Source organism: Halonatronum saccharophilum DSM 13868 (assembly GCF_000517025.1).
Lineage (GTDB): Bacteria > Bacillota > Halanaerobiia > Halobacteroidales > Halobacteroidaceae > Halonatronum > Halonatronum saccharophilum.
In genome coordinates this window covers 316,820-373,462 of sequence record NZ_KI912097.1, presented here as the reverse complement: position 1 = coordinate 373,462, position 56,643 = coordinate 316,820, and the positions used below count along the sequence as shown (strand labels likewise).

At 32.2% G+C, this 56,643-nt stretch carries 61 protein-coding genes and 1 tRNA gene; 52 read left to right on the top strand and 10 right to left on the bottom strand.

Annotated features, from left to right (window positions below):
- Nucleotides 1–252: 252 nt before the first annotated feature.
- Nucleotides 253–1,083, top strand: a complete 831-nt coding sequence (locus HALSAC_RS16010) for an HD-GYP domain-containing protein (protein WP_051412237.1) — start codon at nucleotides 253–255, stop codon at nucleotides 1,081–1,083.
- Between the two features lie 347 nt (nucleotides 1,084–1,430).
- A complete protein-coding gene (locus tag HALSAC_RS0113045; protein ID WP_027340632.1) occupies nucleotides 1,431–1,646 on the top strand; it encodes a hypothetical protein in 216 nt (71 codons plus the stop codon).
- Nucleotides 1,647–1,690: 44 nt separating this feature from the next.
- Here the strand turns inward: HALSAC_RS0113045 and HALSAC_RS0113040 are convergent, their stop codons facing one another.
- Nucleotides 1,691–2,263, bottom strand: coding sequence for a 2'-5' RNA ligase family protein (locus HALSAC_RS0113040; RefSeq protein ID WP_027340631.1), 573 nt, complete (start codon nucleotides 2,261–2,263; stop codon nucleotides 1,691–1,693).
- A 406-nt stretch (nucleotides 2,264–2,669) separates the two neighbouring features.
- Here HALSAC_RS0113040 and map point away from each other — a divergent pair, with 406 nt between their 5' ends.
- The 20 genes from map (at nucleotide 2,670) to HALSAC_RS0112945 (ending at nucleotide 16,202) form a co-directional block, all read left to right on the top strand.
- Nucleotides 2,670–3,416 (top strand): type I methionyl aminopeptidase, encoded by a 747-nt coding sequence (gene map / locus HALSAC_RS0113035; protein ID WP_027340630.1) that lies wholly within the window; start codon nucleotides 2,670–2,672, stop codon nucleotides 3,414–3,416.
- 59 nt (nucleotides 3,417–3,475) lie between these two features.
- Nucleotides 3,476–3,661 (top strand): encapsulin, encoded by a 186-nt coding sequence (locus tag HALSAC_RS17870; protein WP_084804531.1) that lies wholly within the window; start codon nucleotides 3,476–3,478, stop codon nucleotides 3,659–3,661.
- Nucleotides 3,662–3,852: 191 nt separating this feature from the next.
- Complete coding sequence (locus HALSAC_RS17865) at nucleotides 3,853–3,975, top strand: hypothetical protein (RefSeq protein WP_425402513.1); 123 nt, start codon at nucleotides 3,853–3,855, stop codon at nucleotides 3,973–3,975.
- Nucleotides 3,976–4,117: 142 nt separating this feature from the next.
- Nucleotides 4,118–4,194, top strand: a tRNA-Pro gene (locus HALSAC_RS0113030).
- 591 nt (nucleotides 4,195–4,785) lie between these two features.
- The gene (locus tag HALSAC_RS17160) at nucleotides 4,786–4,941 is read left to right on the top strand and encodes a hypothetical protein (RefSeq protein ID WP_156924196.1); all 156 of its coding nucleotides are present in this window, start codon (nucleotides 4,786–4,788) and stop codon (nucleotides 4,939–4,941) included.
- Nucleotides 4,942–5,067: 126 nt separating this feature from the next.
- Complete coding sequence (locus HALSAC_RS0113020) at nucleotides 5,068–5,688, top strand: DUF4397 domain-containing protein (protein WP_027340629.1); 621 nt, start codon at nucleotides 5,068–5,070, stop codon at nucleotides 5,686–5,688.
- 661 nt (nucleotides 5,689–6,349) lie between these two features.
- Nucleotides 6,350–7,120, top strand: a complete 771-nt coding sequence (locus HALSAC_RS0113015; RefSeq protein ID WP_027340628.1) for a protein kinase family protein — start codon at nucleotides 6,350–6,352, stop codon at nucleotides 7,118–7,120.
- 217 nt (nucleotides 7,121–7,337) lie between these two features.
- A complete protein-coding gene (locus HALSAC_RS0113010; RefSeq protein ID WP_027340627.1) occupies nucleotides 7,338–7,934 on the top strand; it encodes a hypothetical protein in 597 nt (198 codons plus the stop codon).
- An 81-nt stretch (nucleotides 7,935–8,015) separates the two neighbouring features.
- On the top strand, nucleotides 8,016–8,345 hold the full coding sequence (locus HALSAC_RS0113005) for a hypothetical protein (RefSeq protein WP_027340626.1): 330 nt from the start codon (nucleotides 8,016–8,018) through the stop codon (nucleotides 8,343–8,345).
- A 142-nt stretch (nucleotides 8,346–8,487) separates the two neighbouring features.
- On the top strand, nucleotides 8,488–8,976 hold the full coding sequence (locus HALSAC_RS0112995; RefSeq protein WP_027340625.1) for a hypothetical protein: 489 nt from the start codon (nucleotides 8,488–8,490) through the stop codon (nucleotides 8,974–8,976).
- Between the two features lie 182 nt (nucleotides 8,977–9,158).
- On the top strand, nucleotides 9,159–9,404 hold the full coding sequence (locus HALSAC_RS0112990; protein WP_156924195.1) for a hypothetical protein: 246 nt from the start codon (nucleotides 9,159–9,161) through the stop codon (nucleotides 9,402–9,404).
- A gap of 18 nt (nucleotides 9,405–9,422) precedes the next feature.
- Entirely contained in the window at nucleotides 9,423–9,557 is a 135-nt protein-coding gene (locus tag HALSAC_RS17710; RefSeq protein ID WP_281172361.1) for a hypothetical protein, read from the top strand.
- A 343-nt stretch (nucleotides 9,558–9,900) separates the two neighbouring features.
- Nucleotides 9,901–12,285 carry a DEAD/DEAH box helicase family protein gene (locus tag HALSAC_RS0112980; protein WP_027340623.1) on the top strand — a complete coding sequence of 795 codons (2,385 nt, stop codon included), beginning with the start codon at nucleotides 9,901–9,903 and terminating at the stop codon, nucleotides 12,283–12,285.
- Between the two features lie 6 nt (nucleotides 12,286–12,291).
- Nucleotides 12,292–12,603 carry a nucleoside triphosphate pyrophosphohydrolase gene (locus HALSAC_RS0112975; protein ID WP_027340622.1) on the top strand — a complete coding sequence of 104 codons (312 nt, stop codon included), beginning with the start codon at nucleotides 12,292–12,294 and terminating at the stop codon, nucleotides 12,601–12,603.
- Nucleotides 12,604–12,766: 163 nt separating this feature from the next.
- Nucleotides 12,767–13,138 carry an HIT domain-containing protein gene (locus HALSAC_RS0112970; RefSeq protein ID WP_027340621.1) on the top strand — a complete coding sequence of 124 codons (372 nt, stop codon included), beginning with the start codon at nucleotides 12,767–12,769 and terminating at the stop codon, nucleotides 13,136–13,138.
- Nucleotides 13,139–13,221: 83 nt separating this feature from the next.
- Nucleotides 13,222–13,515: a hypothetical protein gene (locus tag HALSAC_RS0112965; protein WP_027340620.1), complete on the top strand. Its 294-nt coding sequence runs from the start codon at nucleotides 13,222–13,224 to the stop codon at nucleotides 13,513–13,515.
- 94 nt (nucleotides 13,516–13,609) lie between these two features.
- A complete protein-coding gene (locus HALSAC_RS0112960; protein ID WP_051412235.1) occupies nucleotides 13,610–13,816 on the top strand; it encodes a hypothetical protein in 207 nt (68 codons plus the stop codon).
- 280 nt (nucleotides 13,817–14,096) lie between these two features.
- On the top strand, nucleotides 14,097–14,498 hold the full coding sequence (locus tag HALSAC_RS0112955; protein WP_027340618.1) for a nucleotidyltransferase substrate binding protein: 402 nt from the start codon (nucleotides 14,097–14,099) through the stop codon (nucleotides 14,496–14,498).
- A complete protein-coding gene (locus HALSAC_RS0112950) occupies nucleotides 14,498–14,800 on the top strand; it encodes a nucleotidyltransferase domain-containing protein (protein ID WP_027340617.1) in 303 nt (100 codons plus the stop codon). Before HALSAC_RS0112955 ends, HALSAC_RS0112950 begins: the two co-directional genes overlap by 1 nt.
- 277 nt (nucleotides 14,801–15,077) lie before the next feature.
- Nucleotides 15,078–16,202 carry a GNAT family N-acetyltransferase gene (locus HALSAC_RS0112945; RefSeq protein ID WP_027340616.1) on the top strand — a complete coding sequence of 375 codons (1,125 nt, stop codon included), beginning with the start codon at nucleotides 15,078–15,080 and terminating at the stop codon, nucleotides 16,200–16,202.
- Between the two features lie 51 nt (nucleotides 16,203–16,253).
- On the opposite strand, the gene HALSAC_RS0112940 is transcribed toward HALSAC_RS0112945, so the two are convergent.
- Nucleotides 16,254–17,042, bottom strand: coding sequence for a hypothetical protein (locus tag HALSAC_RS0112940; RefSeq protein ID WP_027340615.1), 789 nt, complete (start codon nucleotides 17,040–17,042; stop codon nucleotides 16,254–16,256).
- A gap of 424 nt (nucleotides 17,043–17,466) precedes the next feature.
- Nucleotides 17,467–18,318: a polysaccharide deacetylase family protein gene (locus HALSAC_RS16000; protein WP_051412234.1), complete on the bottom strand. Its 852-nt coding sequence runs from the start codon at nucleotides 18,316–18,318 to the stop codon at nucleotides 17,467–17,469.
- Nucleotides 18,319–18,593: 275 nt separating this feature from the next.
- On the opposite strand from HALSAC_RS16000, the gene HALSAC_RS0112925 reads away from it, so the two are divergent.
- From HALSAC_RS0112925 to HALSAC_RS0112855, 14 genes are all read left to right on the top strand, one after another.
- Nucleotides 18,594–19,946: a class II fumarate hydratase gene (locus HALSAC_RS0112925; protein WP_211231347.1), complete on the top strand. Its 1,353-nt coding sequence runs from the start codon at nucleotides 18,594–18,596 to the stop codon at nucleotides 19,944–19,946.
- A gap of 737 nt (nucleotides 19,947–20,683) precedes the next feature.
- Complete coding sequence (locus HALSAC_RS16650) at nucleotides 20,684–22,594, top strand: methyl-accepting chemotaxis protein (RefSeq protein WP_051412233.1); 1,911 nt, start codon at nucleotides 20,684–20,686, stop codon at nucleotides 22,592–22,594.
- Nucleotides 22,595–22,935: 341 nt separating this feature from the next.
- Nucleotides 22,936–24,384 (top strand): PTS system trehalose-specific EIIBC component, encoded by a 1,449-nt coding sequence (gene treP / locus HALSAC_RS0112910; RefSeq protein ID WP_027340613.1) that lies wholly within the window; start codon nucleotides 22,936–22,938, stop codon nucleotides 24,382–24,384.
- Nucleotides 24,385–24,526: 142 nt separating this feature from the next.
- The gene (gene treC / locus HALSAC_RS0112905; RefSeq protein ID WP_027340612.1) at nucleotides 24,527–26,194 is read left to right on the top strand and encodes an alpha,alpha-phosphotrehalase; all 1,668 of its coding nucleotides are present in this window, start codon (nucleotides 24,527–24,529) and stop codon (nucleotides 26,192–26,194) included.
- A gap of 35 nt (nucleotides 26,195–26,229) precedes the next feature.
- Nucleotides 26,230–26,943: a trehalose operon repressor gene (treR, locus tag HALSAC_RS0112900; RefSeq protein WP_027340611.1), complete on the top strand. Its 714-nt coding sequence runs from the start codon at nucleotides 26,230–26,232 to the stop codon at nucleotides 26,941–26,943.
- Nucleotides 26,944–27,184: 241 nt separating this feature from the next.
- Entirely contained in the window at nucleotides 27,185–27,793 is a 609-nt protein-coding gene (locus HALSAC_RS0112895) for a DUF3298 and DUF4163 domain-containing protein (protein WP_027340610.1), read from the top strand.
- 247 nt (nucleotides 27,794–28,040) lie between these two features.
- The gene (locus HALSAC_RS0112890) at nucleotides 28,041–28,448 is read left to right on the top strand and encodes a DUF2721 domain-containing protein (protein ID WP_027340609.1); all 408 of its coding nucleotides are present in this window, start codon (nucleotides 28,041–28,043) and stop codon (nucleotides 28,446–28,448) included.
- A gap of 180 nt (nucleotides 28,449–28,628) precedes the next feature.
- On the top strand, nucleotides 28,629–29,870 hold the full coding sequence (locus tag HALSAC_RS0112885; RefSeq protein WP_027340608.1) for an aminotransferase class III-fold pyridoxal phosphate-dependent enzyme: 1,242 nt from the start codon (nucleotides 28,629–28,631) through the stop codon (nucleotides 29,868–29,870).
- Between the two features lie 14 nt (nucleotides 29,871–29,884).
- Entirely contained in the window at nucleotides 29,885–30,337 is a 453-nt protein-coding gene (locus HALSAC_RS0112880; protein WP_027340607.1) for a type II toxin-antitoxin system RatA family toxin, read from the top strand.
- A gap of 205 nt (nucleotides 30,338–30,542) precedes the next feature.
- Entirely contained in the window at nucleotides 30,543–31,955 is a 1,413-nt protein-coding gene (gene trkA, locus HALSAC_RS0112875) for a Trk system potassium transporter TrkA (protein ID WP_245579481.1), read from the top strand.
- Nucleotides 31,956–31,968: 13 nt separating this feature from the next.
- Entirely contained in the window at nucleotides 31,969–33,408 is a 1,440-nt protein-coding gene (locus HALSAC_RS0112870) for a TrkH family potassium uptake protein (protein ID WP_027340605.1), read from the top strand.
- Between the two features lie 90 nt (nucleotides 33,409–33,498).
- Nucleotides 33,499–34,188 (top strand): response regulator transcription factor, encoded by a 690-nt coding sequence (locus tag HALSAC_RS0112865; RefSeq protein ID WP_027340604.1) that lies wholly within the window; start codon nucleotides 33,499–33,501, stop codon nucleotides 34,186–34,188.
- Complete coding sequence (locus tag HALSAC_RS0112860; RefSeq protein ID WP_245579480.1) at nucleotides 34,181–35,611, top strand: sensor histidine kinase; 1,431 nt, start codon at nucleotides 34,181–34,183, stop codon at nucleotides 35,609–35,611. The genes HALSAC_RS0112865 and HALSAC_RS0112860 overlap by 8 nt, the downstream gene beginning before the upstream one ends.
- 137 nt (nucleotides 35,612–35,748) lie before the next feature.
- A complete protein-coding gene (locus HALSAC_RS0112855) occupies nucleotides 35,749–36,873 on the top strand; it encodes a S1C family serine protease (protein WP_027340602.1) in 1,125 nt (374 codons plus the stop codon).
- An 83-nt stretch (nucleotides 36,874–36,956) separates the two neighbouring features.
- Here the strand turns inward: HALSAC_RS0112855 and murB are convergent, their stop codons facing one another.
- Nucleotides 36,957–37,877, bottom strand: a complete 921-nt coding sequence (gene murB, locus HALSAC_RS0112850; protein ID WP_027340601.1) for a UDP-N-acetylmuramate dehydrogenase — start codon at nucleotides 37,875–37,877, stop codon at nucleotides 36,957–36,959.
- Nucleotides 37,878–38,315: 438 nt separating this feature from the next.
- Here murB and HALSAC_RS0112845 point away from each other — a divergent pair, with 438 nt between their 5' ends.
- From HALSAC_RS0112845 to HALSAC_RS0112790, 12 genes are all read left to right on the top strand, one after another.
- Nucleotides 38,316–39,200 carry a cation diffusion facilitator family transporter gene (locus HALSAC_RS0112845; protein ID WP_027340600.1) on the top strand — a complete coding sequence of 295 codons (885 nt, stop codon included), beginning with the start codon at nucleotides 38,316–38,318 and terminating at the stop codon, nucleotides 39,198–39,200.
- 161 nt (nucleotides 39,201–39,361) lie between these two features.
- On the top strand, nucleotides 39,362–40,918 hold the full coding sequence (locus tag HALSAC_RS0112840) for a PKD domain-containing protein (RefSeq protein ID WP_027340599.1): 1,557 nt from the start codon (nucleotides 39,362–39,364) through the stop codon (nucleotides 40,916–40,918).
- A gap of 65 nt (nucleotides 40,919–40,983) precedes the next feature.
- Nucleotides 40,984–41,517, top strand: coding sequence for a Holliday junction resolvase RecU (locus HALSAC_RS0112835; RefSeq protein WP_027340598.1), 534 nt, complete (start codon nucleotides 40,984–40,986; stop codon nucleotides 41,515–41,517).
- Between the two features lie 157 nt (nucleotides 41,518–41,674).
- Nucleotides 41,675–42,037, top strand: coding sequence for a response regulator (locus HALSAC_RS0112830; RefSeq protein WP_027340597.1), 363 nt, complete (start codon nucleotides 41,675–41,677; stop codon nucleotides 42,035–42,037).
- Nucleotides 42,038–42,284: 247 nt separating this feature from the next.
- Nucleotides 42,285–42,572, top strand: a complete 288-nt coding sequence (locus tag HALSAC_RS0112825) for an acylphosphatase (protein WP_027340596.1) — start codon at nucleotides 42,285–42,287, stop codon at nucleotides 42,570–42,572.
- A 19-nt stretch (nucleotides 42,573–42,591) separates the two neighbouring features.
- The gene (locus tag HALSAC_RS0112820; RefSeq protein WP_027340595.1) at nucleotides 42,592–42,885 is read left to right on the top strand and encodes a hypothetical protein; all 294 of its coding nucleotides are present in this window, start codon (nucleotides 42,592–42,594) and stop codon (nucleotides 42,883–42,885) included.
- A gap of 178 nt (nucleotides 42,886–43,063) precedes the next feature.
- Entirely contained in the window at nucleotides 43,064–43,408 is a 345-nt protein-coding gene (locus HALSAC_RS16645) for a CDP-alcohol phosphatidyltransferase family protein (RefSeq protein ID WP_027340594.1), read from the top strand.
- A 20-nt stretch (nucleotides 43,409–43,428) separates the two neighbouring features.
- On the top strand, nucleotides 43,429–43,749 hold the full coding sequence (locus HALSAC_RS0112810; protein WP_027340593.1) for a hypothetical protein: 321 nt from the start codon (nucleotides 43,429–43,431) through the stop codon (nucleotides 43,747–43,749).
- 162 nt (nucleotides 43,750–43,911) lie between these two features.
- Nucleotides 43,912–44,184, top strand: a complete 273-nt coding sequence (locus tag HALSAC_RS0112805) for a YqhV family protein (protein ID WP_027340592.1) — start codon at nucleotides 43,912–43,914, stop codon at nucleotides 44,182–44,184.
- An 88-nt stretch (nucleotides 44,185–44,272) separates the two neighbouring features.
- Entirely contained in the window at nucleotides 44,273–45,112 is an 840-nt protein-coding gene (gene comA, locus HALSAC_RS0112800; protein WP_027340591.1) for a phosphosulfolactate synthase, read from the top strand.
- A 199-nt stretch (nucleotides 45,113–45,311) separates the two neighbouring features.
- On the top strand, nucleotides 45,312–46,025 hold the full coding sequence (locus tag HALSAC_RS0112795; protein WP_027340590.1) for a 2-phosphosulfolactate phosphatase: 714 nt from the start codon (nucleotides 45,312–45,314) through the stop codon (nucleotides 46,023–46,025).
- Between the two features lie 247 nt (nucleotides 46,026–46,272).
- Nucleotides 46,273–46,731, top strand: a complete 459-nt coding sequence (locus tag HALSAC_RS0112790) for a DUF441 domain-containing protein (protein WP_035571909.1) — start codon at nucleotides 46,273–46,275, stop codon at nucleotides 46,729–46,731.
- Between the two features lie 367 nt (nucleotides 46,732–47,098).
- On the opposite strand, the gene HALSAC_RS0112780 is transcribed toward HALSAC_RS0112790, so the two are convergent.
- Complete coding sequence (locus HALSAC_RS0112780) at nucleotides 47,099–48,328, bottom strand: MFS transporter (protein WP_027340588.1); 1,230 nt, start codon at nucleotides 48,326–48,328, stop codon at nucleotides 47,099–47,101.
- Nucleotides 48,329–48,470: 142 nt separating this feature from the next.
- Between HALSAC_RS0112780 and HALSAC_RS0112775 the strand changes: the two genes are divergently transcribed.
- Entirely contained in the window at nucleotides 48,471–50,846 is a 2,376-nt protein-coding gene (locus tag HALSAC_RS0112775) for a Lon protease family protein (protein ID WP_027340587.1), read from the top strand.
- Here HALSAC_RS0112775 and HALSAC_RS0112770 read toward each other — a convergent pair.
- Together HALSAC_RS0112770 and HALSAC_RS0112765 are read right to left on the bottom strand one after the other, a co-directional pair.
- On the bottom strand, nucleotides 50,843–51,283 hold the full coding sequence (locus HALSAC_RS0112770) for a threonine/serine exporter family protein (RefSeq protein WP_027340586.1): 441 nt from the start codon (nucleotides 51,281–51,283) through the stop codon (nucleotides 50,843–50,845). The two genes, HALSAC_RS0112775 and HALSAC_RS0112770, sit on opposite strands and share 4 nt — an antisense overlap.
- The gene (locus tag HALSAC_RS0112765; protein WP_027340585.1) at nucleotides 51,283–52,038 is read right to left on the bottom strand and encodes a threonine/serine exporter family protein; all 756 of its coding nucleotides are present in this window, start codon (nucleotides 52,036–52,038) and stop codon (nucleotides 51,283–51,285) included. The genes HALSAC_RS0112770 and HALSAC_RS0112765 overlap by 1 nt, the downstream gene beginning before the upstream one ends.
- Nucleotides 52,039–52,288: 250 nt before the next feature.
- Between HALSAC_RS0112765 and HALSAC_RS0112760 the strand changes: the two genes are divergently transcribed.
- Both HALSAC_RS0112760 and HALSAC_RS17705 read left to right on the top strand, forming a co-directional pair.
- Complete coding sequence (locus tag HALSAC_RS0112760) at nucleotides 52,289–52,912, top strand: PilZ domain-containing protein (protein WP_027340584.1); 624 nt, start codon at nucleotides 52,289–52,291, stop codon at nucleotides 52,910–52,912.
- A gap of 172 nt (nucleotides 52,913–53,084) precedes the next feature.
- The gene (locus HALSAC_RS17705) at nucleotides 53,085–53,735 is read left to right on the top strand and encodes a methyl-accepting chemotaxis protein (protein ID WP_027340583.1); all 651 of its coding nucleotides are present in this window, start codon (nucleotides 53,085–53,087) and stop codon (nucleotides 53,733–53,735) included.
- Between the two features lie 81 nt (nucleotides 53,736–53,816).
- Here the strand turns inward: HALSAC_RS17705 and HALSAC_RS0112750 are convergent, their stop codons facing one another.
- Nucleotides 53,817–54,455 (bottom strand): flagellar brake protein, encoded by a 639-nt coding sequence (locus tag HALSAC_RS0112750; RefSeq protein ID WP_027340582.1) that lies wholly within the window; start codon nucleotides 54,453–54,455, stop codon nucleotides 53,817–53,819.
- A gap of 231 nt (nucleotides 54,456–54,686) precedes the next feature.
- On the opposite strand from HALSAC_RS0112750, the gene HALSAC_RS0112745 reads away from it, so the two are divergent.
- Entirely contained in the window at nucleotides 54,687–54,959 is a 273-nt protein-coding gene (locus HALSAC_RS0112745) for a hypothetical protein (protein ID WP_027340581.1), read from the top strand.
- Nucleotides 54,960–55,322: 363 nt separating this feature from the next.
- Here the strand turns inward: HALSAC_RS0112745 and HALSAC_RS15985 are convergent, their stop codons facing one another.
- Nucleotides 55,323–55,625 carry a DUF2512 family protein gene (locus HALSAC_RS15985; protein WP_084804511.1) on the bottom strand — a complete coding sequence of 101 codons (303 nt, stop codon included), beginning with the start codon at nucleotides 55,623–55,625 and terminating at the stop codon, nucleotides 55,323–55,325.
- Nucleotides 55,626–55,994: 369 nt separating this feature from the next.
- Nucleotides 55,995–56,643: IS110 family RNA-guided transposase (locus HALSAC_RS15980; protein ID WP_035571907.1), on the bottom strand; the 649-nt coding region annotated here is incomplete at its 5' end.

The window sequence follows — 56,643 nt, the reverse complement described above, 5'->3', positions numbered from 1 at the left end:
AAATTAATAAGAAGTCAACAGAAGTGAAGTTTTGTTAACTTCTTATTTACAAATAAATGAAAACGAGTTATTTATATTAATATCGTTATATATATAAAGTCTATATACCTTAATATATAATTGTATATTTAAACAAATTATCCTTTTTATTTAACGAAATAGTATAATAAAATGAAATAAAATGTATTTTTGTAGTTTATTTTAGTATTTTAATTAACAAAACTTCACTTTGGTTAATAAGGAGAGATGATTATGGAAATAGGTAAAGTAGATATATTGAAATCACTTAAAAAAGAGTATAGATATTATTATGGAAAGATCAAAGCTGTTGATGTAATAGAAGGCTGGTTAAGGATATTAAAGGATAAGGATATATGTACTTATAATCATAGCTGTAATGTGTGTTATTATACAATAGCTATTGCTAAAGAGATGGAGTTCTCAGAGGAAAAACTAGAAAATTTAGCTTCTGCAGCTCTTTTACATGATATCGGTAAGATTTATATACCAGATAGTATTTTGAAAAAGAAGGGTAGATTGATGGAAGCAGAGTATAGGTTAATTAAAGAGCATTCAAAAATTGGATCAGAGATATTAAGTGGGAATGAGAGGTTTAAAGCTATAGAAGGAATTGTTAAATATCATCATGAGTACTATGATGGGCTTGGTTATCCTGAAGGATTAAGTGGTGATAACATTCCTATAGGGGCTAGGATTTTATCTATAATTGATGCTTTTGATACTATCACAAGTGATAGGTGTTATAAAAAGGCCCAAAGTATTGATAAAGGAATTAATGAGCTTATTAGGTGCTCAGGGACTCAATTTGACCCTGAAATAGTTGAAGTTTTTTTGAAAGTATTGAGGAATTTAATTGCTATAGTTAAGAAGGAGCAATTAAATATAAATTATGATGAAAGCCAAATTGAGTTATATATGAAGATAAAGGAAAAGAAAAGGAGATTAAGTGAAGAAGTGAAGGATAGAAGTGATTTATTAACTGATAAGATTATGAAATTAAGTATAGAGATAGATGATATGATAGTAAAGTATAACCATAAAAGAAATGAACAGGCTGAGTAAAAATTAAGATGATGATTGAAAAACAGTTTCATAAAACAAATAACAAAATAAGTTTATTTTTGTAAATAAAACAACCCTTTTATATAAATTCTAAATAAAAAGGTTAACAATGAAGAGGATTTTTATTTTTCATCTAAATTAATAAGTAGATTATATTTTTATAAGAAATATGGTTTTGTTTAAATAATTTAACCTTTGAATCTTTAAGCGAAATTATAGACAATAGCAATCAAACTGCTCAAGCTATAGAGGGGATTGCAGCGGCTATTGATCAGCAGTCTTCAGCATCTAGTCAGATTCAAGGGGCTGTAGAGGAATTAAATGAAGTAACCTAACAGAATGCTTCTATGGTTGAGGAGATAGTTAGCTCTAGTGAATCTTTAAATGACGAGGCAAGGGTAATGTCTAATATAGTTGGAGAGTTTAGATTAAATAGTAAAAGTAATTCAACATCAGTTGAAAATAATTATAACAATCAAAGAAAAGAAGAGCGATCAAGTTTAGATCAGTTAGAAGAAGATATTGAGTTAAGTATAAATGAGGATGATTTTGAAAGGTTTTAAAGTTCTAGAATATAAAATAAAGGACTACTCAATTGAGTAGTCCTTTATTTTAATTGATAAGCAACCAAGATCTTTTCATCAGCTCTTAAACTAGGTCGCCAAATCTCAAGAGCTTTAGCTTTAGTTGAAAGTTTCTTAGGTACCCCATCTAAAGCCAAGCATAATTTCTCATAATCTTTATTAGGCATGGGGTTTTGAGAGAAACGATTGTTTAATATTGTCATATGAAAGTCCCACTCTTCATATTTTTCTATAGAAGAAACTCCTTTATCTATTAGTTTTTGATGTATCTTAGTAGCTAACTGGTTTAAGCTAGGGGTTTTAGCTACATCCAATACTAAAAATTTATCCTTTACAAAGAAGCATTTGAAGTTATTAATTTGGACATCTATTTTAGGGCTTTTAGAGACTATCAGTTCAATTATCTCTTTAGCTTCTTCAAGAGAGTCCTTATAGATTCTATCTAAAGTAATATGGAGCTGAGGATAAGGTTCATCTTCATAGAGGTTATAATTTTCTATTATCTTCTTTTGTATATTTAAGGCAGGTCTTATCCCTTCATCATCTAATGTTAGGACTATGAATAACTCTTTATCTAAATTAGCCTTTTTTATCATCTTTAAACTCCTCCAGAAAATAGTGTGGTCATACTATTGTTTATTATTTATATTTTACTATATTTATAGGGTTATATCAAATCTCCTTTAAAGGCTGGTAATTAATTGACAGGAGAAGGGAACTGTTTTATAATTGAGAGTAGAACTTTATAGTAATTAAGAGGCACTTTGTGCCATTAGTTGTGGGTGATGAGTGACGAGTAATGAGTAAGGTCAAAACCTCTTATTAAAATTAGGTAATAAAGTGTTTTATGGGGTTTTAAGGTATTACTGCTTACTCATCATTAGTAATAACAATACATAATGAAAAAGAATAGATCTGATTAGAGAGGATTAACCTTATTCTTTATAAGAGTGAATTATAATTTAAGGAATAAGGTAAAATAGATAAGAGGTGATGATGTTTATGATTATTAGAAAATCTAATCGTGAGTTGGATATTATGAGAAAGGCTGGGTATATAGTTGCTAGAACTCACCAGCTTTTAAGAGAGGAGATAAAGCCAGGTATTACTACTGGAGAGATAGATAGGATTGCTGAAGAGTTTATTCAAAGCCAAGGGGCCACCCCCTCCTTTAAAGGTTATCATGGCTTTCCTGCTACTGTATGTGCTTCTGTTAATGAGGAGGTTGTTCATGGGATACCAGGGCCAAGGGTCTTAAATGAGGGTGATATTATCTCTATTGATATTGGTGCTATTATAGAAGGTTATCATGGAGATGCTGCTACAACTTTAGGAGTAGGTGAGATATCTAAGGAGGCTCAAAAACTCTTAGATGTAACAGAGGAGTCTCTACATAAGGGGATAGAGCAAGCTGTATTGGGTAATAGACTTTCAGATATATCCTATGCTGTTCAGAAGTATGCTGAATCTTATGGTTATGGAGTAGTTCGTAAGTTTGTTGGCCATGGAATAGGTAAGAATCTTCATGAAGATCCACAGTTACCAAACTTTGGGCCAGCAGGTCGTGGGCCAAGACTTAAAGAGGGTATGGTCTTAGCCATTGAACCGATGATCAACGAGGGGACCCATAAGGTTCTTACTTTAGATGATGATTGGACTGTAATAACTAAGGATAAGAAGTTATCGGCTCATTTTGAACATACAGTGGCCGTTACTGCTGAAGGGCCGAAGTTGTTGACAAAGCTTTAAGGCAGAGGATAGAAAATAGAGGACAGAGGATGTTAAGGGCTTTCATAGGATGATTCAGAATTAAACCATTAATAGAGTTAGAGATTCCCTTTAAGCTTAGTTTTAAAGAGGTTGAAGCTCTTATTGGTGGTGCTGAGGATATTGATATAGATGCTTTAGTTGAAGGCGCAGAGAAGATTGCTAGAGCAGAGGATGAAGCTATATTTTATGGTGTGGAAGAAGGAGAGATAAGAGGGTTGCTATAGGAGATTGAACAGGAGTTAGTAGAGGTAAATGATGAAGGTCTAGTTTTTGCAGTAGCAAAAGGAGTAAAGAATATGATTTGAGAGGGTGTTGATGTAGCTTATACTTTATTGTTAGGGCCAACTCTTTACTTTTTAGATGATCTAGGTTATCCAACCAAGAGAAGGATAGAGGAGCTGATTGAAGGGGGGGTATTTCTGCACCTGATTTAGATGATAAAGGGGTATTATTATCTAGCAGGGGGGATGATTATGAGTTAATTCTCGGTGAGGATATCTCCAAAGGTAAACTAGCCAGAGGCGATAGTGGTCTTTGAATAGTATCTGTGTGGGTGCAAGTGTCAGAGGATTCAAAGTTTTTTTAGCTATTTTAAGGTTTTTGACTGATACTGACACTTAAGACCCCTTGACAATTTTTCATAGAGATAGTATACTAATTTAGGTAAAAGGTTGAAGTTTCGGGCTGTGGCGCAGTTTGGTAGCGCACTGTGCTGGGGGCGCAGGGGTCGTTGGTTCAAATCCAATCAGCCCGACCAATTGAAAAGCTTGATATATTGAGGGTGGAGAGGGTTCCGAGAGGAGCGCTCTTTTTTTATTTTTTGGTGAATTGCCGACATTTCTGGTATTGAAGTGTTGGTTTTGAATTTAAAAAGATAAAGCCAAAGGATTAGATGCTGAATGAGTTCAGACAAGAGCCGATAAGATCCTTACAAGAGATTAAAAAATAAAATTAAAATTGGAAATAGTGTTTTGGTGGTGAAGAACGGATAGTAAGTTGGCCCTGGGCAAGTTAGAGGTAAGCATAGGACATCTAATTTGAATATGGAGAGTGTATATCCAATATGGATATGCTTTTTAAATTAATATAGAATTCATTGGAGGGATAGTATCTATTTTCCAGAATGAATATAATTGAAGTATGATAATTGTGCTCTATAAACATAAACTTTATATTATTTGGTTTTTTATGCTTAAATTTATGAAGGTACAAAATAATAAAGAGTAATTGATACAATATATGAGAGAAAAATAAGAGTCAGGAAATAAGATTAATAATAAAGGAGTCAAGGGCCAACGCCTTTGACTTTTTTAGTTATAGATTAAAAATAAGGAGGTGTTGTCAGTAAATGAATGATAAAGAGACTAAGGTCATTAAATATAGCGGTAAGAAGTGTGACATTAGTAGGAGGCAGTTATATAGGTGGCTAGAGGATGAGTTCTTTAGAGAGGTTTACTACCAAAGGTTAGATAAGATTAAGATAAGTTCAATCCTAAATTGCTGAATATGATTAAAAATGAAGTCAAGAGCCAACATACCTTTTGAAAGTTTTAAAAGCACAAGATATAGTATAAATTCATATTATGTTAGTATTACAGTTGAAAATAAAAAGGGAATGAGGTGATTAATTTTGGCTAGTAATTGGTTTAGATCTCCTGGTTTTATACGGTTATTACATTCTTCTCCTGATGCACCAGCTGTAGATGTTTATGCAAATAATATGAAGGTAGCATCTAACCTTAGTTTTAAGGATTTAACAGGCTATCTAAGGCTTAGATCTGGTAGGTATAATATTGAGGTATTTCCAGCTGGTAGGAGAATGAATCCGGTATTACAAGAGAATATTGTTATAAGGTCAGGTTCTATTTCTACTGCTTCGGTTATTGGGAGGGTAAGAAATCTAAATTTACTTGCTATAGAAGACCCTAAAGAAAATCCGACAAGAGATATTGCATATATTAGAGCAGCTCACTTGTCGCCAAATGCTCCTGCTGTAGATATTGAACTAAATGGTCGTAGAGTTTTTAGAAATCTATCATATAGAGATGTAACTAGACACTTTTCTGTTAGTCCAGGAACTTATAACCTAAGTATTTATATAGCTGGTACTGATACTAGAGTTCTTGAAATTCCAAATGTTGTATTGCAGCCGGGATTCTATTATACTACTTTTGCATTGGGGTTAGTGGATGAAGAACCTCCATTGCAAACTATAACATCTATTGATGGATTATATAGGTTTATCTCTTAAGGGATAAGGATAAGGCTATGGTAAAAATTAGAACAGGGAGGGTATTTACATCTGATGGTTAGATGTAAATACCCTCTTTTTCTATTCGTTGTTTAATTCTGAGGAGTCTTCGTTTTTCAAAGTAGAGAGGAATTGTTTTTAGTGATCCTGCGGGGTGTTGTCTGATATCTTTATCTACTTTTTTCATCATTCTGTTAGTCTTATTTATGTAGTCCTCTGCTGTGTGTAGGTCAGATATCATATAGTATTGCGTGATTGTTTTTAAGGTTAAGAAATTTTATATTTATGGATAATCTTGGAGGGATATATTCTTTTATCTAGAAAGAAAAAGGTGTACTTGTTAATATTTTTATTAAGATTTAGCTGTACAGGAAGAATTAATCAATCAAGGGTATGATGATTTTTGGGAGAAAATAAATTTCAATTCTAAAAGAATAGATATAGTAGTAGGGTTATTTTTAGCATTTATTTTTGGAGTCATATTTCAATTATTGCAAACTATATTTCTGAAATAATAAAGGCTATTTTATAAAGTGAAATTATGACTCAATTAAGGTAAGTATTAATTTGTAAATTTGGTTTATAGGTACAAAGTATTGAATAAATTTTAGAAAAGGTAAATAGTCAAAGTCAAAAATAACAAGTTTGTGAGGTGATTTAATTGAAAAAAATAGTTGGTTTGATTTTAGCCTTTGTTTTAATATTAACTCTAAATTCTTGTTTTGCAATAGAAGATGAATTTGTTGTCAGCAAAGAATATAGTAATGATTATTTTTCTTTAAATTATCCAAGGGAGTGGGAGAAAGAAGTTAAGGGTAGCGGGATAAATAAATTCATTATTTGGCAAGAAGAAGGGTTAGACTTTCAATTTATTATAGATGTTAGAGAAATAACAGATAGTGAAGTAAAAGAAAATCATTGGCAAGAAACATTTAAAATAGCAGAAAAATTTAAGAGTATGAATATAATAGATTTGGGGCAAGTAGAGATTGATGGTGAGATAGGGGAGAAGTTAGAATTAGAAGTTAAAATTCCTGATGGAAAAATTGAAAATTTATATTATCAACTAGAAAAAATAAGAAACTCTTATGAAGAAATAGATCAATATCTAAAAGGTGTAGGATCAGTAAGTGACTTTATAAAAGAGATTAAAAATGAGGCAACTAAATTAGATGAAATAGAAGCCATTTTGCCGAGTATTAATAACAATAATTATTACATTGATAAAGAAGAATTACTTACTTTTGCAGTTGTTGAAGGGGTTAAATATGAGTTGGAATCTAGTAAAGAAGGGAGATTTAAAGAAAAATATATAGTTGTTAATAAAGAAGAGGTTAAGTTCCGAATGGTTTTTTCTGGTAATAAAGTAGAATATGACAATAAAATTGAAGCTGTTCAACAGGTGCTTGATACTATTAAATTAGTTGATTAAGAATTTAAGTTAAATAAATTGTCGATTAGAATAGTAGAAAGGTCACATAATTAATTAAAAAATATAAAAATGAGAGGTGATTTAAATTAAGAAACGTTATTTTGTATTTTTCATTATCTTTAGTTTATATTATGCACTAGGAAATCTTATTTTTTCAGAAAGCAATATAATTGGCAATATCTATAATGTTTTATTAGCAGGATTATTAGGGAGCATTATGTATTTTGGTGGAAAAAAATTATTAAAGCTAGCTATGATAAATTTAAAAAGCTCATTCAAAAGTATAAATGATAAAAGAATTAATCTAATAAATATGTTTTTAGAATTTCTTTTATTATTTACCATCTTAGATACTATAAGATTTATTTTTAAGGAAGCTTTTTTTACTAGTCTTTATCGAGGATTTTTGGGTTCAATAAGTACTGCTATTTTCTTTACATTAGGATTTTATCCAATACAAAGATTATTTCTAAAGAATAATGAAAGTGAAGTTAATTATTCAGAAAAGCTTAAGGTGGATAATAACTTAAAAGAAGCTTTTCAGCTATCTTTAAATTCTTTAGAGCAAATAAAGAAATCCAAGATTATAGAAGCAAATAAGAAAAAAGGAGTTATCAAAGCCAAGGTAGGTCTAAGTTGGGAAAGTTTTGGAGAGCAAATCAAGATAAGCATAAAGAATGTTAATTCTAATAGAGTAGAAATTAATATTAGTAGTAAGCCTAGTTGGGAAGAGACTAAGGTTGATTATAATAAGAATTATAATAATGTAAAGAAGATAAGCACTTATTTAAAAGATAATGTTGGGGTTGTTTAAGAATTAATAATTGCTGAAATTAAGATAACATCAGCATAATAAATATGAATCTATGTCGATAAAGAAAGGAGGAGAGTAATTATGAAAAAGAAACAGTGGATTGTTGTTTTAGTCTTGGTACTAATGGCATTTATAATATTTGGATGTTATTACTTTATATCGTCATCAGTAGTTGAATATCATTTCCCTATTTTCCCGTGGTCCTTAATTGATGTTACAATGCTGCTAGTTAGGTTTGGAATATCCATCATAGTTAAAAGTTTAACAATAGCAGGTGTTATATATATTGTTGCACATATGTTTAAATTACCAAAACAGTATGATAGGATTAAAAAAATTGATGAGTTGGAAAAGGATATTAAAATGATGAAAGAAAAGCTTGAAAAAATAGATGATATTAAAAGTAATTAGTTGGTTTTTTCTAAGCTTATTAAAAGGTTATAAATCAGATAAAATAAATGATTTGATAATCTTTGTTGCAAAAGATAAAAGTAATGAAGGGTTAATATTTTAATCTTATATAAAGAGTACTATTGGCTAGGAGATGATAGTAATGGAATTTTTAGATTTATATCTATTAGCTATTATATTTTATGATTTAATTAAATTTGCAAAGAATTATTATAATTTAAAGAGATGTGGTGGCGAAAAAGTAGATTGTTTTAATAATAAATCAGGAACTAAGTCTTTTATGATAGGGTTTTTTGTAGTTCTTTCGTTTTTTAACCTTTTTTTGATGTTTGATTCTAATATAATTAATAAGGTATTATTCCAATTATTATTAATAGGTCTACTAATTCAAGATTTGATAAAGATAACTGTATATAAAAATGGGATATTTTATAGTGGCAAATTTACTGCCTGGAGTAATATTGATTTTGTTAGAAAGCTAGATGGTAGGGTTCAAATTAAACCCAAGGATAGTTGGCTTGGTTTAATTGATTTTGGTGAGGTAAAAAGGGAGAAGGATTTATTGGAGTTAATAGAGAGTAAGATTGAGAAAGAAAAAAAGAAGTTAAGAGTTAAGGAGGAATTGAATTAATATTGAGATGAAAATGATAGTTAAATAATTAAGAAAATGATAGTTAAATAATTAATATAATTGATATAATTTAAGGTGAAGAGAAAATTCAATTAAGAGTTAAAAATTAAGAATTAAAGGCCAAGAGCAAGAATAGAGTGATTAAAGAGCTAAAGGTTTATGAAAGTAGAGGTGATGTTATTATGATTAGGATGAGGGCCCTTGGTACCTTTAAAGGTATTGAGGGTTTTGTAGTTAGAGGGAGTGAGTTTGAGACTAGTGAGAGAAGGGCCAAGGTTTTAAAGAGGAGGAAATTGGCTGAGGAGGTTTTTGGCCCAGAAGAAGATAAGGCTGTTGGCCCGGGTGAGATGAAGGGAGATAATGAGGAAGTTGATGATTCTAAGGAGTTATTGAATGGCAAGAAGTTTAAGGTGGCTGATTTGGAGTAGGTAGCCAAGTTGTTGGAGATGAGTGGTGTTAGTGGATTGAATAAGGAAGAGCTTATAGAGAAAGTTAGTGAGGTGCTTTCTGAAAGAGGGGTTAGAGAGTTGGAAAGTATTGGGAAAGGAGAGGTTTTAGATCAATTAAGAATTAAGGATTAAGAGTTAAGAGTTAAAGATCAAAATCAAAGTCTTATACGCAGCGCCCCGAAGGTGCTTTTCCTGAGGAAGTACTCTTGGGGTGACTAAAATCTGATAAGAGCCGATTAATGTCTGACAAGAGCATAAAAGATATATTAATTATTATAAAAATCAAAAGCATTGGAACCACGAATTAAGGATAAGGGTTAAAATCAAGGGGTAAGGGATGAGTGGTAAGGGGTATTTATTAGTTTTTTCAATTATTTACTAATAAAGAAGGAAAAAAGAAGTCTTTATAGAAACAAATTAAGTATAATTTGCATTAAAAACAAATTATATAAATTTTTGATAGGTGGGGTGAGTTATGCAAAATTCTATAACAGGAAGAGGAGTATCATTATACTCTCATTTAATTGAAGAGATAAGAAAGGCTAAAGATATAAAGATACTAGTCTCTTTTCTTCGAGAGTCTGGAGTTAAGTTGATTCTTAAAGAGTTGAAGAAGCAAGCATTAAAGGGAGCCGATATAAAGATTATTACCAGCAGATATATGAATATAACTGAGCCATCAGCTTTAAGTTTATTAAAATATGAATTAGGAGATATGGTGGATTTAAGGTTCTTTAGTCAAGAGGATATCTCATTTCACCCAAAAAGCTACTTTTTTAAAAATGAGAAGGAGAAGGTTCTCTTTATAGGTTCTTCTAACCTTTCTTACTCCGCATTGATATCAGGGGTAGAGTGGAATTATAGGTTAGTCAAGGAGACTGATAAAGAAGCTTATGATAAATTTGAGGAAGAATTTAATAGAATCTATAATGAGGAATCGATTGTAATAGATAAGAAGGTATTAAATAATTATGCAAGTAATTGGAGAAAACCAAGAAAGTATATAGAAGAGGTAGAAGAAGGATATAGTCAAACTAAGGTTCCAGAGCCAAGAGGTGCTCAGATTGAAGCTTTATGTGAGTTGAAGCTAGCTAGAGAAGAAGGTTATAATAAGGGGATGGTTGTAGCTGCAACAGGTATTGGTAAGACTTATTTGGCTGCTTTTGATTCGATTAATTTTACTAAGGTGTTATTTATAGCTCATCGAGAAGAGATTTTAAAACAAGCAGAAGCTTCATATAAGACTATAAGTCCTAACTTAAAAACCTCATTCTTTAATGGTGAAGAAAAAGATAAAAGTGGTAAAGCTGTATTTGCTAGTGTCCAGACATTAGGGAAAGAAGAATATTTAAATGATAATTACTTTAAAAAAGAAGAATTTGAGTATATTATAGTCGATGAATTTCATCATGCAGCTGCAGATACATACAAGAGAGCTATTGATTATTTTGAACCAAATTTCTTATTGGGATTGACTGCAACACCTTATCGGATGGATAATAAGGATATTAATCAGTTATGTGATGATAATATAATCTATGAAATTAATTTAAAGGATGCCATTAATCGCCAGCTATTGGTTCCTTTTAAGTACTATGGGATCTATGATTCAGAGGTTGATTATAATCAAGTACAGTTTTCGAATAGCCAATATAATACTAAGGATTTAGAGAAAAATTTATCTACTCATCAAAGAGCAGATTTGATTTTAAAGCACTATAATAGTTTAGCTGGGAAGAGAACGATAGGCTTTTGTGCTTCTATTAGCCATGCTAATTATATGGCCCAATATTTTAATGATAATAACATTAAAGCTGTTTCTGTACATAGCTCAAAGGACAAGGGCCAACACTTTATGGAAAGAGATCAAGTAATCGCTAATCTTTCTAAAGGAGATATAGATATTATCTTTGCAGTAGATATCTTTAATGAAGGGATCGATATTCCTTCGCTAGATACAGTATTATTTCTACGACCTACAGAATCTTATGTGCTCTTCTTACAACAATTGGGTAGAGGGTTAAGAAAAGATGAAGATTCAGAAAAAGAGCATCTAAAGGTGCTAGATTTTATAGGGAATTATAAGCGGGCACATTATATCCCATTGCTTTTATCAGGTAAGAACCCAATGGAGTCTAAGAAGATGGATATTAGAGAGATTGAAGAGTTTGAATATCCAGATGATTGTAAGGTCTCTTTTGATTTTAAAGTGATTGATTTATTCAAAGAGATGGCAGCTAATGATCCTTTAAGGGAGCGAATGAGGGATGAATACTTTAGGTTAAAGAATAGTTTAGGAAGAAGGCCATTGAGAAAGGATATCTATGAGGGTGTAGATATCGATATCAAAGAATACACTAGAGGAAAATATAAAGGGTATTTAAGATTTTTAGATTCGATTGGAGAATTAAATGAGAATGAGAAGATATGGCTTGATACTATTGTTGAACAATTTTTACTTGAATTAGAAAAAACCAGTATGAGTAAGTCCTATAAGATACCTACATTGCTGTCATTGTTAGATGATGATAATAAGTTAAAAAGAGAAGTCAGTATTGGGCGAGTAGGCGAGATCTATATGAATTTTTATAAAGAATATAAGGTACATCAAAAGGATCTAAATAATAAAAGGCATAAGAATTGGAAGGATTGGGCCAAGGATAAATTTATTAAAGAAGCAGTTAGAAATCCGATAAAGTATCTAAGTAAAAGGGATTATTTTATTTATGACGAGATAAATAAGAAGTTTATGTTAGTGGAAGAGTTAGAGCCATATTTAAATAAAGATTTAGCAGAGCATTTTTTAGATATCCTAAAGTATAGGAAGACATATTATTTTAGAAGGAGATTTAAGGAGTGAGAGAATATGAAAGAGTATGATAAATTAATAAGAGATAAAATTCCAAAGATAATAGAAGAAGCAGGGAAGAATTATAATGCAGAGGTTATGGGAGAGCGGGAGTATAAATCTTATCTAAAGAAGAAACTCCTAGAAGAGGTCGATGAGTATATAGAATCTGAAGAGGTTGAAGAGCTAGCTGATATTTTGGAAGTGATTTATGCTATCATAGATTTAAAAGGTATAGACTTAGAAGAAGTAGAAAGAATCAGAAAAAAGAAAGCTCAAGACCGAGGAGCCTTCAAAAAAAGACTAAAGCTCTTGAAGGTATATAGTTAGTTTACAGTTAAGGACTTTTAAAAACTTTAAATTAAAAAACCTTTAAATCAGATTTAATCAGCTCTTATCAGAACTTAATCTGTGCCAAGCCTTTTGCATTTAAGGTTTTGACTGTAGCTCACGGCACATAGCTCACAGCTAACTATTGAAAATCGAGGTGAAGATTATGTCGTGCATATTTTGTAATAGAAAAGAACTAGACATCAAACTAGAAAGCAACCTAGCCTTTGCAATCTTTGATAAGTATCCTGTCAATGAAGGTCATATGCTCATAATAACTAAAAGACACTTCAGTAACTTTTTTAATATAACCCCAGAGGAGATGGCTGAGGTACAGAACTTAATTATAAAGGCCAAAGAAAAGTTAGATAGCCTCCATAACCCAGATGGGTATAACATAGGAATTAATGTATGTGAAGATGCCGGTCAAACTATTATGCACCTTCACATACACCTGATCCCTAGATATAAAGGTGACATTGATAATCCTAGAGGTGGGATTAGAAATCTTATGCCTAATCTGGTAGAGTATTAGTACTTATATTAGATTCAAATACATAATTTAAGATAAAACGGGTAGGATAAATCCCATTGAATTTAATGGGAGAGTGCAACTTTATGAAACTGATTGAATACTTTTACTGTAAAATTAAAGAGGGATATTATTTTAGTGGTGTCTTTGCAGGTGAAAATTTGAGTTATGATCTACTAGATATCTGTACAGGAGAAAAAGGGTATAGGGTTGGAAGTAAGGATATAGAAGATTTAGGTATAAAAGATTTAGAGGCAGAAGAGATAATAGATAAGTACGGTAATGAAGAGACTAAAGAGTCAAGCTCACCATTGGACAAGATGTGGACTAAAGAAGATATTTTAATAGCATTAAAAAAAGGTGAAGAGATACTTTTTTAATAATTAAAGTCATCCCCTTCAGGCCAACTATATTTAATACTCAGGAGTGATAGAAATCTTAACTATTAAATGTGCTAAGTGTAAAACTAAGATTATGAAATATAAGAAGATAGGAAAAGGAAGGATCTTAAGGTGCTGGGAGTCTAAGATTAAGAATCTTTATGGGGAGATTAAAGAAGAAAAGTTAGTATGCAATAACTGTGATAATATCATAGGAGAGATTGAGTCTAAGGGTAAAAGAAATTATGTCAAGATGAATAGAGAAGAATTTACATATAGCGGAAGGAAGATAAGGAAGTAATATTTTAATCTTCAATTATCAAGCCAACGCTCCCGCCCTCTAAGAGTTAAAAAACTAACGGAGGGTGTGTGATGGTGTTGGCTTCTATAAGTTGTTATGCTTTGACGAGGTTGCATATTGGTCTTATATTATTTTGAAAATGAAAATACATAAAAGGATAATTATTAGTTTTGGATAAATAATAAAGTAGATGAGGTAGGTATAGAGAGGGTAGTGATGTGTTTAAACTATAATATAAATATGTTTTCAATAATTTATAATTTAAAAAGGTGGTGTGGTTATGAATTCATTACGCTGGGAAGAGAAGTTAGGGGATTTTAAGAGTGCTTTGGATAGATTAGAGGAAGGATTGAAAGAAAAGGATATAAATCCTTTGATGATAGATGGTGTGATTCAAAGATTTGAATTTAATTATGAATTAGCTTGGAAGGTCATGAAATATTTCCTTGAGTATCAAGGAATCGAAGGGGCCAAAAGTCCAAGGAGTACCTTTAGAGAGGCTTATGCTATTGGTTTGATAGAAGATGGTGAGGCTTGGATTGATATGTTAAAGGATAGGAATTTAACTAGTCATACCTATGATGAAGAGAGGGCTAGGAGTATCTATGAAAAAGTTAAAGAAAAACATTTTGATAACCTTAAGGCTGTTTATGATAGGTTGAAGGAAGAGGAAGTAGAGTAATGAGGTTTGGATTAAAGGAAGAGGTCGTAGAGGAGATAGTAAGGGTTATAGGTCAGGAGGAGAAGATAGAGAAAGCTGTAATCTTTGGCTCCAGAGCTAGGGGTGATTGGAGAAAAGGTTCTGATATTGATATTGGAATTTATGCAAAGGGTATGGATAGTAAAGATTTTAATCTATTAAGAGATGAGCTAGAGCAGTTAGATATTATTTATAAGATTGATGTGGTTGATGTTTATGGTTTGAGCAAGGAAAGGTTGGTTGATAATATCGAGGAAGAAGGAAAAGCTATTTATAAATCATAGTAACAAAGATAATATTATAGAAGAGATTGAGTCTAAGGGTAAAAGAAATTATGCAAGGTGAATAGAGAAGGATTTACATATAACGGAAGGAAAATTAGAAAGTAATATTTTTACGGGCCAACATTCACACCCTCGAAGAGTTAAAAAACTAACGGAGGCTGGTGGTGTTGGTTTCTGTAGTTGTTATGCCTTGACGAGGTTGTATATTGGCCTGGGAAGTAATTAATATTAATAAAGTTTAAAAGATTGATCCCTAAATAATAAGGAGGAGATGATAGTGTTGGAAGCAATTCGCCTAATGCGAGAGGAAGAAGAAGCTAAGGTAAAAAGCCTTGCTAAAAGCTCTTTTGGTTTTTTACATGGCAGCTTAGTTAAAACAACTGAACATACCTATGTGTATGAACTTTCAGAAGAGATTGTAGGAGTTGTTGTACTTGAAACTTTTGCTTTCCAGAGAAATCGGCTTGGTGGTGTGGTAAAGTGGCTATTTACTGATCAGAAAGCACGTGGTCGGGGTGTAGCTAGTGCATTAATTGAGCATTCGGTTAGAAAATTACAAGAACTCGGTTGTGACGAGATGTTTACAACAGTTGAGGGTTATAATACTGATTCGAGTAATCGTTTTGCTGATCAAGGCTTTATGCCCCTTAGTGCTATGCAGCAGATACGCCGGTATGGTCTTAGTTTACTAAAAATAGGGCCAAAGACATTTCATACAATAGATATTGGCCATTTTCTGTGGGCTAGATCTGGGGATATCTCCCAGAGTTCAAAAGGGTCTGAAAATTTAGAGGATACTCGCCAGTTTGTAGGTGGAGGTGCCTTAGCTTGGTGGGCTAATGTGTTGATTATGTCAGTTATTTTAATGCTTCAATGCTTTCGTGTCGGGTCATCAACTGAACTTATGTGGCAACTACCGATTGCAGTTGCCTTGGTATTTGGAGTACGTTCTCTGACAATGAAATTAGTTGCAAATTGGATTGGATGTGAGTTAGAGTATAGAATTTGGGAAACTGGACTTACGCTCTCGGCAATTATTGCTGTTTTCTTAGGTGGAGTTTTTCCGTCTCCAGGCTGCTATTATCCTAAGCAAGTTCGGTGGAGCTATCGCAAAAAGTTATCACAGCTTGCAATCATATCATTTTTTGGTGCGCTTTCGGTGCTTATTCTTGCTTGGCTTATTTTTGCCTACCAGGCATTAGCAATTAGTAATATCGCACCTGAGATGATAAGTAATCTATTGCGAACTTCATTCTTTTTGGCCTATTCATTGCTAATATATGAGGTGCTTCTTCCTTTATTTCCTTTCGAATCTTACAACGGAAGGCGAGTATGGGATTATAACCGCACTTTGTGGGGTATTTTGGCAGCTGGAACTATTGTTCTTTTTCTGATTTCTTAGAATTACCCAAAATTAAACATAGAAACCGATTTCTTTTTTAATCTCTTTATCTTATGAAAGATCAAATTTGAAATTCTTCACAACTATTCCTGTGATAATTATAATACCTATAATAGCAGCTATAACTACGCTAATTATTAATTCTTCAGCTATAAAAAGGCGTTTAATTATAATGCCTAATAATGCCCAGACTATTACTAAATTATAATACAGATCTCTTCTTTTAATATAAATATATCTTCCAACTATAACTGCAATGGCAATCATTCCAATAGTCCAAGGGATTGCTGGAATTATATTATCATAAAGGTTGAGATCAACCAGTAATGTAGTTAAGTTAGCTAAAGTTGCTACTGTAATCCATCCTGTATAGATGCTAAAGGGAAGATGGACAAATAATTTTTCGGATCTACTTACTCTTCTTAGTCCAATTTCTAAGCGATTATAGATTAATATTAAAGAAGTTAACAACACAAGCATTATTATAAAAGATAGACCAATTTTAAGGTAATGCCAAGCAAAGATCCAACTTGCATTGGCTAAAGATGAAATAAAAAATAAGTAACCTATTCTATCTAAGAAGTCAACTTGAGAATCTGGTATAGAAAGTAAACCTCTAAGCTGATATAAGGTAAAGAATGCTAATGAAAGATAAATCAGCCCCCAGATAGAGAAGGTAATCGGTGCTGGAGTAAATAAGTTAGGATATAATCCAGCTACTTCACCTGTTGTATAATCGTTAATAGGTAAAATATTTGCTAGAGCATTAATGACAACTACTAAAATGAAGGCAAGAAGGTTTAACAATTGTAATATTCTTCTATTGGTATTGACAGACAATTTTTTCACCTCCTTCATAACTTCTTATTAAGGCTTTTAGTTATTATATTATTACTTATTAACCTATGCAAGTATTCAACAATAATTCAATAATTATAGATGATTTAATTAGCTAAGAAAGAAAAAGGTTTGAATAATTCTAAAAAAGGCCAACTATATTTTATATTCAGGAGTGATAGAAATCTTAACGATTAAATGTGCTAAGTGTAAAACTAAGATTATGAAATATAAAAAGGTAGGAAAAGGAAGGATCTTAAAGTGCTGGGAATCTAAGATTAAGAATCTTTATGGGGAGATTAGATAAGAAAATTTAGTATGCAATAACTGTGATAATATTATAAATAAGCCACCTATTAAACTGGGTGGCTTATAGTTTTAGACCAACATTTAGCTATCTTCAATTAATTTCAACAATAGATCGAATTTAAAATAGTAGCTGATCAATAGTTTTGAATTCATATCCCTCTTCTTCTAATAGATCGATTATTTCTGGCAAAGCTTCAACAGTTTCTTTATTAATAATACCATTATGGAGTAATACAATTCCCCCAGGATGGTGATGTCTTTTTACTTGACCTACTATTTCTTCGTGGGTGTCCTGGGCATAATGCCAATCAAAGCTATCAATAGACCAGTTGACTATCTTCCAACCTCCATAGCCTAAAGATTCAATAGTTTCGTCATTAATAGCGCCAAAAGGTGGTCTGATAATGGTAGGATAAATACCTGTAGCTTTTTCAATCTCTTCAGAAGTTGGTATTATCTGATTATATAATACTTCCTCATTACTTAAATCAGTGAAGTTATCATGGTTCCAAGAGTGATTAGCAACTTGGTGCCCTTCTTCTACCATTCTTTGAGCAATTTCAGGAAATAACTCTACATTTTCTCCTAATAAAAAGAAGGTAGCTTTAATCTCTCTTTCCTTTAATATATCTAGCATTTGTGGTGTGTTAATATGTTCAGGTCCATCATCAAAGGTGAGAGCAATTAGCTTTTCTTCAGTTTCTTTACTTAAAAAGAAGGTTTGTGGATACTTCTTAGCTTGTCGTTGAATAGTTTCTTTGAAATCTTCTAATTCCTCATCCATTCCTTCACCTTCATCATTATTATTTGAATTTTCAGCAGATAATTTAGGGCTAGCTTCTAAATTATCTGCTTCATCTCTAAGCTCATTATTATCTGGAAGTGTAATAAATCCTAAGTCCCCTAAAGCAAAGCCAAAGACAAGAATTACTAATAGTATAGTTAATCCAATAAAATATTTTGATCTCATTTTCTTCTCCTTTCAAAAGAGTTGTTATTAGTTTTTTTAGTACTTATATTTTAGTTTATCACAAAGGAGGTAGGTTTATAGATTGAATTTATAGATAATTATCTTTTTTGGGGGGCTTAGAAAAAGAGGAGATAAGATATAAAGGTTTTATAAGTAGAAAAATAATTATTTATAATTCATATTTTAATTAATATATAGACAGGGTATGATAATAACAAACTTTATTATAAATTGATTAAAGGAGAGAAGCGATGGATAAACACACACAATATCGAATGGAAAATGATACATTAGGTAATATTATGATTCCTAAAACAGCCTACTATGGGGCACAAACACAGCGTGCAATTAATAATTTCCCAATCAGTGGCATTCGATTACCTCGTGCTTTTATAAGGGCACAAGGAATTATTAAAGCTGCTAGTGCATCTGTAAATGTAGAATTAGGTTCACTCTCGCCTGATATCGGTCAAGCCATTATACAAGCCTCTCAAGAAGTGATTGATGGTAAATGGGATGAACAATTTGCTGTAGATGTTTATCAAGCAGGTGCAGGGACATCACAGAATATGAATGCAAATGAAGTCATTGCTAGGCGTGCAACTGAAATTATGGCCGGTGTACAAGAAGTTCACCCCAATGACCATGTTAATATGTCACAGTCTACTAATGACACATTTCCTTCTGCATTAAATATTGCTGCTGTTGAATCAATAAAACAAAAGCTAAGTCCAGCTCTGACCAACCTAGAACAAGAACTACAAAAGAAAGCTGAACAATTTATGCCAGTATTAAAAGCTAGTCGCACCCATTTACATGACGGTGTTCCTATGCGGTTAGGACAAGAATTTTCAGGTTATGCACAGACCATCCAAAAAATGAAGCAACAAATTAAAGAAGGTGTTGAAGGGTTATATGAGATTGGTTTAGGAGGGAATGCTGTAGGAACAAATATTAACTTAAAACCAGGTTATGTGCCAAAAGTAATTGGGGAAATTAATAATCGTACTAACTTAAGTTTTAGACAGCCAAAGAATATATTTGCCTTTATGCAAAATATGAGTGAGCCATTAGACTGTATGTTAATATTAAAAGAGTTAGCCCTTCATTTAATAAAGATAACTAGTGATTTAAGATTACTAAGTTCAGGGCCAAGGACAGGACTAGCTGAGATTACATTACCACCTGTTCAGCCTGGATCAACAGTTATGCCAGGTAAAGTAAATCCCGCTATTTTAGAGATGACCCATATGGTCTGTTGCCAAGTAATAGGGTACGAAACAGCCATTTCAACGGCTATTATGGGCAGTCAATTAGAAATTAATGTGATGATGCCTCTCATAGCCCATACATTCCTTCATTCGATTAAATTAATGAGTAATGCAATAGATACACTTGTTCAAAAATGTATCACAGGTATTCAAGCAGATGAGAAAATCTGTAAGCAATGGATGAATGAGAGTCTATCCTTAGTTACAGGGTTAAGTCCTAAACTAGGCTATGATATGGCATCACAGATCGGGTTAACAGCAGATGAGCAAGATAAAAAATTAAAACAGGTTTTAGAAGAAAAAGGAATGCTTACAGATGAACTATTGCAAGCTATCGACCCTAAAGAAATGGTATAAGCATTTATTACTACTAAAAGTAAAAGTACTTAGTCAAACTTAAATTTAGTACTTTTACTTTTAGTTACTTTACGTCTAGTACCTTTTCATTTGATGGGATTAAAAAGTGGGTAGAATAAACTTCAAATCAAGTAGAACAGACTGTTAAGGCTAGTATTTAATTAGCAGAAAATAGTGATGAGGTGAAAAATGCAACTTTTGATATACAAAAGATGTTCAAATGGGTATAAGGAGATTTATCATAATAGAGAGGTGCTAAGGTTAAGTAGTGAATTTTTAAAGAAGGGAAAGTTTAGTTAAAAATCAAGAGATCTAAGACCTTTAACCGCAAAGGAAGTAATAAATAGTAAATACTATATAGAAATTAAAATTTCAAATTAAAGGTTTACTATATTAATGTAGTAAATCTTTAGTTGTTTTGGAGGAGTTATAATTGAAAATAAGCATTAATTCCCAATAGGTTTTTGATAATTTATAAAGAATTATATATAATAGGGAAAGGATTTGGAAATTAGAAGTAATAGTATTAAAGATAATTCTATCTTTGTTTACTACATAAAATCATTAAAATTCAATCACTAGAGTTAGTCTGTTTTTTATCTAAATAGGTTGAAAAATGTCGAAAAATAAGTTATAATAACTTTAACAATAGTATTAATTACCACTATGAATAAGTTTTTCTATTGTTAATTTTGTTTAAATATTAAAATTATTGAAACACAAGGAGGGAGTAGGAGATGATTTTAAAAAATAAGTTTCAAGCTGCGAAGTCCATCAAGTTTAAAATTGTAGTGATACCGATAATTTTATTATTGGTTGGTATCCTAGTTGTTAGTCTTGTATCATTATTTTTTATGAGAGCTTCATTACTAGATCAAATGAGAGAAGAGGGTTATAACCTTAGTAATCAAATTATAAGTCAGATTGAAGATAATAATAATTCCTTAGATACGGTAAATGAGTTGATAGAAGATAAGATAAGAGATACAGGGAATTTAATCGTATCTAACCGAGAAAATTTAAGTAATGAATACTTAAAAGATTTGGCAGATGATTTAGATATTACTGAGATAAATTGGATTGATAGTGAAGGTAAGATCTTATATTCTACCCATGGGTATGATGGTATTGATCTTCCAGAGGGGCATTTGGCCTTAGAATTTATTTCAAGTAGCGAAAGACACTTTATAGAGGATATAAGACAAGACGTTCAGTCAGATAGCTACTTAAAGTATGGTTATACAAGAAGTGAAGGTAATTATTTGGCACAGGTTGGTATAAGTGCCGATATCATTAATGATTTGACACAGAGGTTTAGCTATCAGAATTTGGTAGATAGGGTTGCTCAAAATGAAGATGTTGTTTATGCTCTTTTTATCAGCAATGAACTAGAAGCAGTTGCACATAGTAATCGAGATAGAGTAGGAATGGAGTTGACCGATGAAGGTAGCAGGGCTGCTGCAGCAGATGGTCAAACTTATGCCGATGAGTTCTATTACGAAGTAGAAGGTATCAATGTTTATGATGTCTTGACACCTGTTGTATTAGATGGAGAGCATATTGGTGCTATTAATATAGGACTTTCTATGGATGGAGTTCATTCAGTGATTGCTCAAACTGGAAGAATAATAATTGTTATAGCAATATTCTTATTTATTATTCTTGGAACACTTCTGTATAGAATATCTAATAGTATTACTAAGCCCTTAGAGCTGACAGTAGATCAATGTGAAAAGATGGCTAAGGGTGATTTTAGAGATGAGTTATCAGAGGAGTGGACTAAAAGAGAAGATGAGATTGGAAGGTTGGCCAAGGGCTTTAATAGGATAAGCTATGCAATGAAAGGGATACTCAAAAATATAATAGACAATATTGAAGGTTTATCAGCCTACAGTGAAGAATTATCTGCTTCATCAGAGGAAGGAAATGCAAGTATAGAGACTACCAAAGGCTTGATAGAGAATATGTCGGCTGGTATTGAAGAGATATCAGCTAGTGCTCAAGAGGTTGCTAGTTTTTCTCAAGAGGCTAGTGGTCAGACTGGTATAGGTAATGATAATATTGAAGAGACATTAGATAGTATAGAGCGTATTAATAGGTCTATTGAAGTAACTGTAGAGGTTATAAAAGAACTGGATAATAACTCACAAGAGATCGGTCAAATAGTTGAATTGATTACTAATATAGCTGAGCAGACAAACCTTCTTGCTTTAAATGCAGCTATTGAAGCAGCTAGGGCAGGTGAGCATGGTAGAGGTTTTGCAGTTGTAGCAGATGAGATTAGGGAGTTAGCCAGTGAGACTTCAAAGGCGACTGATCAGATTGCTGGGTTGATTAATAAGACTCAAAATCAATCGAACAAGGTTTTAAATAGTATAGAGAAAGTATCTGAAGAGGCTAAAGAAGGCAAAGAGGTTGTTCAAAAGACTGGTAATGTTTTTAGAGATATTCAGGTTTCTGTTGAAGAGACATCTACTCAGATTGAACAGACTGCTCGAGCTACAGGGGAGCTGGCTGAGAATGGTGATAGAGTAATGAGTGCTACTGATGATATAAGTAGTATGTCCCATGAGATAACTCATTCTGCTCAAGAGTTGGCCCAAATGGCCCAGAATTTACAAAATTTAATAGGTGAGTTTGAGGTTTAACTTTAAATAATGGATATAAAAGATTAAATAAGTAAGAGGGCTATTTAAATAGCCCTCTTACTTATTTTTTTGATAAAGATATAAAATCCTTGACAAACTTGTATGTACAAGTTAGAATATAAATACAAGTTAGTTGTATATACAAGTTATAAGATTATAACCTCTATAAGATTGTATATTACAAGCAGGTAAGCTTTATTTTAAATATTAGTTTAAGATTGGGATAAAAAGGAATAATATGAAGTGATAATTATTCTTGCTCATTCTTTATCTTAAATCTAATATCGCTAAGGCTTAATTTTAAAATTAAGCTTGTAAAAAAATAGAGGAGGGTTTTAAAGATGAGTAAATTTACTAAAGAGGCTCAAGAGTTATTGGAGTATATTGGTGGGAAAGAGAATATTTCAGCAGTTTCACATTGTGCTACAAGGATGCGTTTTGTCCTACAGGATAATAAGAAAGCAGATATGAATAAGATTGAAGGTATTAAAAGTGTTAAAGGTACTTTTGCTCAAGCGGGCCAATTTCAGGTCATCGTTGGAAATGAGGTTTCAAGCTTTTATAATGAATTTGTAAAAGTATCAGGAGTAGATGGTGTAAGTAAGGACGATGCTAAAAAGAGTGCTAGGGATAATCTTAATTGGCTACAGAGAATGATATCTCACCTAGCAGAGATCTTTACACCTTTGATCCCAGCTTTGGTAGTCGGTGGTTTAATTTTAGGATTTCGTAATGTAATTGGTGATATAAAATTGCTAGAAGGTGGAACTAAGACTTTGGTAGAGACTTCGCAGTTCTGGGCAGGAACTCACCATTTTCTATGGTTGATTGGTGAGGCTATATTCCACTTCTTACCTGTTGGTATTACGTGGTCTATCACTAAGAAGATGGGTGGAACTCAAATTCTAGGTATTATCTTAGGCCTTACTCTGGTATCACCGCAGCTATTAAATGCTTATGGAGTACCTGGAGGTGCAGAGGCTCCAGTGTGGGATTTTGGTTTTGCCCAAATTAATATGATCGGTTATCAGGCTCAGGTTATTCCAGCTATTTTGGCAGGATTTGTTTTAGCTAGCTTAGAGCTTAATCTTAGGAAGATAGTCCCTGAGTATATCTCAATGATAGTTATTCCATTCTTTGCGTTAGTGCCAACTGTTTTGTTGGCCCATATTGTTTTAGGGCCAGTTGGTTGGGCAATTGGCGCTTATATTTCAAATGTTGTTTATGTTGGGTTAACATCAGCCTTTGGTTGGTTATTTGCAGCGGTATTTGGCTTCGTTTATGCACCACTTGTTATAACTGGCTTGCATCATATGACAAATGCTATTGATTTACAGCTTATGAGTGAATTTGGTGGAACGAACCTTTGGCCGATGATTGCTTTATCAAATATTGCCCAAGGATCTGCTGTAATGGCGATAATTTATTTAAATAGAGATGATGAAGAGGAGAAGCAGGTATCAATTCCAGCAGCTATCTCATGTTATTTAGGGGTAACGGAGCCGGCTATGTTTGGTATAAACCTTAAGTATATATTTCCATTCTTAGCTGCTATGATCGGTTCAGCTATTGCTGGTTTATTTTCAGTTAGTACAGGTGTTATGGCTAACTCAATTGGGGTTGGAGGGCTGCCAGGTATTTTATCAATTCAACCACAATATATGATAAGCTTTGCTATAGCAATGTTAATTGCAATAATAGTACCTATTGTATTAACAATCTTCTTTGCTAAGCACAAGATTGCTCAAGGTAAAGAGACGGTAGAAAGTAAAGAAGCGGTAGAAATATAGTTTTTAGTTAGCTGTCAGTTCTTAGCTCTCAGTTTTCAGCTTTTAGTCCTAAATATTAGCTGATATCTGAGGGCTGATTGTTGATAGATATAGTAGTAAGGCTAAGTCTTATTACTATATAAAGTAGAAGGAGTTGATTATTATGAAGGAATTTAAAAAGAGTGTGATTTATCAGATATATCCTAAGTCTTTTAATGATTTTAATGGAGATGGGTTTGGGGATTTAAAGGGTGTTACTCAAAAGCTTGATTATTTAAAGAAATTAGGAGTTGATTATATTTGGCTTACTCCCTTTTATATATCACCACAGAAGGACAATGGCTATGATGTTGCCAATTATTGTAAGATAGATCCTCGCTTTGGGAGTATGGAAGACTTTGAAGAAATGCTCAAAGAGGCTAATGAACGAGGCATCGATGTTATGTTAGATATGGTCTTTAACCATACATCTACCGAGCACCGATGGTTTAAAAGAGCAATGGAGGGTGAAGAGAAGTATAAGGATTTTTATATATTTAAAGAAGGTAAGGATGGAAAGGAACCAACTAATTGGGAGTCTAAATTTGGTGGTTCTGCTTGGGAGTATGTAGAAGAATTTGATCAGTATTATTTGCATCTTTTTGATGTAACTCAAGCTGATTTGAATTGGGAGAATAAAGAAGTTAGAGAAGAGATATTTAAGGTAGCTAATTTTTGGTTAGATAAGGGAGTTAAGGGCTTTCGTTTAGATGTTATCAATCTAATCTCAAAGCCTGATGAGTATAAGGATGACCACCAAGGTGATGGTCGTCGTTTCTATACCGATGGGCCAAAGATTCATCAGTATTTAAAGGAATTAAATAATAAGACTTTTGGAAAGTATGAGGATATAGTTACTGTAGGTGAGATGTCCTCTACAGATATTGAAAATTGTATTAAATACTCTAATCCGGAAGAGAAAGAGCTATCTATGGTATTTAACTTTCATCACTTAAAGGTTGATTATAAGGGTGGAGATAAGTGGACAATGACGGATTTTGATTTTCATAAATTAAAGGATCTCTTTTCAACTTGGCAAGTAGAGATGCATAAAGGCGGGGGTTGGAATGCTTTATTTTGGTGTAACCATGATCAGCCAAGGGTTGTAAGTAGATTTGGTGATGATAAAAAGTATCATAAAGAGTCTGCTAAGATGCTCGCCACTACTATTCATATGATGAAAGGGACTCCTTATATCTACCAAGGTGAAGAGATTGGGATGACCAACCCTAACTTTGATTCTATAGATGATTATAGAGATGTAGAAGCAAAGAATATCTTCCAGATTAAAAAGGATGAAGGTATGGATGAGGAAGATATCTTAGATATTATCAAAAGAAAGTCTCGTGATAATTCAAGGACGCCTATGCAATGGAACTCAGAAGCTAATGGTGGATTTAGTAAAGGAGAGCCTTGGATTAATTTAAGTGATAATTACAAAGATATCAATGTAGAGAATAGTTTGGAGGATAAAGATTCTATTTTTTATCATTACAAAAAGCTAATAGATTTAAGAAAAGATTATGATATTATAGCCTATGGTGATTATAAGTTACTTTTAAAAGATGATGATAAGATATTTGCTTATCTTAGAAGCTATGGGGAAGAGAGATTATTAGTAATAAATAATTTCTATGGTCAAAAGGCAGAGTTTTACCTCCCTAAAGGATATAGAGATTTGACTGAGTTTAATTCTAAGATATTAATCTCTAATTACAAGGATTCAGCACAAAATTTTGTAAATATTGAGTTAAGACCCTATGAATCTATAGTCTATCACCTTGTCAAATAGCTATTGAAATGATAAAATGGTGTGGGTGATAAATTATGAATAATAAGTATTTAAAGATATACAATGAGATAGTTAAAAAGATTGAAAGTGGCGAAATTAAGTCCAATACTCATTTGCCATCAGAGAACACTCTCAGCAAGGATTATAAATCTTCACGAGGAACAATTAGAAAAGCCTTAAATTTGTTGGCCCAAAATGGGTATATTCAAAAAATTCAAGGCAAAGGTTCAATTGTTCTTGATATTAATAAGTTCGACTTCCCTATTTCTGGTCTAGTCAGTTTTAAGGAACTCTCTAAAAAGATGGGCCAAGGGGCCAAGACTATAGTAGCAGATTTTGAATTGATTAAAGGTGAAGACTATGATAATGAGGAGTTTGGTCTTGCTAAAGATGAGAAAGCTTGGAGGGTTCTTCGGGTAAGAGAGATAGGGGGTCATAGGATAATCCTAGATAAGGACTATCTAAAGAGAGATCTTGTACCATCTTTAACAGAAGATATATGTTCTGATTCGATCTATGAATATATTGAATCTAAGTTGGGTTTAACTATTAGTTTTGCCAAAAAGGAGATCTCTGTTGAGACCCCTAGTGATGAGGATAGAGAGTTACTAGATTTAGATGGATATGATGTAGTTGTAGTAGTTAAGTCCTACGTTTATTTAGAAGATGCTACATTGTTTCAATATACCGAATCTAAGCATAGGCCAGATAAGTTTAAGTTTGTCGATTTTGCTAGAAGAAACCATTAGAATTTAATAACAAAAAGACAGGTGATGGCTGTAGCTATCACCTGTCTTTTTATTATTTTGGAAAATTTTTAATTTTAATTATATTCGAGTTTTTAAAAAAGCCAAAAACTCTCCGTAATAAAGAGTATTTGCACACGGCTCACAGCTATTAATAAAGCTTAGCTTTATTAATATATAAAGAACTAAGTCTATAGAAGATGAATACCCTATAAGAAGAAACTTAACAAAGAGAGGTGATTTTATGGGGATGAAAAGGACTCATGTAGATATTAGAACAAGGAGGATTCGTGGAAAGGGTTTAGATATTATCTATCCTCAGGTTGTAGATGTGGGGGATAGAAGAGTTAGAGAAAGGATTAATAGAGAAATTTATAAGACTGTTAGAGATATGATAAGAGACCAAGGTGAATATCTAGAGATGGTAGGGAATTATGAGATTAAGACCAACCAAAGAGATATATTAAGCTTAACCCTGACCAACTATGCCTTTGCTGGTGGAGCTCATGGTAATACCATTGTAAGGGGGCTGACTTTTGACCTTAAGACCGGTGATCTATATACTTTGGCAGATTTATTTCAAGTTGGTAGTCCCTATCGTGAAGTATTATCTGAGGAGGTTAGACAACAGATTGAAGTGCGAGAGATTCCTTTAATTGAAGACTTTGAGCTTATAAGGGCCAACCAAGACTTTTATATAGGTGATAAGGCTTTGGTTCTATTTTTCCAGCTTTATCAGTTGGCCCCTTATGTATATGGAATCCTTGATTTTCCTATATCAGTCTATGGTATTGAAGGTATCATTCCTGAAGATGGTTTGTTACAAAGGATGATAGGTGCTTATATATATTAGGAAAAAACTAGTTGACATAAAGGGAAGTATTGGTTATAATATAGTAAATGATAATTATTATCATTTACTATATTATTTTTGTTATAAGTGATGAGTAATCAGTAATGGGCGAAACCTTAAAAAATAGATACCCATTTGTTCTCAAGGGTTTATAAGAGCTCTTGAGATTTTAATCTTACTAATCACTCATTACTAGTTGCACAAAGTGCAACTACATTACTATATAATAAAAAACGAGGTGATTTTAATGAGTCTTGATTTAACAACTCCTGCTCTTATCTTTTCTACAATCTCTTTGTTACTTCTAGCTTATACCAATAGATTTTTGGTCTTGGCTGGTTTGATTAGGGATTTACATGGGAAAGCTAAGGAGAAAGAAGAAGAGGATAAAGTAATAACAGGTCAGATAAGTTCTCTTAGAAAGAGGGTTAAGCTTATTAGAAATATGCAATTTTTAGCTATCTTATCTTTATTTTTCTGTGTCTTTTCTATGTTTTTACTATTCTTTAAAAGGGACTTAGGAGGGCAGATTACTTTTGCTGTAGCTTTAGTATTCTTGATGGCTTCTTTGATACTTTCAGCCATTGAGATTAACATATCTGTAAATGCTTTAAATATTCAACTTAGTGACAGTGGGATAAGTAGAGAGGTTTAGAATAATGTATTATATTTTAAAATAAGTAGATTTAAAAAGCCAACATTCCTTATTTGTAGGATGTTGGTTTTTGTATTGGATGAGTTAACATATATCACAGCTTAGAAAAAACTTATTTAAATGAATAAAAGAAGGTAAAAAACATCATAATAACTAATGATGGAAAAAGGAGGTTTTGAAATGGGAAGGGTAATAGAAGAAACTATTTCAAATTATGAGAATCATCTTAATTCAGGGATGGCTAAGTTATTTAAGTTTATGGGACTTGACACTCTAGAGTGGAAGGGTGAAGGCGTTTATGTCCAGGATATTGAAGGAAAGAACTATATCGATTGTTTAGGAGGATATGGGACCTTCTCTTTAGGACACAGACCCAAAGAGGTAGTAGAAGCAGTAAAAGAGCAGTTAGATTTAATGCCCCTATCTTCAAAGATATTATTTAATCAAGCATTAGGTGGTTTAGCGAAGAGATTAGCTCAGATAAGTCCTGGTGATTTGAAGTATTCCTTTATCTGTAACAGTGGTACAGAGGCAGTTGAAGGAGCTATAAAGTTGGCCCGGATGTGGAAAGGGAGGTCACATATAATCTCAACGGTAAATTCATTTCATGGTAAATCTTTAGGTGCTTTAAGTGTAACAGGAAGAGATCCTTTTAGAAAACCTTTTAAGCCTTTGCTTCCAGATGTGGAGCATGTACCTTTTGGAGATGTTGCCGCGCTATTAAGCACTATAAACCACAATACAGCTGCTGTTATTTTAGAGCCGATTCAAGGGGAGGGAGGGATTAATTTACCCCCTAAAGACTATTTAAGGAGTGTAAGAGAAGCTTGTGACATTTATGGTGTAGCCTTGATTCTAGATGAAGTGCAGACTGGTCTAGGAAGAACTGGGAAGATGTTTGCCTGTGAACACTATGGTATTAGTCCAGATATACTTGTTACGGCTAAGGCTTTAGGTGGTGGAGTAATGCCTATAGGAGCCTTTACCGCAACTGAGGAGCTTTGGGAGGTCTTTAATGAAAATCCTTTCATACATACATCGACCTTTGGGGGAAACCCTTTAGCTTGTAGAGCAGCTTTAGCTACAATAAAAAAGATTGAGGACGATAATTTAATTGATAGGGCCAAAGAGATGGGAAATTACTTATTAGAAGGTCTTACAGGGTTGGCTTATAAGTATCCTGATATAATAGAGGATGTTAGAGGGAAAGGGTTAATGATTGGAGTTGAATTTATTCACGAAAGCTATGGGGGAGCTTTAATATCTTATTTGGTCGAAGAGGGAATATTGGCAGCTTACACTCTAAATAAGCAAAAGGTAATTAGACTAGAACCACCATTGATAATCAGGAAGGAAGAAATTGATAAGATATTAGAGAGTTTTGATAGATCATTAGATAAGGTAATAGAGTTAGCTAGTTAAAGGAGGAGAATAAGATGCCTTGTGTAGAAGAAAGTATAATTGTTAATGGAAGTATAGAGGGTGCTTACAAGATTGCAAAAGACATGGAGTCTTACCCTAAGTTTATGAAAAATGTTGTAAGTGTTCAGGTTTTAGAAAGAAACAAGAATACTACTGTCAGCAGTTGGATAACAGATATTGATGGCAGGAAGATATGCTGGAAAGAAAGAGATTATTTTAATGATGATGAGTATCAGATAATTTATAAGCAAATAAGTGGTGATCTCAAGAAATTTGATGGACAATGGGATCTTAAGGAGGTAAATGGGGGCACTAAAATAACTTTGGTAGTTGATTTTGATTTCGGTATTCCGATGTTGGCCCCATTACTTAATCCGATCTTAGAGAAAAAGGTTAAAAAGAATAGCAGAAATATGCTAGAAGCAATTAAGAAACAATTAGAAGATGAAAAACTTCAATGTTCATAAAAATTTATTTGTATTGTAGTATTTAACAGTTAAAATCAATAGATTTATTAGCAGATAAGAAGGAGTTTAGATTTAAATCTAAACTCCTTCTTATCTTTAATTATAGTATTATCTTAGTAATGACCAATATTATTAAACCTTTAATTGGCTATAAAGATTTAATTTAAGAGGTAGTGGAAAAGGGTGGTTATTTTTAGAGCCTCTATTGCATAAATTGATATTAATAAGTATAGAAAGGATAGGTTATATTATGAGGGAAGTAGTAAGTAAGGTAAAGAAGGTGAAGGATGGTTTTACTACTTCTAAAGGGCAGATAATTATTGTAGGAGGAAATGAGGTAGGTATTAAATTAGCTGAAGGGTTGATACAGAGCAATCAAGATATAGTTATAGTTGAAGATGATGATACCTTTAGAAAACAGATTGAAGAGCGAGTAGATGTATTGGCTTTAAAGGGGAAAGGTACTGATGTTAGCGCTTTAAAAAGAGCAGGAATTGAAAACAGTAACCTCTTAGTAGCTGTAGGAGATAACGATTATGAGAACCTTTTAACAGGAATTTATGCTAAGAAGTTAGGTTTAGATAATGTAGTGGTACAGGTAAAAGAAGAGAAGAATCTAGATTATAAGATGCAAAGTAAAGAGTGTGGGGTCTCATTAGTAGTTAATCCATTTAATAGAGTAGTTGATAGGGTAAAAGGGTTAATTAGACCAGGAATAGAGCTGGCTATAGATGGACTTTTAGGCAAGGGGGTTCAGATTTCTAAATTTAGAATTTCACATCAGAGTAGCTTTGCTTATAGTCGGATAGATAAGTTGAGTTTACCAGAAGATTCACTATTGGTCTGTATTTTAAGAAAAGGTAGAGCAATTCTTCCTAGAGGTAGGGATAAGGTTTATCCTGGTGATATAGTCTTTATCATCTCTAGAAGGGGTTTTAAAGGTATGATAGGTAGTTTTATCAACAATTCTCCAGATCAAAAGGAAAAGGTGGTCTTAGTAGGAGGTGGAGAGATAAGTTATAGGGTAGCTAAGGAGTTATCCAAAAGTTCTATAGTTACAATCATAGAAGAAGATAAAGGAAGGTGTGAAGAGTTAGCAGAGGAGTTGTCCAATACTCTTATTTTAGAAGGTAGGGGTATAGATGTTGATTTATTGAAAGAAGAAGGGGTAGAGAAAGCGAATGCTTTCATAGCTACTACTTCTAGTGATGAGTCAAATATTTTGATAGCTGAGGTGGCTAAGAGTCTAGGGGTTAAGAATTCGATAGCAGTAGTTAACGATATAAGTTATACATACTTAAGTGATCTTTTGCCTGTTGATAATATAATCAGCCCCTCTGCTATAGCAGTAGATACTATTTTGGATTATTTCTATCAAGGACAAGTTGAAGATAACACCCTCTTTGATGGGCAGATAAAGGTCTTTGAGGTGAAGAATAAAATTAAAAAAGCCAAGAGTATTAAAGGGCTTAATCTTCCTGATAACTTAACTATAGTTTTAATTAAGAGGGGAAGTAAGTCTGTAATTGCTAATGGAGAAAGTAGGATTTTGAGTGGTGATAAATTAGTGATCTTTTCTTTGTTGAATAAAGGTGAAGTTAAAGGATATTTCGAGTAGGAGGCAGTTATAGATGAGATTAAAGATTGTTTTTAATATGTTGGGTGGAATGTTGATTTTTTTTGGCATAAGTATGGCTTTACCTATATTTATATCCTTATACTATAGAGAGGTTGATGGTGTAGCTTTTATTGTAACGATGGGTTTTACTATTAGTGTTGGGAAGATATTGAGACACTTTACTTATAGTAATGAAGAGATTAGAAATAGAGAAGGTTTTGCTGTAGTAACCTTAGGATGGGTATTGATATCTATCTTTGGTGCTATTCCTTTTATGCTTGCCAATGTATTTGATAACTTTGTTGATGCTTTCTTTGAGAGCGTGAGTGCAGTTACAACTACTGGAGCAACAGTGATTATGTCTTTAGAGAGTCTATCCCATACAATTCTCTTTTGGAGGAGTTTAATGCACTGGCTTGGGGGGATGGGTATAATTGTAATGTCTATTGCGGTGTTACCAGAGCTAGCAGGCTCTATGCAGTTATTTAAGGCTGAAGCGCCAGGTCCAGTTCATGAAAGGTTAAAGCCTCGAATTAGGGAGACTGCTAAAACTTTATGGGTTGTTTATGTGGTTTTAACTTTCTTACAAGTATTTTTACTTTGGATAAATCATATGCCCTTATTTGATGCTTTGATCCATTCTTTTGGTACGATTTCAACAGGGGGATTTTCATCTCGAACCTTAAGTGTAAAGGCTTATGATAGTGTTGTAATTGAAGGGATTATGACCTTATTTATGTTTTTGGCAGGGGTCAATTTGATTTTACACTATCAAGTTTTAACAGGTAACTTTAAGGCTTTATTTAAGGATAAGGAATTTCGCTTTTATACTTTAATAGTTACTTCAGCTATAGTGTTAATTACTATTAACCTTAGATTTCAAGTGTATAATAGCTTTGTTGATTCATTGAAGTATGCAGCCTTTCAAGTGACTTCAATTATCAGTACTGCTGGTTTTGCTACAGTAGATTATGATATTTGGCCCTCTTTTTCTAGAGCTTTATTATTAATATTAATGTTTATTGGAGGATGTGCTGGTTCTACAGCAGGTGGAATTAAGGTGATTAGAATTTATGCTTTAATGAAGAAAGGCTTTCAAGAGTTGTATAAACTGATCCACCCTAGGGCTGTAACCTCATTAAAGATAGGAAATAAGGCAGTCTCAAATGAAGTCTCGACTAGTATTTTAGGTTTTTTCTTTTTATATATTATTGTATTTGTAATATCAACCTTAGTATTAACCTCCTTTGGAATAGATTTAATAAGTTCAATATCGGCTGTAGCAGCCACTTTAGGAAATATTGGCCCAGGACTTGGGTTGATTGGCCCTCTTAACACCTATGTACCTTTGCCTGTAGTTGCAAAGCTTCTATTAAGCTTTTGTATGATTTTAGGGCGTTTAGAGATATATACAGTCTTGGTCTTTCTTTTGTCAGGTTTTTGGAGAAAATAGAAGTATTAAATCTTAATTTAAAAGTTTGCATTGGAGGCTAAGAGGTGTGTATAATAATAATGAGAGATGATATAAGGAGGAAGGTTTACAATGAGGATTTTGGTAGTTGATGATGATAAGAATCTCTGTAGGTTGATGGAGGTTTATTTAAAAAAAGAAGGGTATAAGGTTGTTTTAGCAAATGAGGGTCAAGGAGCAATAGATAAGTATTATGAAGAGAATCCAGATCTAATAATATTAGATATTATGTTACCTAAAATGGATGGGTGGGATATCTGTAAAGCGATTAGAAAGAAGGCTGATATTCCTATTTTGATGCTTACTGCTAAGGGTGAGAAAGCAGATAAACTCAAAGGATTAGAGTTAGGCGCTGATGATTATGTGACAAAGCCCTTTGACCCTGATGAATTGGTGGCAAGGGTTAAGGCTATCTTAAGAAGATCTGCCACTCAATCTATTCGAGGTGATATTTTAACTTTTCCTAATCTAAAGATAAATAATAAAAAACACCAAGTTATACTCAAAGGTAAAGTCTTAGATTTGGCCCCTAAAGAGTATGATCTTCTCTCTTTTTTAGCAAAGAATGAGAAGCAGGTCTTTAGTAGAGAGCAACTTTTAAATCAGGTTTGGGGCTTTGATTTTATCGGTGATATTAGGACTGTTGATACTCATATTAAAAGGTTAAGAAAGAAGATAGATGAGAAATTAGATGATTATAAATACTTTCATACAGTTTGGGGAGTGGGTTATAAATTTGAAACGAGTAAAGAAAATGAATAGTATATCTACTAAGTTGATGATTAGATTCACAGTAATTATAATCTTTACATTATTTATCTTGGGGATATCTTTATCTTATCTATTCCAAGAGTATTATTATGATAGTAATGAGGAGACTTTTATAAATCAAGGAGAAGAGATAGCTAAATTGGTTCAAAGCTCCTTGCATGAGGGAAATTATGAAGAAACCATTGAGTTTTTGAAGAATTCACAGCGTTTTTTTGAAGGAAATGCTTGGATTGTTGATTCTAAAGGTTTGATCTTAGCTGCTACTCAGAGAAGAGAGTTGCAGGGAGTTAAATTAAAAAAAGAAGAGGTTGAGAAGGTCTTAAAGGGGGAGACAATTAAGAAAAGGGGTTTTTCAGATTATTTTGATGAGCCTGTATTATTAGTTGCTGTGCCAATTGACTTTGAAGATAGTGTAATTGGTGCTGTGTTTGTTTATGCACCTTTGGCTGGTATAAGTGAAACATTAGATGATGTTAAGAAGCTTATCTTATATGCAGCATTAATTGCTATAGTTCTAACCTCGATTTTGAGTTTTACTTTATCTAGAAGTTTTTCTAAACCGTTAAAGAATATGAAGAGGATTGCAGTGAATATGGCTCATGGTGAATTTGATGAAAGAATAGGGGTTAGTTCTTCTGATGAAGTAGGACAACTTGCTAATTCGTTTAACTATCTAGCCGAGAGGTTAAAGAATACAATCCATTCTTTACAGAAAAAAGAGGAATTGCAAAGAAGGTTTGTAGCAGATGTATCTCATGAACTAAGGACTCCTTTAACTTCAATTCAAGGTTTTGTAAAGGCTTTAAGGGATGGAGTTTATGAGAGTAAAGAGGATAAAGAAGAGTATTATGAGATTATATTAGGTGAAGTAAGAAGGCTTATTAGATTAGTTAAAGATCTATTAGATCTATCTCAGATTGAGTTAGAACAGATTAATATGGATTTAACACCTATAGATTTAGGTGTTATTATTAAAAATTCTATTAGGAATCTGATGCCTAAAATAAGGGAGAAGGATTTAAAGATTAAGATAGATATTCCTAAAGTTTTATCTAATGTGATAGCTGATAGGGATAGAGTTGAACAGGTATTGATTAATTTAACAAGTAATGCTATTGATTTTAGTCCTTCAGGTGATCAAATTCAGATATCTGTTCAGGAGGATGTCGATAGGGTTTTGGTAAGTATTAAAGACTTTGGCCCAGGTATACCTAAAAAAGAATTAGAAGGCATCTGGAATAGGTTCCACAAGGTTGATAAAGCAAGAACCCGTGATAGGGGAGGTACAGGATTAGGTTTATCTATAGTTAGGGAGATAATTCGTCAACATAAAGGAGAGGTTTGGGTTGAAAGTGTAGTTGGTCAAGGGGCCAAATTTACTTTTGCCTTACTTAAAGAAGAATTTGATGAATAATTATTTTTTCTTATCGTCATAATTTCGTAAAGATTATCCAATAAAATATATAATAGCAAAGTCTTAATTGCTTTTAGCTAAAGTGGTTGAGCTAGCATTAATCTTTAACTTTTATGAAAAAGGGGAGTTGAGTTTAGATGCTGATATTAAAGAAGAAGTTAGCTTATTTATCTTGTTTTGTTTTGTTGGTTTTGGGAGGGATTTTCTTTATTAATCTAAGTGAAGTTGATGCTTTTTGGGGTAGTAAGGGGTTTGAGAGTGATAGAGAAGAGGTTATCAATAAGATTGTAATTTCTCAAGAGGAAGCAGTTAAAAAGGCAGTCAAGGATGTTGGCCCTGCTGTTGTTAGTATTGTAACTGTGGATACTGAGATAGTTAGAGATTTCTTCTTTAATCCTATCCCAAGGGAGCGCGAAGGGCTTGGGTCAGGTGTTATAATCGATAAAGAAGGTTATATATTGACCAATAATCATGTAATAAGTAATGCTGATGAGATAAGGGTCTTTTTATCTGATGGAAGAGATTATGATGCTGAATTTATCGGTTCAGATCCAAGAAATGATTTAGCAGTTATTAAGGTGAATGGAAGTGATCTACCTATAGCACCATTAGGAGACTCTGATGATCTAGTAGCGGGCCAACTGGCTATTGCTATTGGGAGCCCTTATGATCTTCAGTTTCAAAATACAGTAACAACAGGGGTTGTTAGCGCTTTGGACCGTGAAATTAGACCTCAATCTCGTAATTCTAGGCAGGTTGGGGTATTAGATGGTTTAATACAAACAGATGCATCTATTAACCCTGGTAATAGTGGAGGTCCCCTCTTAGATAGTCAAGGAAGAGTTATTGGGATTAATACGGCTATTATTGGTGATGCTCAAGGGATTGGGTTTTCTATACCTATAAACAGGGCCAAAGAGGTTATCGATGATCTGATTAATTACGGTCGAGTAAAGAGACCATGGTTAGGAATATATGGGAGTCCAATTAACCAAGATGTGATTAATTACTATAACTTACCTGTAGATAAAGGGGTTATAATTGCTAGAGTAGTAGGTGATAGTCCAGCTGCTGAAGGTGGTTTAAAGAGAAATGATATAATACTTGAAGCCAATCGGGAAGAAGTTGGAGATATGAATAAATTAAGAAAAATAATAAACGAGGTTGGCATTGGAGGAGAGTTAAAGCTCTTGTTAATGGATACTGCTGGAGATCTAAAGACAGCTAGAGTTGAACTAAAAGAGTTGGAGGTAGAAGAGTAAAGAAAAAGAGTTGATTGACTTAAGTCAATCAACTCTTTTTCTTTACTCTAATTTATAACTAGTGGTATTAAAGTGGTATATTATCAACCACTAAAGTCTCCAATGAACCTAGGCTCTACTTCTAATTTAACCCTTTTTTCTTTATAAATAATATTTTGAACTTTTTTAATTAGATTACATACATCTTCTGCAGTAGCGTTGCCTAAGTTAACGATAAATCCGGCGTGTTTTTTAGAGACTTGAGCATCTCCAACTTTTAACCCTTTTAATCCTGCTTCATCTATTAAAGCACTAGCATAATAACCCTCAGGCCTTTTAAAAATACTTCCCGCACTTGGCATCTCCATTGGTTGTTTAGTCCATCTTTTATCGGTTAGATCATCAATTTTAGCTTTAATTTCTTTTGCGTCACCTTTTTTTAAGCCGATTCTTACTTGAGTAGCGATTAAAGGTTCTTCTTGGAGTATACTATGACGATAAGAGAGCTTTAATTGGTTTTTAGAGAGGGTGATCTCATTTCCTTCATAATCTAAGCATTTTGCTTCTTTGATTACATCTTTTATCATTCCACCATAGGCACCAGCATTCATATAGATAGCTCCTCCTAAGCTTCCTGGAATACCACTAGCAAACTCTAGGCCTGTTAAGCTGGCTTCTAAGGATTTTTGAGCTACATCTGCTAAAAGTATTCCTGTCTCTGAGATTATATCCTCACCTTCAATCCAGATCTTATTTAAATTTTCTGTATTGAGGACGATTCCACGAACTCCTTTATCACTAACAATTATATTACTCCCTTTTCCTAAGATGAATAGAGGTAATTTAAAATCTTTGATGAGTTTAAGTGATTTTTGTAATTCTGATATGTTATTTGGAGTTATAAATATATCGGCTGGACCACCTATTTTAAAGGTGGTATGCTTCTTTAAAGGTTCATCAAAGCGTATATCTAATGAAACTTGCTCCTTTAATTTTTCTTTGATATGGTTATTTGTTTTAGTCATCTTTCCCCTCCTTTTGGAAGATTATATTACTAATTTATTCTATCATATTTATATTATATACCCAAATATGATTATTTAAGAATAAATCAGTACTTAGTTAGTTGAAAAAGAATAAAATTATTCTAATTTCTATTAAGTTAGGAACGTTGTAAACTATTTTTTCATTAATAATAGTATCTTTTTAATACAAATCATTTATGTGTAATTATTCTTAAACTTAAGGTGTAAGTCTGAGTAGATATTGACAAAAAATAATTGTTATGATATCTTAATGATAGATTATTTTTCTAAATTTAATAAGATTTTAGCTTTAAGATGTTGGCCCTAGAATCTTATTCTTTTTCTAGGGTTCATCCATTTATAAAGATAAATCTAAAACTCTAAATTTATTAATAAGAGAATAATATATGGGGAAAGATATAGAGGGGTGAAGTAATAATGGATAAAAAAAGGTATGATATGGCTAAGAAGGTAGGGTATATAAGTTTAACATTGAATATATTCCTATCTATTATAAAGATTGTAGTAGGATATATATCAGGTAGTAGGGCTTTGGTTGCTGATGGATTCCATTCAGTTTCTGATGTTATTTCTACGGTTATAGTAATAGTTAGTGTGAAGATATCCAGTCAACCTCCTGATAAAGAACATCCTTATGGACATGGGAAGGCTGAATCTATTGCTACCAAACTATTGGGTATAATATTGATATTAACAGGATTAGGTCTTGCTAGAGGGTCGGTAACAAATATATTATATAGAGAGATTTCAATACCTACAAATGCAGCTTTGGTAGTTGCCGTTTTATCCATTGCAATTAAAGAAATATTATATCACTATATTGTCAGTATAGGGAGGAGGACCAACAATAAGACATTAATTGCTGATGCTTATCACCATCGTTCAGATGCTTTATCTTCAGTAGCAGCTATGGTAGGTATTGGTGGAGCTATGATAGGTTATCCAATAGCCGATTCAATTGCTAGTTTGGTTGTTGCTTTATTTATTATTAAAGTAGGTGTTGAGATTTTACTAGAAGCAATTGATGAACTTATGGATGCTGTTCCAAATCAAGAGAAACGTGAGGATATAATTAGACAGGTTAAAAGCTTAGAGAATGTAATTGAAGTTGGAGATATAAAGCTGAGAGCTTATGGACCTCATCTTTATATAGATTTAGCTGTTGTTGTAGAAGATGATTTAACTGTTATTGAAGGGCATAAAGTAGCTGTTTTGGTTAAAGAAAAGATAAAAAAATTAAATCCTAATGTCGAAGAGATTCTAGTTCATATAGATCCAGAGATAGTTTATAGAAATAATTGAGTTGTGGTGAAGGTAAATAGATAAGAATCTAGAAATTATATATTAGTAAAAATTATTTTTAGTGTGTTGCAATTTTTTTAGGGTATAAATAGTTTAAATTAAAATATAAGTATAAGCTTTATGAAATTCTATAACAGGCTATCTATAAGGAAGGTAATATGATGTTTAAATCTACTAAAGCATATATTTTTATGGTTCTCTTAATTTTCTTATTTTTATCAGGTTGTAATGAATCTTTGGTGATTAAGGACTTTAGAGTCGATTCACCCTTTTATCTAAGGAGTGGGCATTTTTTAGGAAATAGTGAGGTTTCATTTGAAGTTGAGTTATCTGATTATTACAATGGAGAATTGGATTATTATTGGAGTAGTGATGGCGGAGATTTTATAACACAAGGTGAGAGTGAAGTCATTTATTTGACACCTCAAGAGCCAGGAGATTATACAATAAATCTATTAGTAAGTAATAGAAGAGGTGATGAGGTTTCTTATGAATTTTCTTTTTCAGTTATAGGCAATCCCCCAGATAGTGTCATTCTCAAAGAGGTTGCTACTACTTCTTTAGATAGTGGAGTTGAATTAGAGTGGAGTGAATATAAAGGTGAAGGGTTCTATAGCTATATGATATTTAGGAGTGAGAATAGGTATATAGATGAGAGTACTGTAGTAGTAGGAGAAGTAAAAGAAAGCCAAGAGCCTTATTTTATTGATAAAGAGATAGAGGAAGAAAAATTTTACACATACCAAATAATGGTGATAAATGAACAAGGTTATTTCTCTTTAAGTAACCAAAAAACTCTATATACTCTCTTAGAGGGTGTTAAGAGAACCCCAGTAGGAGATAGGATTGTGGATTTAGTTATAGACTCTCAAGGTAAAAAAATCTATCTAGTTAATGAAAAAGAAGAACTATTAATTTTAAATACTGAGGAACAGGATTTAATAGATAAGATTTCTTTAGGATTTAATGTAGATAGGTTATTTTTAGGAGATGATTATTTAGTATTAGCACAAGGTGGGAGCGAAAGTATTAGAGTATTAGATATTTCAACTGATAATATTATTGAATATAACTTTGGTGACTCTATTAAGGATATTGATTTTAGAGAAGGGAATATATATGTACTATTAGATAATTTGGATAGTTTGCTGAAGTTTAATGTCTCTAAGTGGGCGATTGACAGAAAATGGGAGTTCAAAGAAGGGGAATCCAGATTAATAGGAGAAAAAATAAAGGCATTGGGAGAGGATTATTTAATAGTTGATCCTTATTTAGGAGAACCTTTAGTTTATAAATTTGATGATATTAATGATCCTATCTATAAACTTGATATGCAGTTTATAGATATCATAAAGGAATGGAGTTTTGATAAAGGTAGTTATTTGTTGTTGACTAATGAATCTCCTTTTGGTATTAATTTATTTGAATTAAATTCTAAAGAGTTAAAACCAAAAGGGGTTTTTAACGGAAACATCTATCCGAGTGATTTTTTATTAGTTAAAGATAAAGGAATTGTATTGGTTGCATATGAAGATAAACAATTCAAAGTATTTTCTTTAGATGATTATAAATTAAAAGATAGGTTTTATTTCAATAAGTATATTCATCAAATAATCTTTGATGATCAGGGAGGTATAGTGTATCTTTTAGCTTCACGGAATGATTTTTTAGAGTATAATCTATTAGCTTTTGATTTAGAAATTCTTTTAGGAGAATAGTCTAGATATTGATGGTAAGAGATGAAACCAAATAGAGAAGTGGTTCGTTTTAGGGAGTGTATTTGATGTATTATGGAGGAAGAGGTTATGGATTAGAAAATATGATAGAGGTTAGTAATAAGCAGTACTCCTTTCAGGGAGAAGCATTGATTCAAAAGATACCTACCCCAGTAAAAGTTCTTGATATCAACCAAAGAACTGGTAAGATCAAAAGTGCTTTTTATGAGAAAAAATCTACAGTTGATTATATAGGAATTTTTAATGGGGTATCTATTGCTTTTGATGCCAAGGAGACAAAGGTAGAAACTCGTTTTGATTTAAGTAATGTAAAAGAGCATCAATATTATTTTCTAGATAATTGGGATAGGAATGGAGGTATTTCTTTTTTAATAATTCATTTTATAACTTTAAATGAGACATACTATTTACCTTTTAGTAAGTTAAGGTCTTCTTGGGAAAGTAGTTTGAAGGGAGGTCGTAAGAGTATTAAATATAAGAATATTGCTGAAGAAAGGTATAGAATAAATGGGCGTGGATTGATATTATTAGATTATTTAGATATAGTTAAAAGAATTAAATTAGGAGAGGATAAGACCTAAAAATAGAAATGAACCAATAATTAATAATTATGATCATTAAAGATTTTTTATTTTCTTGATTTTTTCTACTAATTATAATAAAATATATATGTCTACATACAATGTTTAAAAGGGTTAAAACTATGAAATTTTTTATATATTATGGGAGGGGTAAAGAATGGCTAAAAGAATATTAATTACTGATGATGCTAATTTTATGAGAACAATGCTGACGAAGATAGTTGAGGAGAATGGGTATGAGGTTGTAGGAACTGCAGAAAATGGAGAGGTAGCTATAGAAAGATATAAGGAGTTAAAGCCTGACCTAGTAACTATGGATATTACTATGCCTGGTATGGATGGTATTGAAGCGACTAGAGGAATTATGGATTTTGATCCTAATGCTAAAATAGTTGTTTGTAGTGCTATGGGCCAAAAGCCTATGGTTTTAGAAGCTATCGAAGCAGGTGCTAAAGATTTTATAGTAAAGCCAATTAAACCTGAGAAAGTTAAAGAAACTCTTGGTAAATTATTAGGGTAATCTCTTTGAAAAGGAAAAGAAATTTAGGATTTAAATCAAAATATAACCAGGTTATCTATTAAAATGATGAGCTGGTTATATTTTTTAATTTATGATATAGCTATAATGGTTGTTTTATGCTATTATAAGAGAGTGAAGCCTTTTTTAACATAAGGGAGGATATTTCTTCTTTCTATAGAAGAGTGTATTTAGAGTCTTTTACTAGATGTAATAATGTAGATTATAATAAAAAATTAGGAGGAATTTTATGTCTAATAAGTCTAATAAGGCGATTAAGGTTTTGATTAAAGGTAAGATTCAAGGAGTGGGTTATAGAGCTAACACCCATCAAAAAGCTACTCAATTGGGGATAACAGGATATATAAGAAATACTACTGGAAGTACAATTGAGCTTGTAGGTGAAGGTGAAGAAGAGTCTTTAAATAAGCTGGTTGATTATCTTAAAGTAGGTCCTTCTGGTGCCGAGATAGAAGAGATTGATGTAGAGTGGATAGAAGCAACAGGAGATCATATTAGATTTGCTATAAAATATTAGCTTGGTGAGGTGTTTCTAAATGGGTTTACTCTCTAAATTAAAGAAAATACTAGCTAATACTTCAACTTCTGAAGGGAAAGATATAATAAAGTTGAAAGTAGAATGTGATAAGTGCAGCCAGAAGATAGATTCCGTCTTTAGAAAGAGCTATGATCTGCAGCGTTCTTATGGAAATGAAGATTATGCTTACTTAATAAATAAGAAACTAGTTTGTCCAGGTTGTTATAATAAGGTGAGTTTGCGAGTGGAATTAGATAAGGGTTTTAGGCAGATTAGTAAAGAAGTAACAAAGGGGAAAATTATTAAAGAATAGAATTAAAATAAAATTACACTTGTTTTGTGTAATTTTATTTTGTTTTGCAAATAAGCTATAATAACAGAATATGTAATATGAAGAGAAATTTATATGAGTATTGCAAATATCTTAACCCTGAGTTGAATTGTTTTAACCCGTATTTTTATTCTTTTTATTTAGTTAAGTAGAATATAATTTGCTAATAGCAGGGATAATATTCTCTATTTTGGGTCTTACTGATGTCTTCGATGGGTATATAGCAAGAAAGTATAATCAATTTTCTAAATTAGGTAGGTTGTTAGATCCATTGACAGATAAGTTGATGATGATCTCTGTATTTATAGTTTTAGCTATTAAAGAGGTTATAATTGTTGTACCACCAAAGATTACAAAAAAGATTGTAGATCAAGTTCAAAATTTAGAGATTGATTATATTTGGGTGCAACCAGGATCTGACTTTGAAGGTGCAAGGGAGTACTGTAAGAAAAAAGGTTTAAAGGCTATAATTGATGAATGTATTATGGTGGAGATGAGAAGATAATATATTAGGGAGGTCTTAAAATGGGAAAAGATCATTCTTGGGCTCCTTTTAGTGAAATTGATAAGTTAAAAGGTCAATTAGCTAAGTTTAACTTAGATAGTGAGGGTATGGAATCTACTGTGAAGATAAAAGAGGGTGATAATAGTTTAAAAGTAGATATGAAATTAGATTCTAAAGACTTAGAAGAAGCAGAGGTTTTATTAAGTGAAGAGAGCATTCTTGTTAAAGGTAAGGGTGATAGAATTATAAAAAGCATTGCTCTTCCTTGTGAGGTAAATCCAGATGCAAAGATTGAATTTAGTGAGGCTAGGCTAAAGTTTGAAGCAAATTATAAGAGATAAATATAAAAAAGAGGTAAGAAAGTTGCAAAGACAACTTCCTTACCTCTTTTATATTTATTGATTTTCATATTTTATATTTTCTTTGAGTATAGATATATAGATGATATTGTTAATAAGTATTCAAAGTATAAAGAGAAGAGAAAAGAGATATGGAGGAATAATATGTTTATTATAAGAGATCGGATAGTATTAGGGATGTCAATGTTGAGAGTTATATCAGGAAGTATAGAATTACTAGCTGCTTTTTTAATGTTTAAATATAATTCTAAGGAGATTGCTTTCCAAATTAATTCGATCTTAGCTTTGGTTGGCCCAACTATAATGATCTTAGTGACAACATTAGGTTTGATAGGTTTGGCAGGTAAATTTTCTCTTTTGCAGATGGTAGTCATTATGACTGGAGTAGCTCTAATATTTATAGGTATGAAGTTATGATATTTAAAGTTTAAGAGAGTAAATGGGATTTTTTCTTGAATTTCTTTTTTGTTGTTTAGTATAATAATTAAGATTAGAGGTGTATAAAATGAGTAAAATTTCAAATAATGGTTGGGGTTTAGATATTGAGTTTCCTTTGGTAGGGAGGGAAGAGAAGCCAAGGAGAAATGGTTTAACTATGGTTATTGATAAGGGTTTGGGTCTTAATCAGACCAAGGATTTATTAGAGGTTGGAGCTGAATATATAGAGTTTTTAAAGTTAAGTTTTGGAACCTCTGCCTTATATCCAGATGATCTTTTAAGGGAGAAGATAGAATTAGTAAAGAGTTATGGTATTGATATTTATCCTGGAGGTACCTTCTTAGAGGTTGCTATAGTACAAAATAAATTTGAAGAGTATCTTAAGAGGGCCAAAGATTTAGGTTTTACTGCAGTTGAGGTTTCTGATGGTACTATCAATTTAACTAGTAACTTAAGGTCTATGATTATTAAAAAAGCTAAAAGTATGGGCTTTAAGGTCTTATCTGAGATTGGAAAAAAGGATGGGAAGAGTGAATTTAAGGTTAGTCAGATGATTAAGCAGTTAAAAAGGGATTTAAGTGATGGAGCATATAAGGTAATTATAGAGGCTAGAGAATCAGGAAAAGGTGTTTCTATTTATGATGAGGAAGGAAAAGCTGATGAATTTAAGTTAAAGAAGATATTATTAGAGGCTCCCCACCCTATGGATATTATTTGGGAGGCACCACTTAAGAAACAACAGGTCTATTTTATTGAGATGCTTGGAAATAATGTTAATCTAGGGAATATCAATGTGGAAGAGATATTGGCTTTAGAATCTTTAAGAAATGGTCTTCGTGGAGACACCTTAAAGATGGCTTTAAATATTGGTGAAGATAGGGATACTATATTAGAGATGGACTTGTAAGGAATAAAGCATAGCTTTATTAGCTTCTAGCTACTGGATTTTAGCTCAAGAACTTTGAATTTTACTTCAAAGGTGAAGGTTTGGCTAATAGCTAGGAACTATTAAGAAGTAGAGTAGCGCGAAAGTGAGACTAGATTGCTATTAAGTTCTATGATATAATAACTAATTATTAACTGTTATAAAGATAGGAGGAGTTGTAGTGAAGGTTGATTTAGTATTTTCAGCAGATATGATTAATGAAGAGGTTAGTGAAGGGAAGACAGCTATAGTAATAGATACTTTAAGGGCTACTAGTACTATTATAAAGGCTTTAGATAGTGGAGCAGAGCGGGTGATTCCTGTTTTAAGTATTAAGGAAGCAAAAAAGCATAGATCTTCTCTAGGGCAAAATTATTTGATCTGTGGAGAACGTGGAGGTATTAAGGTAGATGGATTTGATTTGGGGAATTCTCCTAGAAGTTATCTACCTGAGGTATTGAGTTCAAAGGTAGTTGTACTTACTACTACTAATGGAACAAGGTGTTTTTCTAGATTAGCCAATGCCCAAGAAGTCTTGGTAGCTTCACTATTAAATATAAAAGCTATAATTGATTATATTAAAGAGAAAGAAGAAATTTTATTTTGTTGTGCAGGGATCCGAGGTGACTTTGCTTTAGATGATTTTATAACTGCAGGTGCAATAATCTCAAGGCTTAAAGAAAGAGATCTTAATCTTAGTGATGAGGCATTAGTAGCTAAATCCTTTTACCTTCAACATAAGAATGATTTATTAGATCTTTTGAAGTGCTCTAGAAGTGGTCAAAACTTAATTAAATTAGGTAAAGAGGCAGATATAGATTATATCTATAATGAAACTGAAATTAAGTTGCTTCCCCTTTATAAAGATGGAAGTATAATAAAGCAAGAAGGATGAATCTTAAGATTCATCCTTCTTGCTTTATTGGTTATTGGTAATTGATTTAGATCTTTAGAAGTTTAGATTTTTAGATTTCAGACTGCTGATAGCTTTAGATTAATTTGCTTTTTAATATTCTATTATTTTCTCTTTAAACATATATTATAATTAATAAATAGTGGTTAAGAGTAATAAGAACTTTAATTTAGATCTGATAGTTAAAAGGGTTTTCCATTTACTAATTGTATTATGAGGGGTTGGTTTGGTGGATTTAGGTTACATCTTCTTATTTGTTATCTTATCTATAGGTTTGTTGGCTAAATCGGGGCTTTTAGTTTTAGCAAGTATTATTTTAGCTTTGATTAAAATTAGTGGTTTTGACTTTTTATTAATTTCTTTAGAAGAGAAGGGAATAAAACTTGGTCTTTTATTTCTGTTAATATCTGTAATGGTTCCTATGGTCGATGGGAGCTTATCGCTTAGGGACATATTTAGTAGTTATAAATCAGTTTTAGGTATATTTGCTTTGATAAGTGGTCTTATAGCAACTAAGGTGGTAGGTGTAGGCTTGGTTTTACTAGATAGCAATCCCGAACTTATAGTAGCTATGTTATTTGGGTCAATTATTGGTATTGTATTTTTAGATGGTGTTCCTGTTGGCCCTTTATTTGCCGCTGGTCTTACTGCACTCTTTTATAGGTTGTATAGCTTTCTTTTATTATAGTAATAAAGTGTCACTTTCGTGCCACTAGTAATGGGTAATGAGTGAAGAGTAATGAGTAAAGTCAAAATCTCAAAACCTCTTATAAGTCTTAGGTAACAAAGGGGTTTCTGTTTTCTTAAGGTTTTACCCATTACTCATTACTGATTACTCATCACCAGTAATAAAGCTACACTGTATCACTACAATGTGTTACTTTTAAAAAATAGTGAAAGGGTGAAGATATGTATTGGTTTTGGATTATTTTAATTTTAATCTTGATCTGGTTAATCAGAAAACATCCAGTAAAGTCTAATTTCAAGATATTTGATAATTACAGCCACTATATAAGTAAATATTTGGATGTTAATAAGAAGAAAGACCAAGATAATTAATTATCTTGGTCTTTCTTCTTTATGTCGTCGGGTACTAGTACATTCTCTTTAATAAAAATATAGGTTAATAATGAGACTGTTAGAGCAATTGCTGCTGCTGTTAAGAACATAACTGTTGAGCTGATGCGATTTAGTAAGCTAAAGGTAGGTGGCCCTAATGCTACACCGATAAACCTTACACTACCATAGATTGAGGTAATTCCACCACGTTGACTACTTTCTGCAGCACTGGTAACCAAGGTATTTAAAGCTGGTAAGACCAATCCATTGCCAATTCCTAGTAGTCCAATTAGTACTAGGTATAATATTAGTCCATCTAGAAAAGGTAATACTGCTAAAGATATAGCATCGATAAATAAACCTAAAGCCATAACTTTCTTAAAATGCTTTCCTTTCTTTTTAAGATAAAAACCAGAAAGGTAAGAGCTGATTGACATTAATAAGATAGGTAGTGCGATTATAGCTCCTTTTTTTAATCCTACTAAGTTGTATTCAGTTTCAAAGATGTCAGAGATATAAGATAGTATTCCAAATAGTAAGAATAGTACAGTTACTCCAGCTAAAAGGCTAAAAGCCAAAGAGACGCCCTTTTTTTCAAAGATCTCTTTTATCTCTGTTAGATAATCTTTTATCTTTTGGTCTTTAGTATTATCCTCAGGTTCCTTTACTAAAAAGTAGATTCCTAGGGTTACAGGTATTGTTAATATAGCATAAGAAAAGAATATTGCATACCAGACTATTAAAGCAACTGCAGCACCTAAGAAAGGACTTAGAACCTTTCCTAGTCCATTGGCAGCTTCTATTATCCCTAGAGCTTCACTCCTTTCGTTAGATTGGAATATATCACCAACCAAGGCAATTACAATTGGGTAGGTTCCTGCTGCTCCTATTCCTTGTACAACCCTACCAAAAAGTATTAGATAATAAGCATTTTCTTGTAATAGAGCTGCTGAAAAACCTGATATTGCCCCTCCTAAACCATAAGTAACTAAAGAAGGAATTATTACCTTCTTTCTTCCATAATTATCTGATAAATAACCTAGGATAGGAATTGCAATGGCTGCAGAGATGGAGAATAGAGTGATAAATAGACCGACTTGAAATTGATTAATATTTAAAGCTGATTTTATTTTAGGAAATTCTGGTATTAGCATTGAATTTCCTAAAACCATTAACAAAGGTACTGTAGCAAAAGCAGCAACCATTATTTTATTTTTTTTATCCATAACTTTTAAATTCCTCCTTTATCCTTATTTTATATTGCACAATATAAGAAGATTAAATTCAAGAAAAGGGAGAAAAATTCATAAAAATTATTATCAAAAAAGGTTATGTTAAAATATACTATTAGTGAAAGGAGGGGAGTAGATGAAGGATTATAGATTAGTACCTTCTGATTTAATTAAGAGATGTAGCTTAGATGATTTCTCTTGTATTATTGATGAAGAGCTTAAAGGTTATAGAGAGATAATTGGTCAGAAAAGAGGACTTAAGGCTATGGACTTAGGCTTAAATATTCATAAAGAGGGTTACAATATATTTGTTGTTAATTTTGCTGAAAAGAAAGAGTTAGAATATCTAGTCTCTTTGATAAAGAAGAAGGCTAGAAAAAGAGAAAAAGCTTATGATCTATTATATGCTTATGATTTTAATAATCATCGCCAGGCTAAATTATTAAAGTTACCAGGTGGATTGGGTAGGAAGTTTAAAGGTGAATTAGAAGAATCTCTGTTGAAGGTTAAAGAGGATTTAAAAAGGGTATTCTCTTCAGATGATTATTTAAAGGAAAAAAGAAGGATAAAGGATAAATTACATAATAAGAGAAAAGAGATGATAGATAATCTTAAATCTAGAGTTGAAGCTATGGGGTATTCCTTAGAGAAAGAAAGAGCAGGTTTTTCGATAATACCTTATTTAGAAGATGGTGAGCCTATGAGTGAAGATTATTATCTTAACCTTCCTAAAGAAGAGCAAGATAATATAAATTCTGATACTGAAGAGATACAAAATATGTTAGATGAGACCTTATATAAAGTTGAATTACTACAAGAAGAAGCAGAAAAGAAGATAGGTAGATTAAATTGGGTTTTTTTGGTAGAAGTTTTCAAAGATAATTTTGGTCACCTTTATGAAAAATATTCTCAATTTGATGGTATAGTAGAACAATTAAAGCAGATTCGTGATGATATTTTTAGTAAATTAAAGTTATTTATAGGTGAGGAAGATGAAGGTGGCTCATTATTCTCTTTTGAGGAGAAGGGTGATAGAGATCTGCTTAAAAATTATAAGGTTAATTTGATTGTAGATAATAGTGGTGTAGAAGGCGGACCAGTAGTCTTTGTAGATGATCCTACCTACTACAATTTATGTGGGAAGATAGAATATATAAGTGAGGATGGCAATTTAGTAAGTATTTTTGATAATATAAAAGGAGGAGCTATCCATAAGGCAAACGGAGGATATCTAATCTTAAAAGCTAAAGATCTATTGACTAACTTTAAATCTTGGCATTTATTAAAGAAGGTATTAAAGTCTAAAAAATTAAGAATAGGAAATTTAGGTGAAGATTTTGATAAGATACCTCTAGCTACCTTAGAAGCTGAAGAAGTTGAAGTTGATCTAAAGGTTATAATTTTAGGTGATTTAAACTTTTATAATCTTCTTTATTATTATGATAATGACTTTAAAGAGTTATTCAAGGTTCAGGCTTATTTTGATAAGGAGGTAGAACGATCTAAGGAGAATGTTTTTGGGTTAATAGAATTTATAAAAAGAGAGTGCAAGGATGAAGATATATTAGCTCTTGATAAAGGTAGTGTTGCTAAAGTGATTGAATATGCATCTAGAAGGTCTGGAAGTAAGACTATGTTATCAACTTCTTTAAATTCTATTGTACAGATATTAACAGAAGCTAACCTTTGGGCCAACAAAGCTGGAAAAGATCTAATCACAGAAGTAGAGATAAAGAAGGCGATCAAAGAGAGAGAAGAGCGGGCTAGTTTCTATGAAGATAAATTAAAGAAGATGTATGATGAAGGAAAGATACTTGTAGACACAGAGGGCGAGAAGATAGGTGAGATAAATGGCTTGTCAGTCTTAGAGATAGGAGACTATTCCTTTGGACGCCCAACTAAGATAACATCAGCAGTATATAAGGGTAATAAAGGTGTAGTTAATATCGAATCTGAGACAAAGATGAGTGGAAAGATCCACAATAAAGGTGTTATGACCTTAATTGGATATTTAGGTGAAAGGTATGCTCAAAAGGTACCTTTATCCCTATCAGCTAGTTTATCCTTTGAACAACTCTATTCATCAATTGATGGTGATAGTGCTTCTAGTGCTGAACTATATGTTCTCCTTTCTTCTTTAGCCAAAGTACCAATCAAGCAGTCTATAGCTGTGACAGGGTCTATTAATCAAAAAGGTCTTATTCAGCCAGTTGGCGGTATAAATCAGAAGATAGAAGGTTTCTTTGATCTCTGTAATAGAAGAGGATTAAATGGAGATGAAGGTGTAATAATTCCGATTCAAAATGTTGATAATCTTATGCTTAAAGATGAAGTTATTCAGGCTGTAAGTGAAGGTAAATTTAATATTTGGGCAATAACTAAGCTAGAGGAAGGAATTAAATTATTGATGGGTAAAGAAGCTGGAGAAAAACTGGAGGATGGTAGTTATCCCCCAGGGACTATCAATCATTTAGTTCAAAGTAGGATTGAAGAGTTGGCCCAGAAGGATTAGTTTTTTGTCATTCTAATCTCTGTAAAATATTTTGAAAAGGCTCCAACAATAGCTACAGCAAAAGCAATAGAACCAGCAATGAGCAGGGTAGTAACCCCTCTCTCAACGCCTTTAATATAATCTCCATTTATTAAGTGAAGCATAGTATCATAGGCTGGGACTCCAGGAACTAAGGGGATTATGCCACATACTACAAAGACAGTAACTGGTAACTTCATAACTCGAGCGAAGATCTCTCCGCAGATACCAACGATTATGGAAGCTATAAATGCAGATATAACTACCTGATTAATAAGAAGTTGAGAGAGGAGGAAGCCCCCCCAACTAATAGCACCTGTTAAACCTAAAAGCCATAAACTCCTTTTTGGAGATTCAAATATAGCCCCAAATGTTAAGACAATAATAAAGGCTGATATTAATTCAAAAATTATATTCATTATCTAAGCACCCCCAAAGCTAACGCTACTCCAACTGCTAAACTAATAGCAATTAAAAAGGCTTCCATTCCTCGACTTGTTGCAGAGATTAGATCTCCACTTATAGCATCACGAATTGAATTGGTTAAAGAGACACCTGGTACAAAAGGTAGAATAGCAGTTACTATCATTATACTCAGATTATCACCTAAACCATTATTAAAAGCAATAAGTGACACTATAGTACCTATAAATCCTGCTGCTATTTCAGGGATGAAGTTAACATCTTTTAGAAAACCAATCTTTTTAATCACAATTTGAGAGGCTAAAGTTGCTAAGAAGGCAGGTAAGATGTTGTTATAACTTTCTTTCATAATAATAACATTTGTAGATACCCCTAAAGAAGTAAGGAGGACACCAGCCTTTAGATTAGTTTCAGGGCTTCCATATTCAATTGCCCCTAACTCCTCCATAGCCTTTTGATAATTTAAAAGTTCATTCTCTAATTTACGGGAAAAGTTATTGACTAAGCTGATTTTATTTAAGTTGATCCTCCTATTATGTATTCTTCTAACTACAGTTTCAGAATCACCATCGCCATTATCTACTGATATAAAGATTCCAGTAGGTGTGACTAAGCTATTTACATATTTAATACCATATGCTTTGCATATTCTAGATATTGTATCTTCAGTACGATATATCTCTCCACCATTACTTAAGATAATCTCTCCAGCATAAGCTGAAATATTTAGGATTTGTTTTTGGTTAATCATAGATATCACCTTGTTTTAAGTATTGTAGTAATAAGTATATTAATTTTAACATATATCAAGGTGAAAATTAAGGTTAAAGACAAACTATATTTTATCTACCTTTACTTTTTTTAAAAAGTAATATTCTATGAAGGAAAACATTGATAATTGTAGAAATAAATATTATGATAGATAAAGTTAGAATTGACGTAATGTTTTAATTAATTTTTATATCTACATATAGAATTTGATTATATGGAGGCGAATTATAATGTCATTTGCTAAAATAGTAAAGGGGTTTGATATTAATAAATTATTAAAGGATACTGATGTAGAAGGGTCTGGATTTGAATTAACAATAGGAGAAACAAAGTATTTGGTTAAGGTTGAAGATGTTATAGAAGGAAAGACTCTTAAGATTAGATTTTCTCTCTTGGATGGTGAGGAGATGGAACCTTTACCTATAGATAAAGATATGATATTAATCTTTAGGTTAGATAAGGGAATATATCATATTCCAATTAATATTAAGGAGCAAGAATTAGTAGGTGGAGAATCTATTTGTTCAGCAAATTTAGCTGGAAAAGCTTTATATATAGAAAGAAGGGCTTATAAAAGGGTAAAGTTTAACAAGGAGGTAAATATCTCAAAAGGGTCAAAGGATTATTTAGGCTTTATTGAAGATATAAGTACTGTTGGTGCTAAGATTTATAGCAAGGATAGGATTAGAGAGGATAAGGTAGTAATCGATATTAGTTTTGCTGGACTATCATTTACCTCTTTAATGGCTAAAGTAATCTGGGCTAAGGATGATAATGATGGCTATAAATATGGTCTTAACTTTGAATTTGAAGATATCTGTCAACAAAAGGAGATTAGTGAATTTATATACTAAAAATATACTTTTAGCATATAAGAATAAGCTCTAAGAGTTGCTATTGTTTTTTGACAAAAAAGATAAATAAATTAAAATTATATAGAAAAATAAAAAGCATTAAAATTTAAGTTAATTAGCTTAAATTTTAATGCTTTTTATTTTTGATTTTTAAAAATGGAGGTATAAAGAGATGAAAGAGATAAAATTAGGAATTATAGGTGGGGGCGAGATAGGAAAGAGTCTATTAGAGATATTTTTAAAGATGGATTCAATTAAGGTAAAATATGTAGCTGATATAGATGAAGGGGCTCCGGCTATGGAGTTGGCCCGTGATTGTGGAATAGAATGGACCTTAAATATGATGGAGGTTATTGAAGATAGAAGTTTAGATTTAATTTTAGAAGTGACAGGGGTAGCTGAAGTGTTAGAGAAAATAGAAGAAAATAAGGGCCAAAATACAGAGTTTATTAGTGGTGAAGGGTCTTTTTTAGTTTTTAATATAATAGAAGAATATAATCAAATGAAGGGCCAAATACTTAATGAAGTAATCAAACACTTAAATGATATTCACCAAGAGATTGAAGGTGATTCTCAGAGGGTGAATACTTTGCTAGCTCAGATTGAAAAGATAACTAAAAGTTTAAATATGTTGGCTTTAAATGCTTCTATTGAAGCAGTAAAGGCAGGCGATAGGGGTAAAGGCTTTTCAGTAGTAGCTAATGAGGTAAAGAAGCTTTCAAATCAATCTAATATTTTAGTACAGGATATTGAAGAGGTAAATAAAAATATTATCAATTTAAATGGAAATATAACTGATATAGTAGATGAGCTTAGTAATTAATAATTAATCATAAAGTGTCAGCGGGATTAAATTTGGTATTTACAATCTTATTTAGAAGCACTGACACTATTTTTATATTTTTCAACCTTGCTTTTGGATTATCCATCTTGCTAACTTTTGTTTTATGTTATTAGATAAATCGACAAATTGAAGACCTAGGTTGTAAAGACCTTCTTTAGTAGTCTCAATTCTGACTACTTTTCCTTTTAGAGATGTTTTTTCTTTAAAGCATGGAAGGTCTAATTGTAGATTAATATGATCCCCCGTTTTAATCTTCTTTAAGCTGTCTACTTGTATTTTAGCACCAATGAAACTTATATCTTGTAGCTTTCCATCTTTAAATTCTTCTTGTTGGCTTTTTTTATATTTAATATGTTGTTTTATAGGTATTCTAATTGCTTTTCTTCTTTGTATCTTATTTAAGGGTCCTTTTTGAATTATTATTAATACAGTAGCTCCTTTAAATCCATCTACTTCAACTGGAAGTTGGTATAAGCCATCATCTTCTTTAAAGGATAGGGTTAATAGTGTTTTAAGCTTAATAAAAGCAATTTCTTTAAGGTCAAGGTTAGGGTGAATTATCTCTAACTCAATTCTGTTACTATCTACTCCTATAATAAGCCCTTCAAATTCATTAACTCCTCTTAAATAATCAACCTCAGATATATTAAACTTACTGATACTTGCTAATTTTCCGATCTTTAATTTTTTATTCTCCATAGATAAGCCCCCTTTGAAATATTTATATATATAGATTTCTCCTAAAATTTGAATTCACCTGCCAAATTACCTTGTTATTCTTGATAATTTCTATGAAAATTAGATTTTTTCTGTAAAGTATGCTTAATTCTACTTTTATAGAATATAAATAAGGGAGAAAAGAATAGTAGGAGGGTTAAGATTAGTGAAAAGACTAGGTTAAATTCAAGGGAGATAGTAGACAAGTTTGGTATGGCTAAGGGTAAGATAGGGTATATCTTAATAGGACCTTTTTTATTTTTGCTTCTTATGCTGATACCTACCCTTGGTTTGACTTGGCAAGCCAGAGGTGGTTTGGGAATATTGTTGTGGATGGTCTTTTGGTGGACTAGCGCTTACATAGCTGTTGCAATTACTGCTTTTGTTCCTATAGCAGTAACTACCTTTATACCTATTGCCCCAGTAAGGGAGGTAGTGTCAGTATTTATTCACAGGATTGTAATTTTAATTTCAGTAATTGGTTGATTAATTGCATCAGCCCTTTCGTTCTTATTTAATACCTACTTAACTATGGTGGGTAATATAGTTAAGAGCAAAAAGAATAAAGAATAAAAGAGAAGATGGCCATATATAATGTACCCTATAAGATGGACACTGGAAAAAAGAGTGCCACTTATAGGGTATGTTTTTTCAGATCACTATTCCTTAGGTTTATTGTCGTAATTATATTATACACTATTTAATTTATACGACAACTATCCTAATAGGATTACTAAGTGGTACGAAACTCCTATCTCTATTATAGATAGTTTTGTTCTTAAATTCTACACTGTCATATTCTATGGTGCTAGCTCTTCAGAACGAGTTAGGTATTTATGGAAGAAGTACTCAAAAGCTGCCACAATTAATCCTAGAATAAAGACTGCAGTAGAGCTTATTAGAAAGTTTGGTATTAAAAAGAGAGAAGAAGTAGGCTACTAAAGCTATTGTAATCCCATCTACAATAGAAGCAGTTATATTACCATAGGAAGGGAAGATAATAAGGTCACCTATTATATAATTTAGGGCTGTACTTAAGATAGAAACCCATAATATCCAACCTAGTGGGTTATTATCTATAAGATACAAGGTCATTACTAAGGCTACAAAAGTAGCTATAAACTTAACGGTTAATGTTAATGATGTTTTCACCTTTTCACCTTCTTATTAGTCATTATTCTGGTTGAAATTAGAAAAAGTATTCACAGGTTAGAAAGTAGTAATAAGGTGAAATTTTATTACTTTCATTAGTAACTAATGTAGCTATTACGAATATACTATATTGATATCTAGGAGAAAGTGGTAGGGTAATATGTCAAGAGAAAATTTAAACAAAAATTACCCAGTTAATTGCCTAAAATTAGGCATAGCACACCCATACCCTGTATAAATGGTTAAATTTAACAGAGCTATAGCTAGTTATAACATTACTAAAAATAAGTTATTAAATCTGGGTGTAAACTTAAATAACTTAATTTTAGAGAGATTCTTTATAGACTATTCTCTAAAAGTCTAGAGGTTTTAGGTCTGATAATCACCTCCAGATGAATTGAGGTACTGGGAAGGATCATAAAGCACATTATCGCGCAGCAGAACGAAAATAAGCCGTACTAACTTTCTAGCACTCAAAACTAATGCTCGCTTGTGTTTATGTTTAGTTGACTCTTTGTGCTTTTTAGAATAATAGTCTTTATATTCAGGGCAATAGTTTTTAACTGAATTGGCAGCTTGTATCAAGTAATATCTGAGATATTTATTACCATATTTACTCATACCAGTTTCATCACTTTTGTAGTCATTAGATTGCTTATGATTCCAAACTAAGCCAGCGTATTTAGCTAGTTTAGCTTCATCAGTAAAATTCGATATATTGCCAATTTCAGCAATTATACCGGAAGTGAAGATTGGTCCAATACCAGGTATAGAATCTAGAGTCTGTTGAAACTTAGAGACTTCACGCTCAATAGCTTTATTGACACGTTTTAAACTACTTTTTAAAGCTTTAATTGTATCTAAAGATGTCTCTAAAGTTAGATTAACAGCATCTTGAATATCACGGTCAATATTATAGCAATTACGTGCAATTCTTTTGATTTCTTTAGCGTAGCCTTCGGGATCAGAAAATCTATTTTTACCTTTTTCAACTAAGAAATCAATTAATTCTTGAATA

Excerpts from the sequence above, each read along its gene's own strand:
- HALSAC_RS16000 (WP_051412234.1), bottom strand. The coding sequence starts at position 18,318 with ATGAGATCAAAATATTTTATTGGATTAACTATACTATTAGTAATTCTT.
- map (WP_027340630.1), top strand. The coding sequence starts at position 2,670 with ATGATTATTAGAAAATCTAATCGTGAGTTGGATATTATGAGAAAGGCT.
- HALSAC_RS0112855 (WP_027340602.1), top strand. The coding sequence starts at position 35,749 with ATGCTGATATTAAAGAAGAAGTTAGCTTATTTATCTTGTTTTGTTTTG.
- HALSAC_RS0112890 (WP_027340609.1), top strand. The coding sequence starts at position 28,041 with ATGAGTCTTGATTTAACAACTCCTGCTCTTATCTTTTCTACAATCTCT.
- HALSAC_RS17160 (WP_156924196.1), top strand. The coding sequence starts at position 4,786 with ATGAATGATAAAGAGACTAAGGTCATTAAATATAGCGGTAAGAAGTGT.
- HALSAC_RS0112960 (WP_051412235.1), top strand. The coding sequence starts at position 13,610 with ATGAAATATAAGAAGATAGGAAAAGGAAGGATCTTAAGGTGCTGGGAG.
- HALSAC_RS17710 (WP_281172361.1), top strand. The coding sequence starts at position 9,423 with ATGAGTGGTGTTAGTGGATTGAATAAGGAAGAGCTTATAGAGAAAGTT.
- HALSAC_RS0113010 (WP_027340627.1), top strand. The coding sequence starts at position 7,338 with ATGTATTTTGGTGGAAAAAAATTATTAAAGCTAGCTATGATAAATTTA.
- HALSAC_RS0112810 (WP_027340593.1), top strand. The coding sequence starts at position 43,429 with ATGGGAAAAGATCATTCTTGGGCTCCTTTTAGTGAAATTGATAAGTTA.
- HALSAC_RS0112965 (WP_027340620.1), top strand. The coding sequence starts at position 13,222 with ATGAAACTGATTGAATACTTTTACTGTAAAATTAAAGAGGGATATTAT.
- HALSAC_RS0113040 (WP_027340631.1), bottom strand. The coding sequence starts at position 2,263 with ATGATAAAAAAGGCTAATTTAGATAAAGAGTTATTCATAGTCCTAACA.
- HALSAC_RS0112780 (WP_027340588.1), bottom strand. The coding sequence starts at position 48,328 with ATGGATAAAAAAAATAAAATAATGGTTGCTGCTTTTGCTACAGTACCT.
- HALSAC_RS16010 (WP_051412237.1), top strand. The coding sequence starts at position 253 with ATGGAAATAGGTAAAGTAGATATATTGAAATCACTTAAAAAAGAGTAT.
- HALSAC_RS0112765 (WP_027340585.1), bottom strand. The coding sequence starts at position 52,038 with ATGATTAACCAAAAACAAATCCTAAATATTTCAGCTTATGCTGGAGAG.
- HALSAC_RS17705 (WP_027340583.1), top strand. The coding sequence starts at position 53,085 with ATGAAAGAGATAAAATTAGGAATTATAGGTGGGGGCGAGATAGGAAAG.
- HALSAC_RS0113045 (WP_027340632.1), top strand. The coding sequence starts at position 1,431 with ATGGTTGAGGAGATAGTTAGCTCTAGTGAATCTTTAAATGACGAGGCA.
- HALSAC_RS0112830 (WP_027340597.1), top strand. The coding sequence starts at position 41,675 with ATGGCTAAAAGAATATTAATTACTGATGATGCTAATTTTATGAGAACA.
- HALSAC_RS0112760 (WP_027340584.1), top strand. The coding sequence starts at position 52,289 with ATGTCATTTGCTAAAATAGTAAAGGGGTTTGATATTAATAAATTATTA.
- murB (WP_027340601.1), bottom strand. The coding sequence starts at position 37,877 with ATGACTAAAACAAATAACCATATCAAAGAAAAATTAAAGGAGCAAGTT.
- HALSAC_RS0112870 (WP_027340605.1), top strand. The coding sequence starts at position 31,969 with ATGAGATTAAAGATTGTTTTTAATATGTTGGGTGGAATGTTGATTTTT.
- HALSAC_RS0112980 (WP_027340623.1), top strand. The coding sequence starts at position 9,901 with ATGCAAAATTCTATAACAGGAAGAGGAGTATCATTATACTCTCATTTA.
- HALSAC_RS0112865 (WP_027340604.1), top strand. The coding sequence starts at position 33,499 with ATGAGGATTTTGGTAGTTGATGATGATAAGAATCTCTGTAGGTTGATG.
- treC (WP_027340612.1), top strand. The coding sequence starts at position 24,527 with ATGAAGGAATTTAAAAAGAGTGTGATTTATCAGATATATCCTAAGTCT.
- HALSAC_RS0112990 (WP_156924195.1), top strand. The coding sequence starts at position 9,159 with ATGATTAGGATGAGGGCCCTTGGTACCTTTAAAGGTATTGAGGGTTTT.
- HALSAC_RS0113005 (WP_027340626.1), top strand. The coding sequence starts at position 8,016 with ATGAAAAAGAAACAGTGGATTGTTGTTTTAGTCTTGGTACTAATGGCA.
- HALSAC_RS0112775 (WP_027340587.1), top strand. The coding sequence starts at position 48,471 with ATGAAGGATTATAGATTAGTACCTTCTGATTTAATTAAGAGATGTAGC.
- HALSAC_RS0112750 (WP_027340582.1), bottom strand. The coding sequence starts at position 54,455 with ATGGAGAATAAAAAATTAAAGATCGGAAAATTAGCAAGTATCAGTAAG.
- HALSAC_RS0112820 (WP_027340595.1), top strand. The coding sequence starts at position 42,592 with ATGGGTTTACTCTCTAAATTAAAGAAAATACTAGCTAATACTTCAACT.
- HALSAC_RS0112770 (WP_027340586.1), bottom strand. The coding sequence starts at position 51,283 with ATGAATATAATTTTTGAATTAATATCAGCCTTTATTATTGTCTTAACA.
- HALSAC_RS0112885 (WP_027340608.1), top strand. The coding sequence starts at position 28,629 with ATGGGAAGGGTAATAGAAGAAACTATTTCAAATTATGAGAATCATCTT.
- HALSAC_RS0112995 (WP_027340625.1), top strand. The coding sequence starts at position 8,488 with ATGGAATTTTTAGATTTATATCTATTAGCTATTATATTTTATGATTTA.
- HALSAC_RS0112950 (WP_027340617.1), top strand. The coding sequence starts at position 14,498 with ATGAGGTTTGGATTAAAGGAAGAGGTCGTAGAGGAGATAGTAAGGGTT.
- treP (WP_027340613.1), top strand. The coding sequence starts at position 22,936 with ATGAGTAAATTTACTAAAGAGGCTCAAGAGTTATTGGAGTATATTGGT.
- HALSAC_RS0112745 (WP_027340581.1), top strand. The coding sequence starts at position 54,687 with ATGGCTAAGGGTAAGATAGGGTATATCTTAATAGGACCTTTTTTATTT.
- HALSAC_RS0112825 (WP_027340596.1), top strand. The coding sequence starts at position 42,285 with ATGTCTAATAAGTCTAATAAGGCGATTAAGGTTTTGATTAAAGGTAAG.
- HALSAC_RS16650 (WP_051412233.1), top strand. The coding sequence starts at position 20,684 with ATGATTTTAAAAAATAAGTTTCAAGCTGCGAAGTCCATCAAGTTTAAA.
- HALSAC_RS0112895 (WP_027340610.1), top strand. The coding sequence starts at position 27,185 with ATGGGGATGAAAAGGACTCATGTAGATATTAGAACAAGGAGGATTCGT.
- HALSAC_RS0112975 (WP_027340622.1), top strand. The coding sequence starts at position 12,292 with ATGAAAGAGTATGATAAATTAATAAGAGATAAAATTCCAAAGATAATA.
- HALSAC_RS0112955 (WP_027340618.1), top strand. The coding sequence starts at position 14,097 with ATGAATTCATTACGCTGGGAAGAGAAGTTAGGGGATTTTAAGAGTGCT.
- HALSAC_RS0112840 (WP_027340599.1), top strand. The coding sequence starts at position 39,362 with ATGTTTAAATCTACTAAAGCATATATTTTTATGGTTCTCTTAATTTTC.
- HALSAC_RS0112835 (WP_027340598.1), top strand. The coding sequence starts at position 40,984 with ATGTATTATGGAGGAAGAGGTTATGGATTAGAAAATATGATAGAGGTT.
- treR (WP_027340611.1), top strand. The coding sequence starts at position 26,230 with ATGAATAATAAGTATTTAAAGATATACAATGAGATAGTTAAAAAGATT.
- HALSAC_RS0112880 (WP_027340607.1), top strand. The coding sequence starts at position 29,885 with ATGCCTTGTGTAGAAGAAAGTATAATTGTTAATGGAAGTATAGAGGGT.
- HALSAC_RS0112845 (WP_027340600.1), top strand. The coding sequence starts at position 38,316 with ATGGATAAAAAAAGGTATGATATGGCTAAGAAGGTAGGGTATATAAGT.
- comA (WP_027340591.1), top strand. The coding sequence starts at position 44,273 with ATGAGTAAAATTTCAAATAATGGTTGGGGTTTAGATATTGAGTTTCCT.
- HALSAC_RS0112925 (WP_211231347.1), top strand. The coding sequence starts at position 18,594 with ATGGAAAATGATACATTAGGTAATATTATGATTCCTAAAACAGCCTAC.
- HALSAC_RS0112860 (WP_245579480.1), top strand. The coding sequence starts at position 34,181 with ATGAATAGTATATCTACTAAGTTGATGATTAGATTCACAGTAATTATA.
- HALSAC_RS0112805 (WP_027340592.1), top strand. The coding sequence starts at position 43,912 with ATGTTTATTATAAGAGATCGGATAGTATTAGGGATGTCAATGTTGAGA.